The organism is Streptomyces sp. NPDC012935 (genome assembly GCF_042900345.1).
Lineage (GTDB): Bacteria > Actinomycetota > Actinomycetes > Streptomycetales > Streptomycetaceae > Streptomyces.
In genome coordinates this window covers 169,775-226,227 of record NZ_JBIBBC010000009.1, presented here as the reverse complement: position 1 = coordinate 226,227, position 56,453 = coordinate 169,775, and the positions used below count along the sequence as shown (strand labels likewise).

Annotated in this window: 50 protein-coding genes and 2 pseudogenes (1 of these 52 cut by a window edge); 28 read left to right on the top strand and 24 right to left on the bottom strand. The window is 71.4% G+C overall.

Going from position 1 to position 56,453, the window contains the following annotated elements; genetic code table 11:
• The first annotated feature begins 111 nt into the window (after positions 1–111).
• The gene (locus ACFY5C_RS23185) at positions 112–1,362 is read left to right on the top strand and encodes a M14 family zinc carboxypeptidase (protein ID WP_389447212.1); all 1,251 of its coding nucleotides are present in this window, start codon (positions 112–114) and stop codon (positions 1,360–1,362) included.
• 70 nt (positions 1,363–1,432) lie between these two features.
• Here the strand turns inward: ACFY5C_RS23185 and ACFY5C_RS23180 are convergent, their stop codons facing one another.
• The 3 genes from ACFY5C_RS23180 to ACFY5C_RS23170 all read right to left on the bottom strand — a co-directional run bounded on the left by ACFY5C_RS23180 (position 1,433) and on the right by ACFY5C_RS23170 (position 3,909).
• Entirely contained in the window at positions 1,433–1,852 is a 420-nt protein-coding gene (locus ACFY5C_RS23180) for an SSI family serine proteinase inhibitor (RefSeq protein ID WP_389447026.1), read from the bottom strand.
• Positions 1,849–3,219, bottom strand: coding sequence for a M14 family zinc carboxypeptidase (locus tag ACFY5C_RS23175; RefSeq protein ID WP_389447024.1), 1,371 nt, complete (start codon positions 3,217–3,219; stop codon positions 1,849–1,851). The genes ACFY5C_RS23180 and ACFY5C_RS23175 overlap by 4 nt, the downstream gene beginning before the upstream one ends.
• Before the next feature lie 138 nt (positions 3,220–3,357).
• Positions 3,358–3,909, bottom strand: coding sequence for a DUF1707 and FHA domain-containing protein (locus ACFY5C_RS23170; RefSeq protein WP_328878459.1), 552 nt, complete (start codon positions 3,907–3,909; stop codon positions 3,358–3,360).
• A 185-nt stretch (positions 3,910–4,094) separates the two neighbouring features.
• On the opposite strand from ACFY5C_RS23170, the gene treZ reads away from it, so the two are divergent.
• The gene (gene treZ / locus ACFY5C_RS23165; RefSeq protein WP_389447022.1) at positions 4,095–5,840 is read left to right on the top strand and encodes a malto-oligosyltrehalose trehalohydrolase; all 1,746 of its coding nucleotides are present in this window, start codon (positions 4,095–4,097) and stop codon (positions 5,838–5,840) included.
• 96 nt (positions 5,841–5,936) lie between these two features.
• Here the strand turns inward: treZ and ACFY5C_RS23160 are convergent, their stop codons facing one another.
• The 5 genes from ACFY5C_RS23160 to ACFY5C_RS23140 all read right to left on the bottom strand — a co-directional run bounded on the left by ACFY5C_RS23160 (position 5,937) and on the right by ACFY5C_RS23140 (position 10,519).
• Positions 5,937–6,881: an aminoglycoside phosphotransferase family protein gene (locus ACFY5C_RS23160; RefSeq protein WP_389447020.1), complete on the bottom strand. Its 945-nt coding sequence runs from the start codon at positions 6,879–6,881 to the stop codon at positions 5,937–5,939.
• A gap of 66 nt (positions 6,882–6,947) precedes the next feature.
• Entirely contained in the window at positions 6,948–8,075 is a 1,128-nt protein-coding gene (locus ACFY5C_RS23155; RefSeq protein WP_389447019.1) for a M24 family metallopeptidase, read from the bottom strand.
• 120 nt (positions 8,076–8,195) lie between these two features.
• On the bottom strand, positions 8,196–8,816 hold the full coding sequence (locus ACFY5C_RS23150) for a LysE family translocator (protein ID WP_389447017.1): 621 nt from the start codon (positions 8,814–8,816) through the stop codon (positions 8,196–8,198).
• Positions 8,817–8,901: 85 nt separating this feature from the next.
• Positions 8,902–9,501: a PDZ domain-containing protein gene (locus ACFY5C_RS23145; RefSeq protein WP_389447015.1), complete on the bottom strand. Its 600-nt coding sequence runs from the start codon at positions 9,499–9,501 to the stop codon at positions 8,902–8,904.
• A 151-nt stretch (positions 9,502–9,652) separates the two neighbouring features.
• Positions 9,653–10,519, bottom strand: a complete 867-nt coding sequence (locus tag ACFY5C_RS23140; protein WP_389447210.1) for a LysR family transcriptional regulator — start codon at positions 10,517–10,519, stop codon at positions 9,653–9,655.
• Between the two features lie 95 nt (positions 10,520–10,614).
• On the opposite strand from ACFY5C_RS23140, the gene ACFY5C_RS23135 reads away from it, so the two are divergent.
• Complete coding sequence (locus ACFY5C_RS23135; protein ID WP_389447013.1) at positions 10,615–11,358, top strand: hypothetical protein; 744 nt, start codon at positions 10,615–10,617, stop codon at positions 11,356–11,358.
• A 208-nt stretch (positions 11,359–11,566) separates the two neighbouring features.
• Positions 11,567–13,078: a hypothetical protein gene (locus ACFY5C_RS23130; RefSeq protein ID WP_389447011.1), complete on the top strand. Its 1,512-nt coding sequence runs from the start codon at positions 11,567–11,569 to the stop codon at positions 13,076–13,078.
• Here ACFY5C_RS23130 and cyc2 read toward each other — a convergent pair.
• Positions 13,071–15,230: a germacradienol/geosmin synthase Cyc2 gene (cyc2, locus tag ACFY5C_RS23125; RefSeq protein ID WP_389447009.1), complete on the bottom strand. Its 2,160-nt coding sequence runs from the start codon at positions 15,228–15,230 to the stop codon at positions 13,071–13,073. The genes ACFY5C_RS23130 and cyc2 overlap by 8 nt on opposite strands.
• 177 nt (positions 15,231–15,407) lie before the next feature.
• Here cyc2 and ACFY5C_RS23120 point away from each other — a divergent pair, with 177 nt between their 5' ends.
• A complete protein-coding gene (locus tag ACFY5C_RS23120; RefSeq protein ID WP_389447007.1) occupies positions 15,408–16,649 on the top strand; it encodes an endonuclease/exonuclease/phosphatase family protein in 1,242 nt (413 codons plus the stop codon).
• A 35-nt stretch (positions 16,650–16,684) separates the two neighbouring features.
• On the opposite strand, the gene ACFY5C_RS23115 is transcribed toward ACFY5C_RS23120, so the two are convergent.
• The gene (locus tag ACFY5C_RS23115) at positions 16,685–16,996 is read right to left on the bottom strand and encodes a hypothetical protein (protein WP_389447208.1); all 312 of its coding nucleotides are present in this window, start codon (positions 16,994–16,996) and stop codon (positions 16,685–16,687) included.
• Positions 16,997–17,094: 98 nt separating this feature from the next.
• On the opposite strand from ACFY5C_RS23115, the gene ACFY5C_RS23110 reads away from it, so the two are divergent.
• Both ACFY5C_RS23110 and ACFY5C_RS23105 read left to right on the top strand, forming a co-directional pair.
• Positions 17,095–17,886 (top strand): alpha/beta fold hydrolase, encoded by a 792-nt coding sequence (locus tag ACFY5C_RS23110; protein WP_389447005.1) that lies wholly within the window; start codon positions 17,095–17,097, stop codon positions 17,884–17,886.
• On the top strand, positions 17,883–19,154 hold the full coding sequence (locus tag ACFY5C_RS23105; RefSeq protein ID WP_389447003.1) for a cytochrome P450: 1,272 nt from the start codon (positions 17,883–17,885) through the stop codon (positions 19,152–19,154). The genes ACFY5C_RS23110 and ACFY5C_RS23105 overlap by 4 nt, the downstream gene beginning before the upstream one ends.
• 28 nt (positions 19,155–19,182) lie before the next feature.
• Here ACFY5C_RS23105 and ACFY5C_RS23100 read toward each other — a convergent pair whose 3' ends face one another.
• From ACFY5C_RS23100 to ACFY5C_RS23090, 3 genes are all read right to left on the bottom strand, one after another.
• The gene (locus tag ACFY5C_RS23100) at positions 19,183–20,370 is read right to left on the bottom strand and encodes a damage-control phosphatase ARMT1 family protein (protein ID WP_389447001.1); all 1,188 of its coding nucleotides are present in this window, start codon (positions 20,368–20,370) and stop codon (positions 19,183–19,185) included.
• 31 nt (positions 20,371–20,401) lie between these two features.
• Positions 20,402–21,049: a ScbR family autoregulator-binding transcription factor gene (locus tag ACFY5C_RS23095; protein ID WP_389446999.1), complete on the bottom strand. Its 648-nt coding sequence runs from the start codon at positions 21,047–21,049 to the stop codon at positions 20,402–20,404.
• 71 nt (positions 21,050–21,120) lie between these two features.
• Positions 21,121–22,062 carry a ScbA/BarX family gamma-butyrolactone biosynthesis protein gene (locus ACFY5C_RS23090; protein WP_389446997.1) on the bottom strand — a complete coding sequence of 314 codons (942 nt, stop codon included), beginning with the start codon at positions 22,060–22,062 and terminating at the stop codon, positions 21,121–21,123.
• A 179-nt stretch (positions 22,063–22,241) separates the two neighbouring features.
• On the opposite strand from ACFY5C_RS23090, the gene ACFY5C_RS23085 reads away from it, so the two are divergent.
• Positions 22,242–22,919 carry a ScbR family autoregulator-binding transcription factor gene (locus ACFY5C_RS23085; protein WP_389446995.1) on the top strand — a complete coding sequence of 226 codons (678 nt, stop codon included), beginning with the start codon at positions 22,242–22,244 and terminating at the stop codon, positions 22,917–22,919.
• A 120-nt stretch (positions 22,920–23,039) separates the two neighbouring features.
• Here ACFY5C_RS23085 and ACFY5C_RS23080 read toward each other — a convergent pair whose 3' ends face one another.
• A complete protein-coding gene (locus ACFY5C_RS23080) occupies positions 23,040–24,854 on the bottom strand; it encodes a S8 family serine peptidase (protein ID WP_389446993.1) in 1,815 nt (604 codons plus the stop codon).
• 424 nt (positions 24,855–25,278) lie between these two features.
• Here ACFY5C_RS23080 and ACFY5C_RS23075 point away from each other — a divergent pair, with 424 nt between their 5' ends.
• Positions 25,279–26,223, top strand: a complete 945-nt coding sequence (locus ACFY5C_RS23075) for a lytic polysaccharide monooxygenase (protein WP_389447206.1) — start codon at positions 25,279–25,281, stop codon at positions 26,221–26,223.
• 18 nt (positions 26,224–26,241) lie between these two features.
• Here ACFY5C_RS23075 and ACFY5C_RS23070 read toward each other — a convergent pair whose 3' ends face one another.
• Positions 26,242–26,883 carry a Tat pathway signal sequence domain protein gene (locus ACFY5C_RS23070; RefSeq protein ID WP_389446991.1) on the bottom strand — a complete coding sequence of 214 codons (642 nt, stop codon included), beginning with the start codon at positions 26,881–26,883 and terminating at the stop codon, positions 26,242–26,244.
• A 669-nt stretch (positions 26,884–27,552) separates the two neighbouring features.
• Between ACFY5C_RS23070 and ACFY5C_RS23065 the strand changes: the two genes are divergently transcribed.
• From ACFY5C_RS23065 to ACFY5C_RS23030, 8 genes are all read left to right on the top strand, one after another.
• Positions 27,553–28,245: a DUF6230 family protein gene (locus tag ACFY5C_RS23065; RefSeq protein WP_389447204.1), complete on the top strand. Its 693-nt coding sequence runs from the start codon at positions 27,553–27,555 to the stop codon at positions 28,243–28,245.
• Positions 28,245–28,679 (top strand): DUF6114 domain-containing protein, encoded by a 435-nt coding sequence (locus ACFY5C_RS23060; RefSeq protein WP_389446989.1) that lies wholly within the window; start codon positions 28,245–28,247, stop codon positions 28,677–28,679. Before ACFY5C_RS23065 ends, ACFY5C_RS23060 begins: the two co-directional genes overlap by 1 nt.
• A 240-nt stretch (positions 28,680–28,919) precedes the next feature.
• Entirely contained in the window at positions 28,920–29,723 is an 804-nt protein-coding gene (locus ACFY5C_RS23055) for an SAM-dependent methyltransferase (protein WP_389446987.1), read from the top strand.
• Positions 29,724–29,965: 242 nt separating this feature from the next.
• The gene (locus ACFY5C_RS23050; protein WP_389446985.1) at positions 29,966–30,964 is read left to right on the top strand and encodes a substrate-binding domain-containing protein; all 999 of its coding nucleotides are present in this window, start codon (positions 29,966–29,968) and stop codon (positions 30,962–30,964) included.
• Positions 30,965–31,155: 191 nt separating this feature from the next.
• A complete protein-coding gene (locus tag ACFY5C_RS23045; RefSeq protein WP_389446983.1) occupies positions 31,156–33,579 on the top strand; it encodes a nitrate- and nitrite sensing domain-containing protein in 2,424 nt (807 codons plus the stop codon).
• Positions 33,580–33,590: 11 nt separating this feature from the next.
• A complete protein-coding gene (locus tag ACFY5C_RS23040) occupies positions 33,591–34,010 on the top strand; it encodes a roadblock/LC7 domain-containing protein (RefSeq protein WP_147997842.1) in 420 nt (139 codons plus the stop codon).
• Positions 33,991–34,371, top strand: coding sequence for a DUF742 domain-containing protein (locus ACFY5C_RS23035; RefSeq protein WP_389446981.1), 381 nt, complete (start codon positions 33,991–33,993; stop codon positions 34,369–34,371). Before ACFY5C_RS23040 ends, ACFY5C_RS23035 begins: the two co-directional genes overlap by 20 nt.
• Complete coding sequence (locus tag ACFY5C_RS23030; RefSeq protein ID WP_389446979.1) at positions 34,358–34,945, top strand: ATP/GTP-binding protein; 588 nt, start codon at positions 34,358–34,360, stop codon at positions 34,943–34,945. The genes ACFY5C_RS23035 and ACFY5C_RS23030 overlap by 14 nt, the downstream gene beginning before the upstream one ends.
• Before the next feature lie 3 nt (positions 34,946–34,948).
• On the opposite strand, the gene ACFY5C_RS23025 is transcribed toward ACFY5C_RS23030, so the two are convergent.
• Positions 34,949–36,475, bottom strand: a complete 1,527-nt coding sequence (locus tag ACFY5C_RS23025) for a M81 family metallopeptidase (RefSeq protein ID WP_389446977.1) — start codon at positions 36,473–36,475, stop codon at positions 34,949–34,951.
• 15 nt (positions 36,476–36,490) lie between these two features.
• On the bottom strand, positions 36,491–37,675 hold the full coding sequence (locus ACFY5C_RS23020; protein WP_389446975.1) for an ROK family protein: 1,185 nt from the start codon (positions 37,673–37,675) through the stop codon (positions 36,491–36,493).
• 152 nt (positions 37,676–37,827) lie between these two features.
• Between ACFY5C_RS23020 and ACFY5C_RS23015 the strand changes: the two genes are divergently transcribed.
• From ACFY5C_RS23015 to ACFY5C_RS22990, 6 genes are all read left to right on the top strand, one after another.
• On the top strand, positions 37,828–39,585 hold the full coding sequence (locus ACFY5C_RS23015) for a peptide ABC transporter substrate-binding protein (protein ID WP_389446973.1): 1,758 nt from the start codon (positions 37,828–37,830) through the stop codon (positions 39,583–39,585).
• Positions 39,586–39,588: 3 nt separating this feature from the next.
• Positions 39,589–40,548 carry an ABC transporter permease gene (locus ACFY5C_RS23010; RefSeq protein ID WP_389446971.1) on the top strand — a complete coding sequence of 320 codons (960 nt, stop codon included), beginning with the start codon at positions 39,589–39,591 and terminating at the stop codon, positions 40,546–40,548.
• A gap of 80 nt (positions 40,549–40,628) precedes the next feature.
• Positions 40,629–41,453, top strand: a complete 825-nt coding sequence (locus tag ACFY5C_RS23005) for an ABC transporter permease (RefSeq protein ID WP_389447202.1) — start codon at positions 40,629–40,631, stop codon at positions 41,451–41,453.
• Positions 41,450–43,078, top strand: coding sequence for a dipeptide ABC transporter ATP-binding protein (locus ACFY5C_RS23000; protein ID WP_389446969.1), 1,629 nt, complete (start codon positions 41,450–41,452; stop codon positions 43,076–43,078). The genes ACFY5C_RS23005 and ACFY5C_RS23000 overlap by 4 nt, the downstream gene beginning before the upstream one ends.
• Positions 43,075–44,022: an ROK family protein gene (locus ACFY5C_RS22995; RefSeq protein ID WP_389446967.1), complete on the top strand. Its 948-nt coding sequence runs from the start codon at positions 43,075–43,077 to the stop codon at positions 44,020–44,022. The genes ACFY5C_RS23000 and ACFY5C_RS22995 overlap by 4 nt, the downstream gene beginning before the upstream one ends.
• A 150-nt stretch (positions 44,023–44,172) precedes the next feature.
• Complete coding sequence (locus tag ACFY5C_RS22990; protein ID WP_389446965.1) at positions 44,173–45,552, top strand: glycoside hydrolase family 43 protein; 1,380 nt, start codon at positions 44,173–44,175, stop codon at positions 45,550–45,552.
• A 64-nt stretch (positions 45,553–45,616) separates the two neighbouring features.
• Here ACFY5C_RS22990 and ACFY5C_RS22985 read toward each other — a convergent pair whose 3' ends face one another.
• Positions 45,617–46,573, bottom strand: a complete 957-nt coding sequence (locus ACFY5C_RS22985) for an ABC transporter substrate-binding protein (RefSeq protein WP_389446963.1) — start codon at positions 46,571–46,573, stop codon at positions 45,617–45,619.
• 318 nt (positions 46,574–46,891) lie between these two features.
• Here ACFY5C_RS22985 and ACFY5C_RS22980 point away from each other — a divergent pair, with 318 nt between their 5' ends.
• The 5 genes and pseudogenes from ACFY5C_RS22980 (at position 46,892) to ACFY5C_RS22960 (ending at position 52,019) form a co-directional block, all read left to right on the top strand.
• The gene (locus ACFY5C_RS22980) at positions 46,892–49,507 is read left to right on the top strand and encodes an ATP-binding protein (RefSeq protein ID WP_389446961.1); all 2,616 of its coding nucleotides are present in this window, start codon (positions 46,892–46,894) and stop codon (positions 49,505–49,507) included.
• Positions 49,504–49,980 (top strand): roadblock/LC7 domain-containing protein, encoded by a 477-nt coding sequence (locus ACFY5C_RS22975; protein WP_389446959.1) that lies wholly within the window; start codon positions 49,504–49,506, stop codon positions 49,978–49,980. Before ACFY5C_RS22980 ends, ACFY5C_RS22975 begins: the two co-directional genes overlap by 4 nt.
• Before the next feature lie 618 nt (positions 49,981–50,598).
• A pseudogene (locus ACFY5C_RS22970) lies at positions 50,599–50,962 on the top strand (DUF742 domain-containing protein).
• The gene (locus ACFY5C_RS22965) at positions 50,949–51,551 is read left to right on the top strand and encodes an ATP/GTP-binding protein (RefSeq protein WP_389446957.1); all 603 of its coding nucleotides are present in this window, start codon (positions 50,949–50,951) and stop codon (positions 51,549–51,551) included. Before ACFY5C_RS22970 ends, ACFY5C_RS22965 begins: the two are co-directional and overlap by 14 nt.
• A 70-nt stretch (positions 51,552–51,621) precedes the next feature.
• Positions 51,622–52,019, top strand: a pseudogene (locus ACFY5C_RS22960) (RidA family protein).
• Positions 52,020–52,049: 30 nt separating this feature from the next.
• Here the strand turns inward: ACFY5C_RS22960 and ACFY5C_RS22955 are convergent.
• From ACFY5C_RS22955 to ACFY5C_RS22930, 6 genes are all read right to left on the bottom strand, one after another.
• Positions 52,050–52,718 carry an ABC transporter permease gene (locus ACFY5C_RS22955; protein WP_389446955.1) on the bottom strand — a complete coding sequence of 223 codons (669 nt, stop codon included), beginning with the start codon at positions 52,716–52,718 and terminating at the stop codon, positions 52,050–52,052.
• Positions 52,715–53,401, bottom strand: a complete 687-nt coding sequence (locus ACFY5C_RS22950; protein ID WP_389446953.1) for an ABC transporter permease — start codon at positions 53,399–53,401, stop codon at positions 52,715–52,717. Before ACFY5C_RS22950 ends, ACFY5C_RS22955 begins: the two co-directional genes overlap by 4 nt.
• Positions 53,398–54,618: an ABC transporter ATP-binding protein gene (locus ACFY5C_RS22945; protein WP_389446951.1), complete on the bottom strand. Its 1,221-nt coding sequence runs from the start codon at positions 54,616–54,618 to the stop codon at positions 53,398–53,400. The genes ACFY5C_RS22950 and ACFY5C_RS22945 overlap by 4 nt, the downstream gene beginning before the upstream one ends.
• Before the next feature lie 191 nt (positions 54,619–54,809).
• A complete protein-coding gene (locus ACFY5C_RS22940) occupies positions 54,810–55,511 on the bottom strand; it encodes a class I SAM-dependent methyltransferase (RefSeq protein WP_389447200.1) in 702 nt (233 codons plus the stop codon).
• 266 nt (positions 55,512–55,777) lie between these two features.
• Positions 55,778–56,389: a DUF2064 domain-containing protein gene (locus tag ACFY5C_RS22935; protein WP_389446949.1), complete on the bottom strand. Its 612-nt coding sequence runs from the start codon at positions 56,387–56,389 to the stop codon at positions 55,778–55,780.
• Positions 56,386–56,453, bottom strand: partial view of a glycosyltransferase family 2 protein gene (locus ACFY5C_RS22930; protein ID WP_389446947.1) — the 3' portion only. It continues 742 nt past the right edge of the window; only the last 68 of its 810 coding nucleotides appear in the window; its start codon lies beyond the right edge, outside the window; its stop codon occupies positions 56,386–56,388. Before ACFY5C_RS22930 ends, ACFY5C_RS22935 begins: the two co-directional genes overlap by 4 nt.

The following is a 56,453-nucleotide window of genomic DNA, read 5'->3' as shown; positions in this document are numbered from 1 at the left end:
CGGAGGTGAATGCACCTGGGCGCCCCCGGGAGCCTCCCCCGTGAAGTCCTTGACACGTAAACGAGACCGTGGGGTACTGCGGATTGCGAAGGCTGGGCGGACATGACGGGGGTGAGTCTCCTGCCGGAGCTGCGCTACCCCACGCTGACCGAGCTGGTCCTGTCCGCCCGCGCACTGGCCGCTCACCGACCGGGCCTGTGCACCCTGAGACAGGTGGGGTCCTCCCGAGCGGGCAGACCTCTGCACCTGCTGTCCATCGGTCACGCCCGGCCCGCCGTCCTGGTGGTCGCGGGAGCGCACTCCAACGAACCGACCGGCGGGCCCACGCTCCTCGCGGTCGCCGAACGCGTCCTGCTCGAGCGGGAGTTGCGCAGCGACATCTCGTGGCACTTCCTGCTGTGCGCGGATCCCGACGGGGCGAGCCTGCACGTCACCCCGGCACCCCGCAGTCTGCTCGACTACCACCGCGGCTTCTTCCGGCCGGCGGCCTCGGAACAGCCCGAGTGGGCACCGGCCACGCTGCCCGCCGACCGGCTGCCGCCCGAGACGCGCGCGCTGATCCGCGTCATCGACGAACTGCGGCCCTACCTCCAGGTGACCCTGCACGGCACCGATCTGGGCGGCAGCTGGGTGCAGTTGACGAAGGACGTACCCGGCCTCGCCGAGCCTTTCGCGAAGTCCGCGGCCCAGCTGCACATCCCGGTGGAGACGGGAGCCTCGGACGCGGCGGGCTGGCCCGCCTCCGGACCCGGGGTGCATGTGATGCCGTCGCCGGGCGCGGGCGCGGCCTATCCGAGCATGCCGGACGACGCGCGCAGCAGCACCTGGTACCACGTACACCGCTACGGCGGCCTGACCGCGGTCGTCGAGGTGCCGATGTGGGCGAGCGACCTGGTGGACGACCCGGCGCCGCATCCGGACCCGGCCGGGGCGATGCGGCGGCTGGCGGGCCGGCTGCTGCGGGACGGGCTGGAGGTGGAGCGGGTGCTCGCCGAGGCGCTCCCCCGCCTTGACGGCGCCGACGGGCCTCTGCTGCGGGCCTCGAAGTGGGCGCTGGAGCTGGTGCCGGGGCTGGCCGCCGACTGGATGCGCACGCCGCCCGCCGACGACACCATGGCGTACGTCGGGAGCGTGGACGCCTTCGGTCGCCGGCTGCCGCTGCGGGCGGCGGCCATGCTGCTGCGCGTCCTGAGGGAGGCCGACGACCGCGGGGCACAGCGTCTCGAACACCTGGTGGCGACCTGGAGCGACGCCTTCGCCGAGCGCTTCCGCGCCCGCTGGGTGCCCCTGGAGCACCAGGTCGAGCACCAGTCCCGCACGGTCGTCGCGGCAGCGCTCTACGCGCGCGACCGGCCGGCATGAACCGTGCCGACATGAACCGTGCCGACGTGAGCAGCGCCGACGTGTGCGGTACGGCCGATGCGGCACGGCGTCAGGCGTCCAGCGCGAACACGGCTCCCGTCCGAGCGCCCATCGCACACCCGTTGGCGAACGTCTCCCGGTACTCGACCGGTCGTCCCTGCCACTCCCCGCGCGCGTGGACGGTCACCGGGGCGTAGATCATCGGGCAGAAGGAGTCCGCCGTGCGGAGCCGGCTGATGTCGCCGCCCACCTTCTCGAGCTCCGCGCAGGCCTCCGCCGCCTTCCCGTGGCCCTGGGGCGGGTCGCACAGCAGCAGCGTGCCGCGCGGGTCGCCGTGGCGGGCGTCGCCCCGGGTGACCGTCAGGAAGAGCCAGTTCTCCGAGTCCGACTCCTGGGCCGCCGCCTGCGCCGGGGTCGCGCCGAGGAGGAGCATGGCGGCCGCCGCCAGCAGGCCGCCCCGTACCGCTTTCGCCGTGATTGATTGCGTCATTCCCGATGCATCGGCACGGCGGCCCCGGCATTCCACCCCGACTCACCCGAACGGGAGCACATGGGCGCGTACCGTCCGGCGAGTTCGAACGCGGCGAGCACCACCCGTGCCTGGTACTCCACCTGGCGCGCGACCGGTATCCAGCGGGCCCCGCAGCCGTCGCGGTAGTCGTCGCACCACTCGTCGAGGAGCCGGTCCAGCTCCGGCAGCACCCCGGCCGGATCGCGCCCGGCGCCCGTCACCAGCTGGTGCAGCAGCCCGGCAGTGCGCAGGGCGAGGCGCCGCCCGGCGATGCGCAGGGCGGCCAGATGGGCGGTGCTGAGCGGGGGAAGCGGATGTACGCCGACCGGGTCCCGCACGTCGGGGTCCCAAGTGTTCGCGAGCCCTGGACAGACCAGTAAATAGTCGTCGACCGGGGCGAGCAGCCGAGCCGGCTCCGGTCCGGCGGGCAGGTGGGGCCGCAGGCGTTCCAGGAGCCGCTGCAGGAGGAGGGTGTCGTGACGGAGGGTGTGGCTCACCCTGCGCAGGACCGTTTCCTCATCGGCGGGCGGAGCACCGTCCTGCACGGCGGCCACACCCCACATGGGGGCCTCGACGACCGCTGTGACGGTGCCGTGCCGGTATGGATGGAACCACGTCGACTCCACGGCCGCCTCGGTGATGGCTGCGGCCAGGTCGCCCCGGCGGGGCCTGGGAATCCGGTAGACGGCGGGGCCCAGTTCCGGCCAGTACAGGGTGTCGTAGGGGCCGAGCTCGCGCGGGATGCCGAGGCGGGCGGCCGTGTGCGCGATGCGCTGGGCGAGACCGGGCAGGTCGTGGGTCAGCTCGACGAAGCCGCCGCCGACGTCGACGCCGTGCAGCGAGCACTGCAGGAAGGGCCGCAGTTCGTCCTGGAGTTCGAGCAGGGCGCGGGTCTCGGGCAGCGTGACGGCGTCCGCGCCGTCCGGCAGCCATTCGGGCTGTTCCAGGAAGCCGGGCCGGAAGAAGTGCCGGAAGTAGTCGGCGAGGGCGTACGGGCCGTGCAGCCAGCCCTCGTTGCGACGCAGGCCGTCGGGGTCGAGGCAGAGCAGGAGGTTCCAGGTGGCGTCGGCGCCCTCGTGCAGACGGGGGTCGGCGAGCACCCGTTCGGCCAGCCGCAGGACGGTGGCGCCACCCACCGGTTCGTTGGCGTGCGGGCCGGCCACCACAAGGGCCTGGCGGCTGCCGTGGCCGACGGACAGCAGCCACAGGGGCGTGCCCGCGCGGGACGTGCCGACACGGCGCAGGCGTGCGTCACGGGGACGGCGGGCGACGAGCGCGGCCGCCCGGGCACTCAGCTCGTCGACGGTCGGGTAGCGGAGGAGTGGCGGCAGGGCACACCTCCACAATGCGGTGCCGTCGATTCACCTGGTGTGCATGGTGTACGCACAGTCAGTCACGACTTGGCCAGGACGTCAACACCACCGAGGGCACAGGGACTTGAGTCAACGTTTCAAGCAAGGGGAGTCCCCGGGCCGCTGGTCGGCTCAGTTCGCGGCGAGCCGGAACGACATCCGGCCGAAGCCGACCTGGTCGCCCTCGCGGACCACGACGGCACCGATGACGCGCCGGCCGTTGACCGTGGTGCCGTTGGTGGAGCCGAGGTCACGCAGGACCCACAGGCCGGCCTGGTGGCTCAGTTCGGCGTGCACCCGGGACACCGTCTCGTGGGTCAGCCGCAGCCCGTTGGCGGGGTCGCGGCCTATGCGCAGCGGATGGCCGGCCCCGGGGTGGGGCAGCAGCAGCTTGGGCAGCCGCTCGGCCTGCCATGCCCTGCGCAGCCGTACGGTGAAGCCGGAGACCGCCTCGACGGTGCCGAACACCAGGCGGGACAGACGGCTCTCGGAGGGCAGGTCGGCGGTGAGCGCGGCGAGCTCGTCCGCGCGGCGGGCGGAGAGTGCGAGTTCCATCCGGCGCACGAACGTGTCGTGCGACAGCCGTCCCATGGCGACGCCGTCACGCAGCACCTTCAGCGCCTTGTCGCGCTCCACGTCGGAGAGCCGCGCGGGGTACGTGTTGAACTCGAAAGACGACGTCACGCTGCTGATTGTCGGTCAGTGGACCCCCGGTGTCCAGAAAACGGGGAAACGGCCATCACACGCGCGTGATCGCCGAGACAGGTCACGACACCCACCGCAAAAGGGAAGATTCAAAAGCGGATTGATCTCGTTTGAAGCACCATGGACGGGCTACATCACGGTGAGCAGACGAAGGGGAACCGTCCGTGCAGTTCGAGGTGTGGGCACCGCAGGCCGGCCGTGTGACGCTCCATTGCGAGGACGCCACGCGCGCGTTGGAGCGCGATCCGGAACGAGCGGGATGGTGGTGGGCGGAAGCTCAGGCACAGGACGGGACGCGGTACGGCTTCGCGCTGGACGACGGACCGGTGCTGCCCGATCCGCGTTCGCGCCGGCAGCCGGACGGCCCGGACGGGCTCAGTGCGGTCGTCGACCACGGCCGCTACGAATGGCGTACCGAGTGGGCCGGACGGCCACTGCCCGGTGCGGTGCTGTACGAGCTGCATGTGGGCACGTACACGCGTGAGGGCACGCTGGACGCGGCCGCCGAGCGGCTCGGGCACCTCGTCGAACTGGGCATCACACACGTCGAGTTGATGCCGCTGTGCCCCTTCCCTGGGCGGCACGGCTGGGGCTACGAGGGCGTCTCGCTGTGGGCCGTGCACGAGCCGTACGGCGGCCCCGAGGCGCTGAAACGCTTCGTCGACCGGGCCCATGAACTGGGTCTGGGCGTGGTCCTCGACGTGGTGCACAACCACTTCGGCCCGTCCGGGAACTATCTGCCCGTCTTCGGCCCCTACCTCACGGACACGCATCAGACGCCGTGGGGCTCCGCGGTCAACCTGGACGCCCCCGGCTCTGACGAGGTGCGCACGTTTCTCGTGGAGAGCTCACTGGCCTGGCTGCGGGACTACCGGATCGACGGGCTGCGCCTGGACGCGGTGCACGCGCTGGTCGACACACGCGCGTGCCACTTCCTGGAGGAGCTGTCCACGGCCGTCGACGCCCTCTGCGCCGATCTGGGCCGGCCGCTCTGCCTGATCGCGGAGACGGACCTGAACGACCCTCGGCTCATCACCGCGCGCGAGGAGGGCGGCCTCGGTCTGCACGCCCAGTGGAACGACGACTTCCACCACACCCTGCACACCGCGCTGACCGGCGAGTCCCAGGGCTACTACGCCGACTTCGCGCGCGCTCCCATGGCGGGCCTCGCGAAGAGCCTGACCGGCGGCTACTTCCACGACGGCACGTACTCGAGCTTCCGGGGCCGCCGTCACGGGCGCCCCCTGGACCGCACCCGCGTGGGGGCGCACCGGCTCCTCGGCTACAGCCAGACCCACGACCAGGTCGGCAACCGGGCCCAGGGCGACCGGCTCGCGGCTGTCCTCTCCCCCGGGCTGCTGGCCTGCGCGGCCACGCTGACGCTGACGGCGCCGTTCACGCCGATGCTGTTCATGGGCGAGGAGTGGGCCGCGGGCACACCCTGGCAGTTCTTCACCGACCACACCGATCCGGAGCTCGCCGAAGCCGTACGGCGCGGCAGGCGGCGGGAGTTCGCGGCGCACGGGTGGGCCGAGGAGGATGTGCCCGACCCGCAGGACCCGGCGACCCGGGACCGCTCCTGCCTCGACTGGTCCGAACTCGACAGCGAGCCTCACGCGCGCGTGCTGGCCTGGTACCGGCGCCTGATCGCCCTGCGCCATGAGCAGCCCGACCTCACCGATCCCGACCTCGCCGACACCAAGGTGGCCTACGACGAGCAGGGGCGCTGGCTCGCCTTCCGGCGCGGGGACGTACGCGTGGCCGTCAACTTCGCCAAGGAACCGGCGGCGATCCCGCTGGGGCCCCGGCGGGCGGCCGTACTGGCGGCGTGGGAGCCGGTGGAGGCGCCGGGCGCGGACGGGGTGCTGCACGTGCCCGGGGAGTCGGGTGTGGTGCTGTTGCAGGGGTGAGCGGGGCACGGCGGTGCCCGGTGGGCGTGCGAGAGGGCGCGTGCGCCGGCGCGCCTGCCCCGGTGACCGGCCCGCGCATGCGTCCGCGGGCCGCCCCTACAACTCCTCGTCGCCGTCGTCCTCCCTGAGCTCCGTCACCCGCTCCAGCAGGATCGGCTCCCACGCGTGCTTGAGCTGCGCTCTGAGCATCGGCGGCGGTGACTCTCCCCTGCCGTCGAGGCGGTCCGCGAGGCGCACGACCGCGTCACAGCGGGCGAGCCAGAGGCCGCGCAGGCAGGGGCGGGCGCCGTACCCGGCGAGGGTGGCGGCGCGGACGGCGGCCGGGGAGCCGACGGCGAGGGCGAGGCCGGCGATGTCCTCGGCGGGGTCGCCGAGGACGGTGTCGGCCCAGCCGAGGACGCCACGCACGCGGCCGTCCGCGCTGACGACGAGGTGGTCGGCGGTGAGGGCGTGGTGGACGAGGACGGCCGTCGCGGACTGGGCGGCGAGTTGTCCGGCGGCCTGCTGGGTGAGCTGGCGCACCCGGGCGGCGTCGAACTCGTCGGCGGCGTCGAGGCGCGCCGCGGCATGTTCGGCGGCCCGGCGCAGGGCCTCCAGGGAGCGCGGTGCGGCGCGCGGCACACCGAGCGTCTCGGCCTGCCGCACCGGCACCTCGCGCAGCCCCGTGAGCAGCCCGGCCAGGTCCGCCTCGCCGATTGCGGACACGTCGTGCTGCCCGCCCGCCCCGCCGGGCACCTTGGTGTCCAGCGTGCAGCTCAGTCCGGGCGCCCACTCGCCGTACGCGACGCTCGTCGGCACCGTGACGGGTACGTGCGGACGCACGAGATCGCGCAGGCGCAGTTCGCGGCGCTGGCGGGCGGCGGCCTCACGGTCGGGGGCCAGGCGCAGCACATGGCGGGTGCCGACCCACCAGGTGGCGGGCTCGGCGCCCGCGGCGGCAGGGCGGACCTCGGGTCCGGCCGAGTCGTCCGCGCCGTCCTTGAGCAGGGAACGGAGCAGTCGGCGGACGGTGTCCGCGGTGGGTGTCGGTGCCTGGGTCATGGTCGCGCCGTCGTCGCTCGGGGGTCTACGGGGGCCGGGCTCCTTGCTCCCGGATCGGTGGCCGGGTCAGTCCACTATGACCAGCTCGCGGGTCGTGTCATTGAGGCGCCGGCCGCCGTTCTCGGTGACCGTCACGATGTCCTCGATACGCACTCCGAAGCGGCCGGGCAGATAGATCCCGGGCTCCACGGAGAAGCACATGCCGGGCACGAGGGGCTGCTGCTCGCCCTCGATCATGTACGGCGGCTCGTGGGTGGTGACACCGATGCCGTGCCCGGTGCGGTGGATGAAGTACTCGCCATATCCGGCGTCCGCGATGACCGCGCGGGCGGCCCGGTCGACCTCCTGGCAGGCGACGCCGGGCCGTACGGCACGGAAGCCGGCCTCCTGGGCCGCGCGCACCAGGTCGTGGACCCGGCGCTCCTCGTCGGTGGGCTCGCCGACGTGGACGGTACGGGAGGTGTCGGAGCCGTAGCCGTCCTTCAGGCCGCCGAAGTCGAGCACGACCATGTCGCCGCGTTCGATCACACGGTCGCCGACCTCGTGGTGCGGGTTGGCGCCGTTCGGGCCGGAGGCGACGATCGTGAAGTCGACCTGGGAGTGGCCGAAGCGGCGCAGCAGGTGGGCGAGGTCGGCGGCGACCTCGGACTCACGGCGACCGCCGAAGGGAACCTTCCGGATCTCCTCGAACGTTGCGTCAGCGGCCGCACCCGCGGCCGCCAACAGCTCCAGCTCGGCGGCGTCCTTGACGGCGCGCAGCATCGGCAGTGCGTCGGTGAGGGAGGCGTAGGAGGTTGTGGGCAGCGCTCTCTGCAGGGCCAGCAGGTGCAGGGCCCACGCGTTGTCGCTGATGCCGAACCGGCCGCTCGAGTCGAGGAGGGCGGCGGTGGCGGCGTAGGGGTCCTTGCCGTCGGTCCAGTCGCGCAGGGTCAGGCCGGGCGCGCCGGCGGCCTGCGCGGCGTCCGGGGCCTCCAGTGCGGGGACGACGAGGACGGGGTCCCGGCCGGGGACGAGGACCAGCAGGGTGAGCCGCTCGGTCTCCGCGGTGGGCGCGTAGCCGGTCAGCCACACCAGGTCCGGTCCGGGGGCCACCAGCAGCCCGGCCAGGCCGGCGTCCGCGGCCGCCCGCGAGGCACGTTCCATGCGGGCCTTGTAGTCGTCGGCGGTGAAGGGCGCGGGTGCGGTGCCGGTCATCCGGGCCTCCCTGGGCGCGTGAAAGGACTACGGGCAGCATCCTGCCCGTACGGAGGGGGCGGCGCGAGCCGATCGGCGGGTCTTTCGAGCGGCTCGTCGGACGGGCGGTCGGGCAAGGCGTCAGCTGTCCAGTGCCATACGGACGCCGAGGAGGAGCAGCACGCCTCCGGAGATCTGCTCCAGGCGCCGCCGCACACCGGCGCGCGACAGCACGTGCTTCATCCGGGCGACGAACCACACGTACAGGCCGTAGTAGCCGACTTCGTAGATCGCCCAGAGCGCGGCGAGGGCGATCATGGTCGGCAGGTGCGGGGCGCCTTCCGGGACGAACTGCGGGAGGAAGGACAGGGCGAAGACGGCTGCCTTGGGGTTGGCGAGGTTGAGCAGCAGCCCGCCGCGGTAGGAGGCCCAGCCGCTCTTCTGCGTGCCCTCCCACGCGGTCTCCTGCTCGCCGTTCGTGCGGCGGGCCTGCCGAAGCGCCTGGATGCCGAACCAGACGAGCACGACCGCGCCGACGATCCGCATCACGTCGTACGCCACCTCGGAGGCCGTCAGCAGCGCGGTGAGGCCGAACGCGGCGACCACGCCCCAGACGAAGACCCCGGTCTCGTTGCCGAGCACCGTCAGGAATCCGGAGCGTCTGCTGTGCAGCGACTGCTTGATGATCAGCACCGTGCTGGGCCCCGGCGAGGCGGCGACCAGGGTGCAGGCTCCCAGGAAGGCGAGGAGGGTGGTCAGCATGGGGTCATGGTGGCGCGGCCGGCGGAACGGGACCAGTGGATTTCGCGGACCCTCCCTCGAGCCCTTCGCCGAAGACGCGTGGCGGTCAGGTGACGACGCCCGGGATCACCGTCAGCCGCTGGTAGCCGCCGCTGCGGTGGCGCACCGTGAGGGTGGCCTCGCTGCCCGGGCGGGCCCGGGCGACGGCTCGCGCGAGGTCGGCGGCCGAGTCGATGCGGGTCCTGCCGAACGCCAGGAGTACATCGCCGCGGACCAGGCCGGCCGCGTAACCCGGGCCCGGGACATGGACGCCGACGAGCAGGGCGCCCCGCTTCTCCGCGTCCACGGCCTCCACTCCGATGGTGGCGACGGCGGCTGGACGCGGCGAGGAGGCCGGCGTCGGCGATGCGGGGGCCGAGGAACCGGGGTGTGCCGACTCGGACGGGCTTCCGGGCGCGCCCAGCCCTGCCTGGCTCTTCAGTTCGGCGAGCTTGCTCATGCCGATCACCGTGGCCCCCAGGGTGCCGAGGCCGACCCCGGTCAGGATCAGGACCATTCCCACCAGGAGCGCGCACAGCAGGGTCGTGAGCCGTCGGCCGCGCCTGTGCGGCGCGGCGTGCGGACGCCGTGCGCCGGGGGCGGGCTTGGCTTCGTCGCCGGGCCCCTGGCCTGGCATGGGCTTGGGTCGCAACGCAGTCTGTTCCATCGGATCGCCTCCGGCTGGTGACTACCCTGCGCACCGGCGCACGACGAGCCACGATCGAGTGAGACTGACCAGTGGTCAAGAACGGGAAGCCATAGGCGTCACGCCGGAGAACGGGACGTCAGGGCGGGGTGGCAAAGGGGCGGGCCCTGCCTCACGCCGGTTCGAGCAACGCCTGCGCTACCGCTGCCGACGCTCCTTGGAGGGCCCCGGCGTACACCAGTTCCGTCCGGTGCACGACACGCGGTTCCGTGAGCGGTACGGCGACCGCGCCGGGTACCCCGGTGGCCACCGGGCGCGGCAGCAGGGTCAGGCCATGGCCCGTCGCGGCCAGGGCGGTGAGGGCGTGGATGTCGGTGCCCTCGTAGCGCAGGGCGGGGCGGAAGCCGTGGCCGCCGTTCGCCGCGCGGAGGTGAGCGAGGGGCAGGCCCGCGTCGGGGGCCTCCAGCCAGCGTGCGTCGGCCAGGTCGCCCAGGCGCAGGCCGGTGCGCCCGGCGAGCGGGTGCGTGTCGGGCAGGAGGACGCAGACGGGCTCCTCCCGCATGCCGTGCGTGGTCAGCGGTGCCACGTCCGGCAGTCGCAGCGGGTCGCTGGGGGCGGCGAGGCCGTCGACCAGGCCGAGGTCAGCCGTGCCGGTGGCGACGGCCGCGGGGACCTCGTCGCGGGGCAGCACGCGCAGGGTCACGCCGCAGGCGGGGAGCGCGGCGCACACGCGGGGGCCGAACGCGGTCGACGCGGTCGCGAGCGTGAGTCCGCGGTCGGGCACGGCCGCCATCCGTACGACGTCCGCGCGGGCCGCCTCCAGGCGCAGCAGCAGCGGGCCCGCGTGTTCGAGGAGCCGCTCGCCGGCCGGCGTGGGCGCCACGGGGCGACGGGTGAGCAGCGGTGCGCCGAGGTCCCCTTCGAGCGCGGCGATGTGCTGCGACACCGCCGACTGGGTGTAGCCGAGCGCGCGGGCGGCCTCGGAGAACGAGGCGAGACGGGCGACGGTGACGTAGGTGCGCAGCAGGTGCGGATCCATGCCGGACAGCTTCCCCCATGCCATCAGCGCTGCTTATCAGAGGTCCAGTAATCATCGTTGGACGTGAAGTACGGGCCGCGCCCAGGATGACGGTCATGACGAACACCGCTGCTCGGACAGCAACGACCGCGAGGCTCGCCCTGGTCGGGGACCGCTCCCCCAACGTCGTCTCGCACACGCGCGTGCCGCTGCTGCTGGACGCCCTCGCCGAGCGCGAGGGGCTTGTCCTCGACGCCTACTGGATCCCTTCGCAGGACGCGGTCGCCGACGACGCGGTGCGCGGCTTCGACGCGGTGTGGGTGTTGCCGGGCAGCCCGTACCGCAGCGAGGAGGGTGTGCTGTCCGCGATCCGCACGGCGCGCCAGGAGGGGATCCCGTTCCTCGGCACATGCGGCGGCTTCCAGCACGCGCTCCTCGAGTACGCCCGCGAGGTGTGCGGGCTGACCAGGGTCGCCCACGCCGAGAACGACCCCGACGCGGACGACTTCCTCATCGAACCCCTCGCCTGCTCACTGGTCGGCCACGAAGCGGTGGTCCGGGTCGATCCGGGCTCGCTCGCGCAGTCGGTGATCGGCTCGGAACGGACCGTCGAACGGTACTTCTGCGCCTACGGCCCCGCCCGCCACCTCGACACCCTCCGCGCGCACGGCCTGCGCTTCTCGGGGCACGACGAGGACGGTCACGTCCGGATCGCCGAACTGCCCCGCCATCCCTTCTTCCTGGCCACGCTCTTCCAGCCGGAACTGTCCGGCGACGGCCCGCGCCCGCACCCGATCGTCCGCGCACTGGCACGAGCCGCGGTCGAGCACGCGGCGCGCAAGGTCGGCACGCGCGCGTGACGTCCCCTCATCCGTCACCGCGACCTGCACCCGTACGTCAGCCCCTGTCCTGCACCCGTACGTCAGCCCCTGCCCTGCACCCGTACGTCGGCCCGTGTGCCCCTCCCCGTGGCCGCCGTGGGTCGAACTTCAGCGCCTGCGCGGGCATGACGACGAAGGGCCGCATCATCCCCGTGTCCTCGCGCTCGTGGCTGTTACGTTCAGCGACATGACCGATCACGCGCTGCGGGTGCTCCGGAACAACCCCTGCCTGGCCGAACTTGCGGCCCACCTCTTCAACTTCGACATCGGCCGTGCCGCTCACGGCCACGTCGAGGAGGTCCGACTCGCCTCGGGCGGCCCGCTCGACGCAGTGGCGGGGGACGACACCGGCGGCACGTACTTCGTGTGCGCGGACGGGTCGATGCTGTACGCCGACTCGGAGGGCTCGGCCGGGATCGTCGGCTCCAGCGTCGACGAGGCGCTGGAGATCATGATCGGCCTCGAGGAGGAGGAGGACGGGGATGAGGGGCACGACGAGGAGGAGGGCGCAGGGGATGTCGGGGCGGAGCCCAGCCGGAGCCGTGACCTCGAAGTGGCGCGAACCGAGCTGCGGGCCGCGCTGGGCTTTCCGGAGCGCTCCCCCGCCGAGCTCGAAGCCATGCTCCGGGCAGCGCTCCTGCGCACCGAGCCCGGCTTTCTGCTGCTGAACGGGGCGGAGCACAACGCCTATCGGCTGCTCGACTCGTTTCCGCGCCCGCCCCTGTGGGAGCCGGTGCTCGCACAGGGCCGCGCCGATCTGACGCTTCTGCGTGCGGGCGACGCGGTGGCGTGGGACGCGGTGGCGGAGGATCCCGTGCGACGCCGGCTCGCCTTGCGGGCCGCGCAGTTCGACCGGGCCGAGGGCGACCTGGATCTGCTGCGGCACCTGTTGCGCCACGAGACGCGGTCCTCGATGACGGAAGAACTGCGGCTCGCGGCCGTGCTGGTGGGGCTGCGCGGAGACGTCGACGACCTGCCGCTGCTGCACGAGGTGCGTGAGACGGACTTCGACACGGCGTGCGCTCTCGGCGGGATGCCCGAACCCGGCGCGAGCCCGGACGAGTTGCGGGACTGGGCGCAGGGGCTCGACGACTCGCTGTTGGGTACGGATCCCGCTGACGAGCCGGTGTCCACCTGGACCGACCTCGCCCGGGACCAGGGCATGACCGAGCTCGCCCGGGTGACGCTGATCCGTGAACTCGACGCGATCGTCATGGACCAGAGCAGACTCCGGCGACCCGACGCGCAGCGGGCGCTGACCACGGCGCCGGTGCGCGCGCTCGCCCGCGATTTCGAGGAGCTGGGCGACCGCACCCAGGCCCTACGCGCGCAGCGCCTTTACGCCGCATTGCAGGAGAAGGCCTGGGACCGGGTCTCGGCCCGCCTCGACCAGGCCCGTCTGGAGCGTGAGGACGGTCAACTGAAGCAAGCTGTACAGACCTTGGCTGCGGTGCGGGAGATCCTGGCGGCTCCCGGAGACGACTCCCTGCGTCACTGGGAAGGTGTGAACCTCGGCCGCTTCACAGCCGAGGAGCACTACCGGCTCACCCAAGCCCTGATCGAGGCGCACCTCCCCGACGAGGCCCGCTCGCTCCTTCCGGCCGCCGACGCGATACTCGGCGAGCTCTCGGAGAACGCCGCGAACGGCGCCCGGAGGCTCGCCGAGGAGACGACCGCGCTGGTGCGCGAGCTCAGCTGAGGACGGGGACGGCCGGCGGGCGGTCCGGCACGAAGCCGTGTGCGCGGCGCGACAGGTACTCGGCCTTGTAGCGGTCGACCTCCCGGTGCCAGTTCAGGATGCCCGCCATCCAGTTCTGGAGGTCGACGACGTAGTTCGCCATGATCTCCCGGGCTTCCTCCGAGAGACCGAAGTCCTCATACACGATGGGCAGTTCGTGCGCGGCCACGTGCTCGAACTGCTGCATGCGCTGGGTCATCAGGTCGTGGACGACGTCGAGGGCGGTCGGGTAGCCGATGCCGAAGAAGTTCTGTACGACGAGGATCGCGTTGTGGATCTCGCCCTCGTACTCGATCTCCTTCTGGTACGAGAAGACGTCGTTGAGGAGACAGGCGTAGTCGACGGCGGCGTTCTCCAGCGAGCGGACCGGGCCGCTGCGGTAGACCTCGGGTGGGACGGCGGGGCCGTGGCCCATCCGGCACAGGCTGAGGGTGAGGTCGGAGCCGAAGGTGGCGCGGCGCATCTCCAGGTAGTCGACCGGGTCGGGGATGCGGTTCTGCATCTGGTTGGACAGCTCCCACACCCAGCTCTCGGTCATGACGTCGACCGCGTCCTTCAGGAAACGCCGGTGGTCGGGGGTCATGTCCACCGTCGTGCGGGTCCACAGGTCGGCCAGGCCGCGCTCCATGGCGTTGAGGGGCACGGTGGCCTCCTCGCCTTCGAGGGGCATGCAGGCCGCCAGGCGCTGGGTGGTCAGCCGGGCGGCGGCGAGGTCGCGGCGCTGGCCGAAGACGAGGGGGTAGTAGTCGTCGCCGTAGGTGCCCCACGCGAGCCAGTCGGAGCTGAGGTCGAGAGCCTCGGGTGTGGCGTCCGGGTCCAGGCCTGCCGCGCACAGGGGAAGGTCGTAGGCGGCGAGCTTGTCCTCGTCCCAGACCCCTTCCTGAAGGATGCCCATGCGGTGCGTCCACTCGGTCAGGCGGCGCCGGGCGCCCTCGAGGTGCGGGCTGAGTTCCAGTTGGAAGGGCATGTAGAACTCGGGAAGCCGGGACGGGCCGACCTTCTGGAACGGTACGTGCGTGTATGCACGCAGGCGTTCGGCACCGGCCGCCGCGAGCAGCGCGCCGACGTCGGCGGCGGACGTGCCCGGACCGGTCAGCCCCTTCCAGGGTGCCGTCGGTTCGGCGCGCGCGTTCATGTACCGGCTGGAGCGCATGTGCCATTCGTGGCCGCCGGACTGCCAGTCCTGAAGGCCCCGGGTGTACTCGGCGACGGCGGCGACCTCGCCGGGGGTGAGCTCCTTCTCCAGCGCCACGGCGGGAACCTCGGTGAAAGCGGTGTGCTCGAACTGGTGGAGGCGGGAGGTCAGGACGTCGTTGACGGTGTCGGCGGCCTCCTGGGTGGTGCAGCCGAAGAAGGTCTCCAGCACCAGGACGCCGTTGCTGAGCTCGCCCTCGTCCTCGACCTCGCGCTGGTAGGAGAACAGGTCGTTGCGCAGGTGCACGGCATCGGAGAAGGTCTCCATCAGCACCCGCAGCGGCCTCGACTCGGCGACGGACGCGGGGACTTCGGCCGTGGCGTACTCCACAAGACCCGACGACCAGGGGGCGCCGCCCACTTTGCGGCGCATCTCGATGTACTCGACCGGGTTGGACACCCGGCCCTCGTTGATGTTGGAGAGCTCCCACAGGGACTCGTTCAGCAGGTGCTCGGTGGCGACGGCGAAGCGGCGGCGCCAGTCGGTCGACATCGAGGGCACCGTGCGCGTCCACAGGTCGGCGAGGCCCGCCTCCACCGGGTTCTGCGGCTCCGGCATCGGGGTCGACAGGTCCATCGGCATGAAGAGGGGCAGCCGGTCGAGGTAGGCCTTGCCGCCGGCGCGGTCCTGGGTGCGCTTGAAGATCTCCAGGAAGTGGTCGTCGAAGAAGAAGACCCACACGTACCAGTCGGTGATCAGGGAGAGCGCGGGACCGTCGCATTCGGGGTGGGTGTACGCGCAGAGCAAGCCGTAGTCGTGCGCGTCCAGGTCGGCCTGCTCCCAGATCCCGGACCCCTCCAGCATTCCCATCTCGCGCGCCCACTCGGTCGAGTGGGCACGGGCCTCGTCGACATGTGGGTTCAGCTGCGCGGGATACGGCATGTAGAAGTGCGGGAGTTCGAAGGGCTGCTGCGTCATGGCCGGGCCCTACCCCTGGGCCCCAACGGGCATCCACGGCGCGGGACATGATCACACCATCGCGTGAATCGCGGGTGAATCCGGGAGTTCTCGAGGGGCCTTGCGGCGTTCATCTCTACGCGCGCAGACTTTTCGAGCCTCATGTCCCCCGTGTCCCCCTCCCTCCCCGGAGTCGCGATGAACCACACCGGATCACTCTCCCGCCGCACGGCACTCGCCTCCCTCGCCGGGGCGGCGCTCGCCACGACCGCGGCGTTCCCGGCCTCGGCGGCCGAGCAGCACGGCCGCCGGTCCGTGCGGTTCGCCACCTTCAACGCCTCCCTGAACCGCGGCACCGAGGGCGCGCTGATCACCGACCTGTCCACGCCGGACAACGCCCAGGCGCGCAATGCCGCCGAGACGATCCAGCGCGTCGACCCGGACATCCTGCTGATCAACGAGTTCGACTACGACGAGCGGGGCAAGGCGGTCCGTCTGTTCCTGCGCAACTACCTGTCCGTCGGCCACAACGGGGCCAAGCCCGTCCGCTTCCCGTACCACTTCACCGGTCCGGTGAACACGGGCGTCGCCTCCGGCGTGGACCTCGACGGGAAGAACGGCGCGGTCACGACGCCCGGTTCGGACGCCTACGGGCAGGACGCGTACGGCTACGGCTGGTTCCCGGGGCAGTACGGCATGGTCGTCCTGTCGAAGTATCCGATCGACACGCGCGCGGTGCGCACCTTCCAGCACTTCCTGTGGCGGGACATGCCGGGCCACGTGATGCCCCCGGGCTACTACAGCGACGAGGCCCGCGCGATCCTCCGCCTGTCGTCGAAGAGCCACTGGGACGTGCCGGTGCGCATCGGCCACTCCACCGTGCACTTCCTGGTGTCGCACCCGACGCCGCCCACCTTCGACGGCACCGAGGACCGCAACGGCCGCCGCAACCACGACGAGATCCGGCTGTGGGCCGACTACATCGGCGGGCGCCGACGCAGCTCCTACCTGTACGACGACAAGGGCGTGCGCGGCGGGCTGCGGTCCGGGGCACGGTTCGTGATCGCGGGCGACTACAACGCGGATCCGTACGACGGCGACAGCTACGCCCACGCCATCCGGCAGCTGCTCGACCACCCGGCGGTGAACCTTCCGGCCACCCCGCCGGCCAGCGCGGGCGGCGTAGAGGCCGCGAAGCTCCAGGGCGGCGCCAACACCTCGCACCTCGGCGACCCGGCGTACGACACGTCCGACTTCGGCGACACGGCCCCCGGGAACCTGCGCGTCGACTACGTCATCCCGTCCAGGGGCCTGATACCGGGCGCGAACGACGTCTTCTGGCCGACCTCCGACGACCCGCTGTACCGGCTGGTGGGAGACGGGAAGACGGTGCCGACGTCCGACCACCGGCTGGTGTGGCAGGACGTGCGCGTGAGCTGAGCGGCACGGGCAGGTGGCGGCGGCTCCCGGACGCCCTACCTGTTGCGCACCGCCCGCCCCACCTCCGACCTCAGTGCGACGAACTCCGCGGGGCCCCGGGTCGTGATCCGGTCCCGGGTGCCGGGGAGTTCGACGGGCGGGTCCAGGACGACCTTGGCGCCGGGCCCCGGGGACAGTAGGACGACGCGGTCGCCCAGGTAGACGCTCTCGTCGATGTCATGGGTGACGAAGACGATCGTCGTGCCGTGAGCCTGGAGATAGGTGACGTAGTTCGCGCTCGCGACCATGTCGATCTGGCCCTTGGCCAGGACCGGCAGGGCCTGGAGACTCTGCTGGATCTGCTGGATGCGGACGTCGAGACCTTCCTTCTCGAACAGGCCACGGTCCCGGGCGATGTGGAGGGCGGCATCTGTCGGTCTTCACGGATATACGCCACCTTGGTCGCATGACCTCCTTCACGCTCCCGCACGAGCTGCACGGCACAGGTGCCCACAAGGTGTTCGCCGTGCACGGCTGGTTCGCCGATCGGTCCGCCTACGGGGGTGTCCTGCCGGACCTCGACCGTACGGAGTTCACCTACGCCCTCGTCGATCTGCGCGGCTACGGCGACGCGAAGAGCGCCGTCGGCGCGTACACGACCACTGAAGCGGCCCTCGACCTGGTGGAACTGGCCGGCCGGCTCGGCTGGGAGCGGTTCTCCGTGGTCGGACACTCGATGGGCGGCGCGGTCGGGCAGCGCCTCCTCGCCGTGGCCCCGCACCGGCTGCGCAGGCTGGTCGGGGTCTCACCGGTGCCCGCGTCGGGTCTGGACCTGCCGCCGGAACAGTGGGAGTTGTTCGCGGACGCGGCACACAAACCGGAGAACCGGCGCGCCATCATCGACATCACCACCGGTGGCCACCGCCCGGCCGCGTGGCTCGACCGCATGGTCGCGCGTTCGCTCGCCGTCAGCGACCAGAAGGCGTTCCGCGCCTGGCTGGACTCGTGGGCCGGGGAGGATTTCCACAGGCAGGTGGAGGGCTCGCTGGTACCCGCGCTCGCGGTGGCGGGAGCACTCGACCCGGCCCTCTCGGCCGACCTGCTCCGCCGGACGTGGATGACCTGGTACCCCCGCGCCGAACTGCACGACCTCACCGCTGCCGGCCACTACCCCATGGACGAGACCCCGCTGGAGCTGATCCGGGTGGCCGAGGACTTCCTGCGCGCGGACGGCCCGCACGAGGGCGAGCAGGCGTGACGGACCACCACGCACCCCCGGTCCCCGAAGTCCCCGACGTCTTCGACCCCCGGCAGTACGCCAACGGCGTGCCCCACGACGCCTATCGCATCCTGCGCGACCACCATCCCGTGGCCCGGCAGGACGAACCCGAGGTGCTGGGCTGGCCGGCCGGCCCCGGGTTCTGGGCCGTGACCCGGCACGCAGACGTCGTGCGCGTGCTCAAGGACTCGGCGACGTACTCCTCGTTCATCGGCGCGACCCAGATCCGCGACCCCGACCCGGACGACCTGCCGTTCATCCGCCGCATGATGCTCAATCAGGATCCACCGGGACACGGCCGCTTGAGGCGGCTGGTGAGCCGGGCCTTCACCCCCGGCCGCGTGGACCGTTTCGCAAGGGTCGCGCAGGCACGCGCCCGCACGCTCCTCACGCACGCCCTGGAGACCGCCCGAGCTGCGGACGGCACCGTCGATCTCGTCACCGCCGTGACCGACGACTACGCCCTGCTCAACCTCGCCGACCTGCTGGGCGTGCCGGAGGCCGACCGCAAGCTGTTGCTGCACTGGACGCAGCGGGTCATCGGCTACCAGGACCCCGACGAGGCGGGCACCCCGGTGCTCGACGCGCAGGGCAGGCCGGTCAATCCGCGGTCGCCCGCGATGCTGCGGGACATGTTCGGGTACGCCCGGCAACTGGCCGCGCACAAGCGGCGCTACCCCGACGACGACGTCATGACCACCCTCGCCCATGACGCCGAACTCGCCGATGCCGAGCTGGAGATGTTCTTCTTCCTGCTCACGGTGGCCGGCAACGACACCGTCCGCAGCGCGGCGCCGGGCGGGCTGCTGGCGCTGGCCGGGCACCCGGAGTCGTACGACCGTTTGCGGACGGGGCATGTCGAACTGCTCCCCGCCGTGGACGAACTGCTGCGCTGGCATCCGCCGGTCCTCACCTTCCGCCGCACTGCCGCACAGGACACGGAGCTCGCGGGCCGGCACATCCGTGCGGGCGACAAGGTGGTCGTCTTCCATGCATCCGCCAACCGTGACGAGCGGGCTTTCGCCGACCCCGACCGGCTGGAGCTGTCCCGCACGCCCAATCCGCACGTGTCCTTCGGCGACGGCCCGCACGTCTGCCTGGGCGCCCACTTCGCGCGGCTCCAGCTGCGGGTGCTCTACCGGGAGGTCCTGCGGGGGATGCCCGTCCTCAGGACCGCGGGAGAGCCTGAGCGGCTGGTGTCGAACTTCATCAACGGGCTCAAGTCGCTGCCGGTGCGAGTCGGTTGAGCCGCAGCGGATCGACGGCGCGGGGTCGTCACGTGCGTACCTGGATGAGCGCATGCGTCCCGCCCGTGCGCCACTTCTGTCCCTCCGCCGCCACCAGCGCCGCCTCCGTAGGGGCGTCCAGGCCGGTGATCACGTCGGACTTCAGGGTGCGCAGGGCGGCCACCGGGCCGGGGAAGTACGCGGCGACGTCGGCGAACGGCGTGGTCGGCGGCCAGAGGCGGTCGCCCACCAGACGCCGGTAGTTGAGGTCGCCCTTGACGATGGTGAGCGTGGCCGCGGCGAGCTCGTCACGGAGGTCGCCGGGCATCGCCGCGTAGGGCAGCGGGGCGCACGAGAAGGGGTGGGCGCGGACGGTGAGGCGGCCGTCCGTCATCGCCGACCAGAGGACCTGGCCGTACGCAGCCGCCGCACCCTGCGCCGCCGTCAGCCGGCGCAGGGCGTCGAGCACGTCGGCTTGCGGGGCGTCGGAGACGTAGTACGGGTACGCCTTGATGTGCAGGACTGCCCGGCCGATCCGCCCCTGGGTGAGGAGGTGGGCGATGAGGAGCAGGTCGGGGACGAGTTCGCGGCCCGCGTTGTCGGCGATCAGACACAGGGTGGCGGAGCCGGAGGGCGGGAGCAGGGACCAGAGGGCGTCGCTGTCGTCGGCCACGAGGAGCGGGGTGTCCGTGGAGGCCTCGTCGTGTGCGGCGGACAGGCGGAAGCCGAGGTCGGCCCGGTTGCCCCACAGGGAGCCGTGCAGCAGGGCCTCGCTCTGTTCGTCGGCGGGCCGGTCCGCGAGGTCGTCGAGGGCGGCGAGCTCCTCGTCCGTCTCCGGGGCGTCGAGTTCGGCCGTCTTGGAGGGGCGGAAGGGGTCGATGCCCTGCCAGGGCCCGGGAGTGAAGTACCCGACGGCTTCGAGGAGTTGGCGGTAGAAGTAGCTCTCGGACCACAGCCACGGTACGTCGAACCAGGAACGGCCGGTGTGGGCGCCGGCGCCCCAGTCCGTCCAGCGGTCCCGGTCGTGCGCGTCGGCGGGCAGCGGTTCGATCACACCCTTGGTGCAGCTGTCGAGGAGCGCGTCCAGCGCTCGGTGCTGCTCGGGGCCGTACGGGAAGGACTCCCGCACCTGCCGGATGATCGCGGGGTGCCGTTCGGCGAGGACGCTGTGCGGGAACGAGCCGGGTTCGTTCCCGAGGAGCACGGGCGCGGGCGGGGTGTGGGACCTCTCGGGCATACGCCTCACCGTATCGCGCGGGTCAGGCCTGTCATACGGCTCTGATCTCCCGCTCCAGCTGCGTCGCGAGGGTGAGGTAGCGGGCCCGGCGGGGCACCGGGACCAGACCGCGGATCATGATGTGCCACATCTCCGCCACCCTGCGGGGCTGGCGGGCGACGGGTTCGAGGGAGCGGCCGACGACGCGGGTGCCGACGAAGAAGCACACGAGCGAGTTGGCCGCGGCCTCGGCGTCGATGTCCGGGTGCAGGTCGGACTCCTTGGCGGCGCCCAGGAGTTTGCGGGTGGTGATGTCCAGCAGCTCGGTGAAGGGGTGCCGCAGGGGCGGCCGTATCACCGCTCCCCCGGTGGCGAGGCGCAGACCGGCCCTGGGGATGGGGCCCTCGACGGACAGCCGCGCGATGCCGAACGTCGTGCGCATCAGGGCCTCCAGCGAGGTGTAGCCCCTGCCGTCCATCTCCGCCGCGACCTGACGCGACGCACGGGACTGGAGCTCCATGATCGCCTGGGCCAGATCCTCCTTCGCCGCGAAGTGGAAGTACAGGGCGCCCTTGGTGACTTGGGCGTGCTCGACGATGTCGCTGAGGCTCGTCGATTCATAGCCGTGACGGTCGAACAGTTCGGCGGCGGCCGTGAGGATCGTGGTGCGGGTCTGTTCCGCTCGTAACTGCCTCGCCATCAGCTGAACTCTCCTGGGGCCGGAAAAGAACGGGTCGCGCCGTTTGTTTCTTACTCCCCGTACACGATAGCTCAGCCCTCCTCGGTGCCCACCCCGCACTCGAAAACCGTCGACTTTCCCTGCCGTCCCACGACTTGCACATCGGTGCCGTGCGCACCCGGCCCTCCCACGGCCTCGATCCAAAGAGGCAGGTCGAGTTCGGCGTACTGATGGAAGACGGCATGGAAGGAAGCGGGCCTGCGGGGGGACTTCCGGGTCCGGGCAGGTATGGCCTGACGGACGGCTTCCAGCAGCAGCATGCCTGGAACATGATCGAGTGGGTGATCAAAGAAAACAGCATGGCCGGTATCGACTCGCAGTTGCCAGCGGTCGGGGACCTCGGCCGGCGCGAGGACGACGTCCGCGGGCAGGGCGCGGTCCACGGCCGAGGGCGGCAGAGCGGGCGGGACGGGCAGGACGGACACGGTGGCCGCGGTGCGCCCGCCGCGCAGTCGGCGGTAGACGGCTGCGCTGGTCCAGGTGGCGGCCACGTGTGCGGTCCCGACGCACTGGTCATCGAGCCATATCTCCGCGTCGTAGCGGAATCCGGCCGGGCGGCCGCCGCGACGGGTGACGTCGCAGACCGTTATGTGGAGGACGGGTTCGGCGGGTGCCGGGCCGATGGCCAGATGCTCGGGACGCGTGGTGATCCGCAGCTCCGTCAGCACGAACTGATGGTCCAGCGGGACTTCGTAGCCGGTGTGCGCGATGAGTGTGCCGGCCTGGCGGACAGTCTCGGCGACGAGCAGCGGCTCGTATGCCGACCGGTCCGGCGACACGTGTAACTGGTGAGCGCGCGGCCACTCGGCGAAGACGGTGAACCGGTCCTCTCCGGTGCTGGTCGCACCGGTGAGAAACGTTTCCGCGACCGAGGCCCGGTGGACGAGCTGGCGAGGTACCGTGGCGGTCAGGCCTTGCGGTGCCACCGGGGTCTCGGTGAGCGGAGCCGTGGCGAGTTGCCGCGGATGAGACATGTCCCCTCCTTGGGTCCCCCCGAGTGTGCGCTGACAACGGCGAGGTGCCCGTGCCGCGAGCGTTAGAGTACGAGGCGACCGGTTTGTTTTCAATGCGGCCTTGGGTCGCCCGGCCGTGCCCGAACCGCTCCGGCGCACGCCCGGCGCACAGGCCGACTCGGTGCAGCGGAGGGGCTGTTATGGCGAGGCAGGAGCGCGCCATCAGAACGCGGAGGGTGATTCTGGAGGCCGCGGGCGCGGTCTTCGACGAGCACGGGTACGCGGCGACGACCATCTCGATGGTCCTGGAGCGGGCCGAGGTCACGAAGGGCGCCCTGTATTTCCACTTCCCGTCCAAGGAATCCCTCGCCCAGGCCGTGCTGAACGAGCAGATGCCGTTCGGCGTGGTGCCGCCGCAGCCGTGCAAGCTGCAGGAACTCGTCGACATGACCTTCGTGTTCGGGCAGCGGCTGATCGGCAACTCCCTGCTCAAGGGCAGCGTGCGGCTGGCCGTGGATCAGAGCGCTCCGCCCGGTGTCGACGACGCCGGGCCGTTCCGGCAGTGGGCGGACCATCTGGTCGGGCTGCTCGAACAGGCCCGTGACCAGGGCGAGTTGCTGCCCACGGTGGTACCGAGGCAGACGGTGGAGCTGCTGGTCGGGGCGTTCGCGGGACTCCAGCTGATGTCCCTGGCGCTGACCGACCGGGAGGATCTGGCCGAGCGGATCTCGGTCCTGTGGGGACACATCCTGCCGAGCATCGCGGTGCCGGGCCTGCTGACCGGCATCGACCGCGAGCCCGACCGCGGGGTCCGGGTGCTGGCCGCTGTCGGCGAGGCCGACGTCGAGCAGGCCGACATGGATCTGTCCGTACGCTGAGTGCACAGTCACCGACCGGAGTGGCGGTTTTTGTCACTCCGGTCGGAGCCGTGACGAACGGCGGGCCGGCCGATGCCCCATCCGCACCGGCCGGCCCGCCCGCTTGTGGTAACCGTTCGCTCAGAAGGTCAGCTTCCAGCTGTTGAGCCGGCCCGTGTCCTGGGCCGCCGTGTCCTGGACGCGCAGCTTCCAGGTGCCGTTGGCGGTCTCGCCCGACGCGTTCACCGTGTAGGTGGCGCTGACGTTGTCCGCGGAGTCCGAGGAGCTGGCCGACTTCAGGCGGTACGTCGAACCGTCCGGAGCGACCAGGTCGATGACCAGGTCACCGCGGTAGGTGTGCGTGATGTCCACGCCGACCTGGAGAGCCGACGGGGCGTTGCCGCTGCGGCCGCTGACGGCGATGGAGGACTCGATCGCGGAGCCGTTGTCCGGGATGGAGACGGCGGAGGTGCTGGTGAAGGTGGTGCCCCCCGTGGAGCCGCCGGAGCTGCCGCTCACCGCCTGCACCGTCTTGGTCGCATCCGCGAGGCCGGCGCCGCAGCCGCCCGAGCAAGTTCCGGGCAGCGTACGCGAGTTGGTCTTGATCGCGGACTCGATCTGCGCCGGGGTCAGCGACGCGTTGGCCGACTTCATCAGCGCGGCCAGGCCGGCGACGTGCGGGGCGGCCATGCTGGTGCCCTGGTAGTACTCGTAGCTCTCGGAGGACGGGCCCTGGGCGCCGGAGTTCAGCGTGGACAGGATGCCGTTGGCCGTGACGGAGTTGGTCTCGCCGCCCGGAGCGGCGATGTCGACGACCGAGCCGTAGTTGGAGTAGTAGGAGCGGTTCCCCTGGCGGTCGGCGGCCGCCACGCTGATGACGTTGCTGCAGCTGGCCGGCGAGTAGTTGGCGGCGTTGGCGTTGCTGTTGCCGGCCGCGACGACCACCGTGGTGCCGCGGTTCACGGCGGCGTTGATGGCGCTCTGGGTCGCGGTGGTGCAGGCGCCGCCCCCGCCGAGGCTCATGTTGATGACCTTGGCGACGTTGGCGTTGGCCGGGACGCCGGAGACCGTACCGCCGGACGCCCAGGTGATGGCGTCGATGATGTCGGAGTCGTAGCCGCCGCACTGGCCGAGGACCCGCAGCGGGGAGACCTTCGCACCGTGGGCGATGCCCGCGACACCCTTGCCGTTGTTGGTGACCGCGGCGATGGTGCCCGCGACGTGGGTGCCGTGCCACGAGGAGGTCGAGGCCTCCCAGTCGGCGGCGCACTGGCCGTCGGTGGTCCAGTCGCCCGTGTCGGCCGGGTTGCTGTCACGGCCGTTGCCGTCGTTGGAGACCGCGGTGTCGGAGATGAAGTCGTAGCCGCCGACGATGTTGGCGCCGAGGTCGGAGTGGGTGACGTAACCGGTGTCGATGACGGCGACGGTCACACCGCTGCCGGTCGCGACGTCCCACGCGCCCGGCACGTTCATGCCCGCAGTGGACTCGAACAGGTCCCACTGCTTGGCGTAGTCGGTGTCGTTGGGGGTGGCCAGCGGCTTGTTCAGCCGGTCCGGTACGACGTAGGCGACCTGCGGGTCGGCCCGGTACTCGGCGACGACGTCGGCGACGTCCGTCCTGGTCAGGTTCTCACCGAGGTCGACGAGGGCGGCGCCGGAGCCGAGGCGGCGCTGGAAGTCGAGGTTCTCGCCGGCCTCCTTGCCCTTGGCGGCGGCGTCGGACTCGGCGGCCTTGTTCGACTTGGCCTCGGCTGCGCCGGACTTGTAGCCGACGATGAGGCGCTCGGCCGTGGTGCCGGGGGCGGCCTCGGTCTGGGCCGCGGGGATGGGGGCGGCGGCTTCCTTGGTGGGGGAATCCTGGGCCACGGCGACTGTGGTGGTGGCGGCCGTGAAGAGCGCGGCGGAGACCGCGGCGACGGATATCAGCTTCCGTCTGAGGGGAGTGGAGGTACGCAAGGGCTTGCCTTTCGTGGCCGGCCGTACTCCGGGCAGCGCGGAGCGGCGGTCGATTCGCTTCGTCCTCGAAGCGGCGGGGGGTCCACCGGGTGGGCAGGTGGGGGCAGTGCGGCGAAGGCGGGGCAATGCGACGAACGCAGGTGGGGCGGTGCGTAGTGCGGGGTGCGGCGGCCGGCCTGGCGCGAGCTACGCCCCGTTCGGGGTTACCTGTGGGGCGGCTGTGGTCGAACGATAGGCAAAGAGCTGGTCATCCGGATACAGGGGAAACCCTCGATCCGGCCGGAAACCCACCCTCTACGTCGCATGGTTGACCGGTATTGGCGGACTTTGCCCGACTCGTCACGCAGTGAACGCGCCGGGCCGGTTTCCCGTACTGCACGAGGACCCTTCCGCACCGGCCGAGGAGACGTTCCGGATGTCCCGGATGCCCTGGATGAGATCGCACCGCACCGCTCTGACGGCCGCCGCCGTCACGCCCTTGCTGCTCACGGTGTGGGCGGCCGGCCCGGCCCATGCGCACGGTGCGCCGACGGATCCGACCAGCCGGGTGTACGCCTGCTCCCCCGACGGCGGCAGCGCGTCCACGTCGGCATGCCGGGCGGCGATCGCCTCGAACGGCGCGCCCTTCACGGCCTGGGACAACCTGCGGATCGCGAACGTCAACGGCCGGGACCGGCAGGTCGTCCCCGACGGGCAGCTGTGCAGTGGCGGGCTGCCCGCCTACCGGGGCCTCGACCTCGCCCGCGCCGACTGGCCGTCGACCCGGCTCACTCCGGGGTCCGCCCTGACGATGCGGTACGTGTCCACGATCCCGCACACGGGCACCTTCAAGCTCTACCTCACCAAGCCCGGCTACGACCCGACGAAGCCGCTCACCTGGTCCGACCTCGCGGAGCAGCCGTTCGCGGTGGTGAAGGACCCGGCGCTGACGGACGGGGCGTACCGGATCCGGGCGACCCTGCCGTCCGACCGGACCGGACGCCATGTGCTGTACACGATCTGGCAGAACAGCAGCACGCCGGACACCTACTACTCGTGCTCGGACGTGGTCTTCCCGCAGGCGGAGAAGCAGGGCGGCGAGGGCTCCGCGACGGCTTCCCCGGGCAAGGGGGAGCGCTCCGCGACCGCCTCCCCGAGCGTCGGTGGGAAGCGCACGGACAGCAGCCCTTCGCCGGCGACCGAACAGCGCACTTCCCAGCCGCCGGCCCGGAACCCGGTGCCGGCGCAGCCCCAGAGCGACAGCACGCCGGTGGCCTCCGGCACGGACACCGGCTCGGGGCCGTCCACCCCCGTACTGGCGGGCGGCGCCGCGGCGGTACTGGTACTCACCGGCGGCGCCGCCCTCGTCCTGCGTTTGCGTCGGCGGTGAACCACCGCCGCACGAAGGTCAGTTGACGTTGACCGCGAGGCCCGAGCTGGTCACCGGGGCGTACTTGGCGGTGAAGTAGGCGCTGTTGAAGCACAGCGACGAACCGGACGTCTTGGTGAACGGCTGCTGGGTGAAGGCGATGCTGTTGTCGGCGTTGCTCGCCGTGCCGGAGAGGCCGGGCGCCTGGTAGACGCAGGTGATCGTGCCGAGCAGGGTGCGCAGCTTGACCGTGGACTGGACGGCGGAGCCCGCCGCCGGGGTCACGGTGACGGTGCCGTCGGAGGACACGCTGGTGGTGTACGGCAGGTTGTCGACGGTGATGCCGCTGACGCCGAGCACACCGGTGACGTTGGCGGTGCAGCCGCTGGTGTCGAAGGTGTGGGAGGTCAGCGACTCGGTGGCGGTGCCGGGGGCGGCGGGGTTGTCGGTGACGGTGGCGGAGAACGCCGACTTGGTGCAGGAGATGCCGCTGGTGCCGGTCGCGCTGGAGTAGAAGGTGGCGGCGGTGCCGCTCGCCAGGTTGGCGTCGAGCACGGCGCCGACCGCGACCGCCGCTCCGTCGGTGGTGGTCAGTACCGGTGTGTCGGCGGCCGAGGCGGGGACGGCGAGCCCGAGGGTTGCGACGGTGCCGGCGAGGGTGAGGAGGGTGCGTGCGCGCATGCGGGTGTACCTCGACTTTCGTTGCGGGGGTGTGCCCTGAGGGCAGCTGCGCGGCTCAGGGGGTTCGGTGGGGGCTCGTTCGCGAGTCGGTTTGCTCCGTTGCCGGTCCGTGACGCCTTCTCCGTACGACACGGACCGGCAACGACAGCCGACCGGTGGCCGGCCGGAGACCGTGGGGAGGGCTCCGGACGGACCGGGCGGGGAAGGGCGTCCGGCACGGGCCGAGGGGGGAAGCGACCGTGACGGCGCCGTGAAGTGATCTCGCGCAATGTGAAGGACATCAAGTCCGGGAACGCGGGCCACGGGCCACACGACGGCGGATCCGGCGCCACGGATCCAGGGGAGAGCCAGGGAGAGTTGTAGACCTGAGTGTCAGTCAACGTCAAGGTATGGCAAGGGAGTTGCTTGCTTTCATCGACTGTTCTCGTGACGTCCGGGGAAGTCGCGGGCGAAAAGAACTCACAGGTGACACACAATCAACACTCTTTTCCCACAAGCGCCTTGACCCTCAGGTGTAACCACCGGTAACTTCCGGGCTGGCTACTGCGGAGTACGAGAAAGCCCTTGCACCCGCCGGGAGTTGCGAGGGGCGTGCGCCGTGGGCGCTGTCCGCGCCAGGACAACGTGCCACTGATGCCCTACCCGCACTTTTTGCATCTGGGAGCAGTTATGGCCTCGTCCTCGGACGTCACTTCGTCCGCCGACCACACCCCCGGGAACCCGGAAAGCGGTTCCGTGTCCGAAGCGTCCGAAAGCACCGACCGCCCCGCCAGACGCGGGCGCGTCCGGGCGCGGCGGGCCGCCGTGATGGCGGTGCCGGCCACCCTGGTCGCCGGCGCTCTCGCGGTGCTCACCGCCGAGGGCGCGCTGGGCGTGCAGTTCGCGATCTCCGGCATGCCCTTCACCGTCACCGCGACCGAGCTCGACGGCACCGGGTTCGAGCAGTTCGGCGGCCTCGACAGCATGGCGCCGGGCAGCCCCAACGAGGGGGACACCGGCGGCCAGGTGCTGGTCGTCACGTCCGCGATCAAGAACGCGACGCTCACGAAGCTGTGTCAGAGCGTCGACCTCGGCGGCACGAACCTGCTCATCACCGCGGGCAGCGGAGCGGAGAAGGTGAGCGCGAGCGATCTGACCACCGACTCGACCGAGCTGTCGGGTGACGCGGCGTTCAACAACATCGAGATCGGCAACGACGCGAGCACCTTGACCAAGGCCGGGGTGAAGGGGCCGATCGGCGTCTTCAGCCAGCAGGCGGACACCGTGCGCATCGCCAACCTGCGTCAGACCAACTACGCGACCACTGCTGGCGTGTTCAAGCTTCCCGGGCTGAAACTCGGCTTCAGCAGCAAGGGTTGCTGATGGCGGAGCGTTCAGGTTTCCGGTCGGCCTTCCGTCGTTGGCGGGCCGACCGGCCGTTCTGGGGCGGGGTGCTGCTCGCCCTGGGCGGGGCGGAGATTCTGCTCACCATGAAGGCGTCCATGAAGGTCGTGCTTCATGTCGGCATGCAGGGGCTGGCAGGTTATCTGCTGCCGGCGCTGATGCTGCTGCTGGGGCTGTTGATCCTGTTCAATCCGGCTCAGCGGCTCTTCTACTCGATCACCGGGGTGCTGGTCTCCCTGGGGTCCTGGCCCACGTCCAACCTCGGGGGCTTCTTCGTGGGGCTCCTGCTGGGGGTCGCGGGGAGTTGTCTTGCCTTTGGGTGGCTGCCTGATCAGGAGCCCAGGCGCCGGCGGCAGCGGAAGTGGCAGCGACAGCGGCGCGCGGATGGCGTTGCGGCTGCTGTCGTCGAGTAGGCCGGGGAGCCCGCCTGAACCGGGTTCTCCGGCCTGCGGTCGTCGGCCCGGGGCCGTGCGGCGCGGTGCCGTCGCGCCCGGAGCGCCGTAAAGGTCTGTGGAGTTCGGCGGGTGCGGGTTCGTGGGGGCTGGTCGCGCAGTTCCCCGCGCCCCTAGGTTGGTGCACTGACCGCCAACTTCCCAGTCCTGCTGGGTAGTTGCGTGGTGAACAGCCCGAAGCCCATGTTCCCCGGAGGCCCCGTGTCCGCCGACCGTATCGATACCGAGACCGCACACTCCGCCCGGATCTACGACTACATCATCGGCGGCAAGGACCACTACCCCGCCGACCGGGAGTCGGGCGACGCCATGGTCCGGGAGTGGCCCGCGCTGCCCGTCCACATGCGGGCCAACCGGGACTTCATGAACCGGGCCGTGCGGTATCTCGCCGAGGAGGCGGGGATACGGCAGTTCCTCGACATCGGGACCGGGATTCCGACGTCGCCCAACATCCATGAGATCGCCCAGTCGGTGGCCCCCGGGGCCCGGGTCGTGTACGTCGACAACGATCCGCTCGTGCTCGCACTGTCGAAGGAGTTGCTGTCCGGCACGGCCGAGGGCAGGACGGCGTACGTCGAAGCGGACATGCGCGACCCCGCTGCCATTCTCGACGCCCCCGCCTTCCGCGAGACCCTCGATCTCGGGAAGCCGGTCGCACTCACCGTGATCGCGATCGTGCACTTCATGCTGGACGAGCACGACGCCGTGGGGATCGTGCGGCGGCTGCTGGAGCCGCTGCCCGCCGGAAGCTACCTGGCGATGTCCATCGGCACCGCCGAGTTCGCGCCGGACGAGGTCGGACGGGTCGCCCGGGAGTACGCGGCCCGGGGCATGCCGATGCGGCTGCGCACCCTCGCCGAGGCAGAGGAGTTCTTCACCGGTCTGGACCATGTGGAGCCCGGCATCGTCCAGGTCCACAAGTGGCGGCCGGACGGCACGGGCACCGAGGTGATCCGCGACGAGGACATCGCGATGTACGGGGCGCTCGCCCGCAAGGCGGGTTGACCCGGTTTGCGAGCGCAAGCAGTCTGGGCCGACCGGTCGGCCGCCCGCCCTCCCGCCAGCGGTTCATCACGATGTGGGAGCAACAACTCACGCGTTGTTGTTGCACACTTGACGACCGGTGGTCGCACGCGATTGGCTCCGCCCCAGCGAGAGTTCACCTGGTCGGCGAACCTCCCGGTCGGCGCCGGCCGTCCTCTCGTTCGTTCCTACGGCTCGGCCGCACAGCGAGGTGCCGCACCCTCATGAAGACCCCACCCCCCTCCCCCTCTTTCACTCGCGTCGCGGCCCTCACGGCCGCCGCCTGTCTGCTGCTGGCCGGCTGCTCCGCCGTCGGCGGCACCGACGATGCGTCGGAGGCGGACACGGCGGCGAACGCCTCAGGACTGAAGGTCGCCCTGATCACCCACGGCGGCGAGGGCGACGCCTTCTGGGAGCTGGTGCACAAGGGTGCCCAGGCAGCGGCCGCAAAGGACGGCATCGACCTGACCTTCGCGAGCGACTCCGACCCGGCCGGCCAGGCCGGGTTGATGCGCGACGCGATCAGCCGGAAGGTCGACGGCATCGCGGTGACCCTGGCGAAGCCGACGGCGATGACGGGACCCGTCGCCGAGGCGCGGGCGGCCGGCATACCGGTGGTCGGCCTCAACTCCGGTATAGACGACTGGCAGTCCGCGGGCCTGGTCGGGTACTTCGGCCAGGACGAAAGCGTCGCGGGCCGGGCCGTCGGCGACAAGCTGGACGACCTCAGGGCCAAGCACGCCCTGTGCGTCATCCACGAGCGCGGCAACGTCGCCCTGGAGGCGCGCTGTGCGGGCGTGAAGAAGTCCTTCGGCGGCGAGACCGAGAACCTCTACGTGGACGGCACCGACATGGACGCGGTGACCGCCTCCGTCGCGACACGGCTCAGACAGGACCCGAGCATCGACGAAGTCGTCATGAACGGCGCACAGTTCGCGCTGGCCGCGGTGAAGTCGGCCGACGAGGCCCGCTCCAAGGCCCATGTCGCGACCTTCGATCTCAACAAGGACCTGGTCAAGGCGGTCCAGGCCGGGGACGTGCAGTTCGCGGTCGACCAGCAGCCGTATCTGCAGGGCTACCTCGCGGTGGACTCGCTGTGGCTGTACAGGACCAACGGCAACACCCTCGGCGGTGGCGAGGCGCCCGTCCTCACCGGGCCGGCGTTCGTCACCAGGGCGAACATCGCGTCGGTCGCCGAGTTCGCCGCCAACGGAACCCGGTGACCGGACAGTTCCCCCGACGGTGTCGCCAAAGATTCGGTCACGCGTGACACACACGCTCACTTGTACGGATAGCATCCAGCGCATCCCCCGTGACGTACCGGACACCGCCGCCACCCCTGGCGCCCGTCCCGCTTCCGCTTCCGCGCTGACCCCGCCCGCTCCCGCCCTCCGCTGATCGCCCTAGGACGACAATGTCTCCACGGACAGGTCCCCGGCGCCGCCTCGGCTCCATCCGTCTCTCCCTGATCCTGCTGGCCCTGGTGCCCAGCGTGACGCTCGCCGCCGTCTGGAGCGTGACGACGATCCAGATGTTCTCGGAGGGCCTGGGGCTGCGGTCGCAGACCGGGCTGAGCAAGTCGACCGGGGCCATGGGCACGGAGGCCACGCTCGCGCTGCAGCAGGAGCGCAGCTACTCGGCCGTATGGCTGGCGTCCCGGCAGGAGGAGGCCCGCAGCGCGCTGGACGAGCAGCGCCGCAAGACCGACAAGGCGGTGGCCAAACTCCTCTCCCAGTCGGACGCGATCCAGCAGGCACCCCCCCGGATCAAGGACCGGCTGTACTCGGTCGTCGCGTCGGTGAGCAGCCTGGAGTACTACCGGGGGCAGGTCGACAACCCCACCGACATCACCGCCGTACAGGCGCTCGGCCAGTACACGTCGATCATCGACGACCAGATCCACGCCTTCCAGGAGCTCTCCCAGGTCGACGACGGCGACCTCACCTCGCAGGCGGGTCCGCTCGTCGCGCTGGAGCACGCGGCGGAAGCGGTGTCCCGGGAGGACGCGCTGCTGACGCTGGCCTCGCCGTCGCGGACGATGGACGAGAAGTCGTGGACCGAGTTCGCGGAGCTGGTGAACACCCGCCGCTGGCTGGTCAACGACCAGATCCTCCCCTCGCTCACGGGGAGCGCGAAGACGGAGACCGAGCGGATTCTGGGGAGCCCGCAGTGGGGGACCCTGGAGACCGTCGAGGACCGGGTGCTCGCGGCGCGGACGACGGCGCGCGGGGACGGGGACATCGCCGTCCCGGACGCGCAGAAGGAGTGGCGGGCCGCGCTGGTCAAGGTCTCCGACGAGTACGAGGTGCTGATCCGGCAGCAGACGACCGCGCTGCTGCAACGCAGCGGTGACAACGCCCGCGGCCTGCTGATCAAGGCCGCCTCCCTGAGCGCGGGCGGTCTGGTCGCCCTGCTGGTGTGCGTCTGGATGTCGTGGCGGATCACACGCTCGCTGTCCCGGCGCCTGCACGGCCTGCGCGAGGCCACCCTCGGCCTCGCGCAGGAGCGGCTGCCCGACGTGGTGGCGCGGCTTGAGCGGGGCGAGAAGGTCGACGTGGAGCTGGCCACCCCGCCGCTGGACTACGGCCACGACGAACTCGGCCAGGTGGCGAAGGCGTTCAACACCGCCCAGCGCACCGCCGTGCACACCGCCGTCGAACTCGCGGACACTAGGCGCGGCTTCCAGAAGGTCATCCTGGGCATCGCCCGGCAGAGCCAGAACCTGGTCAACCTCCAGCTCACCAAGCTCGACGCGCTGGAGCGCGCGCACCAGGACCCCGAGATCCTCAAGGGCCTGTACGAACTGGACTCCACAGCCAGCCAGTTGCGCCGCTACGAGGAGAACCTCGTCATCATCAGCGGCGAGCGGCCCGGCCGCAGCTGGAGCGAGCCGGTCGCGCTGATCGACATCCTGCGCAGCGCCGTCGGCGAGGTCGCCGAATACCAGCGCGTCGAGGTGCAGACGGAGGAGGAGGTGCACCTGGCGCCGCCTGCCGTGGCGGACGTCATCCATCTGCTGGCCGAGCTGATCGAGAACGCCACGCTGTACTCCCCCGCGCCCGCGCCGGTCGGGGTGCGGGCCGCGATGGTGGCCAAGGGCCTGGCCGTGGAGGTCGAGGACCGTGGGCTCGGCATGTCCGAGGAGGACTACGACTCCTTCAACGCGCAGCTGGCCGAGCCCCCGCAGTTCGACGTGGTGGCCCTCGCCGACGACCTGCGCCTCGGCCTGTTCGTGATCGCCCGGCTCGCCCAGCGGCACGGCATCGCGGTCACCCTGCGCTCCTCGCCGTTCGGCGGCACGACGGCGATCGTGCTGATCCCGCACGACGTCGTGGTGCGGGACCTGCCGGACCCGGAGCCGGACGAGGTGGAGCACTCCGGCGCCGCCGAACCGGAGGAGCCCGTACGGGAGTCCCGCCCGGTCGTCCCGGCCCGCGTCTCGACCGCCCAGGCGTCCTCCCCGGCCCCCGCCCCCGCCACACGCCGCGACGGCGGCCTCACCGCACTGCCCCGCCGGGTGCCGCAGACCAGCCTGGCCGCCGAGCTCCGCGACGAGGCCCGGCCCGCCGAGGACGACGGTTACGACGACTTCACCGCGGAACGAGCCGCCTCCTCCCTGGCCTGCTTCCAGCGGGGCACGCTCCAGGCCCGCGACGACAGCGGCGACGAGCCTGCGGACCCGTCCGAGCAGGCCACGGACCAGCGGATTCCCGCCGCCCGCCGGACGCGCGACGACGTCGCCCCCGAGGAGCCGCCCGCGGCCGGCGAGGCCGACGCGTCCGCCACCCCCGCGGCCTCCTCCCCCACGTCCTCCCCTTCGCCCGCCGACCGCTCATGAAGGACACCGCCATGACACGCCCCACCCCCGCCACGGACACCCAGCTCGACCAGTTGCTCACCGGACTCGTGGAGCGGGTCGCCGACGTCAACCACGCCGTCGTGCTCTCCGAGGACGGTCTGGTGGTGAGCAAGTCCACCGGGTTCCTGCGCGACGACGCCGAGCGGCTGGCGGCGACCGCGTCCGGCCTGATGAGCCTCAGCAAGGGCGTCAGCATGGACTTCAGAGGCGGGCCGGTGCGCCAGGCGCTGATCGAGATGGCCAACAGCTATCTGATCCTCACGTCCGCCGGTCCCGGCGCCCACCTCGTGGTCCTCACCAACCAGGGCGCGGACGTCGGCGTGGTGGCGTACCAGATGAACATGCTGGTGAAGAAGATCGGCGAGCACCTGTCGGCGGCACCGCGGGCCCATGTCGGCCCTGGCGCGTGAGGTGGCCGGAGACGATACGGCGGGCAGGCTGGTACGTCCCTTCACGCTGACCGGCGGCCGGACCAGGCCCAGCCGCACCGACTTCACGCTGATCACGACGGTGACGGCGGTGGATCCGCCGCCGGAGCGGGCGCCCCGTCCGCAGCCCGAGCAGACGCGGATCCTGCGGCGCTGCGCCGGGCCCATCGCCGTCGCGGAACTCGCGGCCCATCTCGACCTGCCGGTGAGCGTGGTCGCCATCATGCTCTGCGATCTGCTGGAGGCGGGCCTGATCACCGTGCACCCGCCGCACCCCGTCACCCCCCGCACCCCGGACCTGGACCTGCTGCAGAAAGTGAGGGACGGCCTTGGCCGGCTCTGACACCACCGTGGAACCGGTCGCGCCGCCCGACACGGTCAAGATCCTCATAGCCGGCGGTTTCGGCGTCGGCAAGACGACTCTCGTCGGGTCGGTCAGCGAGATCGCCCCGCTGCGCACCGAGGAGCCCCTGACCGCCGCGGGCGTGGGCATCGACGACCTCAACGGCATCGAGGAGAAGCGGGCCACGACCGTGGCTCTGGACTTCGGCCGGATCACCATCAGCCAGGAACTGGTGCTGTATCTGTTCGGCACGCCCGGGCAGCAGCGGTTCTGGTTCATGTGGAACGACCTGGCGATCGGTGCGCTGGGGGCCGTCGTCCTGATCGACGTCCGCCGGCCGGAGTCCAGTTTCGCGGCGATCGACTTCTTCGAGCGCCGGAAGATCCCGTTCGTCGTCGCCGTCAACGGCTTCCACGGCGAACACCCCTATCCCGCCGAGGAGATCAAGGACGCCCTCGCGCTCCCGGAGCATGTGCGGGTGCTGCTGTGTGACGCGCGGGAGCGCGAGTCGTGCCGGGACGTGCTGATCGCCCTGATCGACCAGTTGATCGCCGACGCCCGGCAGGCGGGCTGAGCGTCACTCCTCGCGGCCGGTGAGCGGCCGGTTCGCGGGTGCGACGATCCTGGCCGTGAGGTCGGGATCGGCCATCGCGGGGTCGAAGGGGAACATGGGCCGGCGAATGCGGTGGTGGCCGAGCCGCACCAGGTCCTGGTCGACGCCGCCCGGCGTGAGCGCCATCTTCCAGTCGGCCGCCATGGCGAACAGCTCGGGCTCCAGATAGCCGATCTTGACGATCACGATGTCGGCCGAGCGAGGATCCAACTCCAGCTCGGTGAAATCCCGTTCGAGGTGATACGGCTTCCGCAGCCGGGTCAGGATCACGTACACGCTGCCCACCCGCAGCACGGCCTCCGTCTCGGCGTCCCGGTCGCCGTGCCGTACGGAGTGCACCACGCCGGTCATCACGAGTGGCCCCGAATGGCGGTCGTCGACCTTCGCGCCCGCGGTGACGGTGACCGTGGCGCCGACGCCGGCCTTCACCGCCGTGTCGACCGCGGACGGGCCGGGCAGGGAGGCGTAGACGGCGACCGGCCCGGACTGATCCTTGAACTCCGGGTGGGCCAGCAGGTGTTGGAGTCCCCAGGTGACGTCTCCGGCACCGCCCGCGGTCGGATTGTCGCCGGTGTCGCTGATGAAGTAGGGGCGGGCGCCGGCCGCCAGGGCCTCGTCGAGGCAGTCGCCCAGGGTGCCGGTGGGTGCGACGAAGGCGAAGTCACGGCGGGCGTCCCAGAATCCGCGGGCGAGGCGCTCGGCGCCCGCGGTGACGGCGGCCTCGTCGGGTCCGGTGACCACGACGGCGGCCCGGTTGCGCGGCTCGTCGGCCCAGGCGTACCCGACCCAGATCGCCGCGTCGGTCACCCCGACGGTCGCTTCCACGTCCTCTACGGCCGCGTACACGCTCTTCGCGGGTTCGATACGGGTGGACGTCTGCTCCCCGGCCAGCAGCACCGGCACCGGCACCCAGGCCTTGACGGGGCGGGGCGCGCCGCTCGCCAGGAGGTCGACGAGGTTGCGGGCGGCCCGCTCCTTGGTGTCCATGGCGTCCTCGTGCGGGGCCATGCGGTAGCAGGTGATCAGGTCGCTGAGGTGGACGAGCCGCCGGGAGACGTTGCCGTGCAGGTCCATGGACGTCGACACGAGGACGTCCGGGCCGATCACCTCGCGGACACGGGTCAGCAGGTCCACTTCCGCGTCGTCGATGCCCTCGACGGTCATCGCGCCGTGGATGTCGTACCAGAGCCCGTCGAGCGGCCCCAACTCCCGGAGTCGGTCGACGAGTTCGCGGGACAGCTCGGCGTACGCGGCCGCCGTCACCGTGCCGCCGGGCAGCGCCTTGCCGACCAGGGCGCCACGCCAGTCGGCGGCGTCCCGCAGCGGCTGTCCCGGGGCCAGGAACGGGTAGCGGTCGAGGACGTCCGCTCCGCGCCGCGGATGGAAGGCGGGGGCCTCGGTGCGGGCCGGGGAGAAGGTCGACGACTCGATGCCGAGGCCGGCGATCGCGATGACGGGACGGGGGCGCGGCTGGAGCTGGAACTGGGGCATGGCTCCTCCTGAGGGTCAGGGGTGGGTGCCGGCGACCGAGTGCAGCGCGTGGGCGAGGGCCCGCTGGAGGGCGAACTGGCCCGCGCCGACCAGGCCGGCGTCGGCGCCGAGGCCGGCCCGCTCGATGACCAGGTGCTCGGTGACCAGCGGGTGGCACCCCTCGTACAACTGGCTGCGCACGGCGGCGACGAAGGGCTCGAGCGTGGAGAGGATGCCGCCGAGGTACACGGCGTCGGGGTTGAAGAAGTTGACGTTGGCGGCCAGCACCATGCCGAGGTAGCGGCCGGCCTGCCGGACCGCGCGCGTGGCCTCGGGGTCGGCGTCACCGGCGAGGCGTACGACGTCCTCGGTGGACGACACCTCAAGGCCGCGCTCGCGCAGGATGCGGACCAGCGCGGCGCCCGAGGCGACCGTCTCCAGGCACCCGGTGTTCCCGCAGGAGCAGGGGATGTCGTGGGCGGCCTCGACGCGGACGTGGGTGATCTCGCCGGCCGCGCCCGAACCGCCCCGGTAGAGGCGGCCGTCGGCGATGACGCCCGCGCCGATGCCGGTGCCCGCCTTCACCATGATGGCCTGGCGTTGCCCGGCGGGCCGGACGCTGTGCTCGCCGACGGCCATGCAGTTGGCGTCGTTCTCGATGGCCACCGGGACCCTGAACCGTTCCTGGAGCCAGTCCCGTACCGGGAACCGGTTCCAGCCCGGCATGCGCGCGGGCAGCGTCACCAGGCCCGGCTCGACGTCGACCGGGCCCGGCAGACACAGGCCGACACCTCTGAGGGACTCCCGCCCGTTCCGCTCGGCGAGGCCCTCCAGGGCCTCGACCAGCCCGGGCAGCGAGGCCTGCGGTCCGTCGGCCGTCGCGAACGGCACCGTGGAGACGTCGGTGAGACCGCCGCCGGGGTGGACGACGCCGACGTGGGCGTGCCTGCCGCCGAGTTCGGCCGCCACGGCGTAGCCGTCGCCGCCGCCGAGACGGAGCACCTTGCGCGGCCGTCCGCCGGTGGACGACATGGTGCCCTCCTCGGTGACCAGGCCGTAGTCCAGCAGCCTGGTCACCGCGAACGAGACCGTCGACGGCGCGGCGCCGAGCAGCTCGGAGAGCTCCGTGCGCGTGGACGCCTGCCCGGAGGCGAGGAGTTCGAGGATGCGCCGGGTCAACGACCCACTTTTTTCAGTCATGGACGAAGTTACTTCCGTCATCTGCGGTCGGGACAGCGAGAGTAGGCCGCGGACGCACCCTCCGGGCTAATTCCAGAACAGCAGAAACATACTTTTTACAGCGGCACTCCTGTTTCTTCGAACAGCCGGGGCTTTCACTGACTGCACCTCGCTTCTGTCCCCTGAGGAGAGCCATGTCCCCTGCTCGCACGAGACTCCTCGCCGCTGCCGCCGCCCTGTCCGCCGGCACGCTGCTGCTCGCGGGCTGCTCCGGGAGCAGCGGCACGTCATCCGGATCCCGCGACTCCATCAACTACGCGCTGCCCGCGAACTTCACGCCGAACTGGATCCTGCCGATCGGCACCGCGGCGCATCTGAACACCAACAACATCTCCATCGCGAACACGCTGTGGGAGCCGCTCATCGCCTACGACGGCTCCACCGGCGAGATCGCCTGGAACAAAGCCGGTTCCGTCGCCACCGACGCCGACTTCGCACCCGACAACAAGAGCGTGCGGATCACTCTGGGTGACCGGCACTGGAGCGACGGCAAGCCGATCACCTCCCGTGACGTCCGGTTCTGGTTCGACCTCATCAAGGCGAACAAGTCGGAGTGGGCGGGCTACAACCCCGGTCAGGCGCCGGACAACTGGACGTCCTTCAAGACCGAGGACGACCACCACTTCACCCTCACCTTCGACAAGGCCTACAACCCGCAGTGGATGCTGGCCAACGAGCTGAGCTCCATCACACCCCTGCCACAGCACACCTGGAACAAGGGCGGCGACGCCAAGCAGGTGTGGACGTACCTCAACAACGCCGCGAAGAACATCGGCGACTACGAGAAGAACGCCCTCTGGAAGACCATCAGCGGCCCCTACGCGGTCAAGTCCTACTCGACGGCCGGCAAGGTGGTCCTCACCGCCAACAAGAAGTACGACGGCGGCGAGAAGCCGGACATCCCCACGGTGAACCTGCTCCCCTTCACCACGGCCGAAGCCGAGAAGAACGCCCTGCGCTCCGGCAGCGTCGACTACGGCTACATCGAGGCGACCGACCTCGACCAGAAGGAGAGCTTCAGCGCGCAGGGCTACGAGGTGAAGCCGTGGTCCGGGTGGGCGATCACCTACATGCCGTACAACTTCAACAACCCGGCGATGGGAGCTGTGTTCAAGCAGCTGTACGCCCGCCAGGCCGTCCAGCGCTCCATCGACCAGGAAAGTCTGGCGAAGGTCGTGTTCAACGGGACCGCGGTCGCCGGTTACGGCCCGGTCCCGCAGGGACAGGCGTCCGACTTCGTCTCCCGGGTGCAGAAGGACAACCCGTACCCCTTCTCGACGTCGGCAGCCCGGGAACTGCTGACCGGTCACGGCTGGAGTGAGCAGGGCGGGGTCATGACCTGCACGAGTCCCGGGACCGGGGCCTCCCAGTGTGGTGCGGGCGTCGCCAAGGGCACCAGGTTCGAGATGCAGGTGCTGTCGCAGTCCGGCTCGACGGTCACCGACAACATGATGAGCGCCATCCAGTCCTCGCTCGCCAGGACCGGCATCAAGTTCTCGATCAGGACCGCGCCCGTCAACTCGGTGCTGTCGCAGACCCCGCAGTGCAAGGCGGACCAGTCGATCTGCAAGTGGCAGCTGTCCTTCTTCGGGACGGCCGGCAGCTGGTACTTCCCCGCCTTCCCGACCGGCGACTCGCTCTTCCAGACCGGCGGCGGATCGAACTTCGGCAATTACTCCAACCGGGACGTCGACAAGCTCATCTCCGCCTCCACGACGTCCAGTTCGACGAAGGCCGTCCAGGACTACAGCGCCGCCCTCGCCGAGGACCTGCCGGTGATCTGGCTGCCGGAACCCGTCTACCAGGTCTCCGTCATCAGGAACGGACTCGGCGGCTTCTCCCAGGACTCGCTCGCCAACTTCCACCCCGCGCAGTGGAAGTGGACCGGCTGAGGCATGGACACGCTCCTGTATCTCAGCCGCCGGCTCCTCCAGGCCCTCGCCGTGATCCTGATCGTCACGATCGTGGTCTTCTGCCTGCTGCACACCCTGCCCGGAGGCCCCGCACGCGGGATCCTCGGCCCGCAGGCGACGGCCCAGCAGATCGCCGCGTTCAACCACGAACAGGGGCTCGACCGCTCGCTGCCCGTGCAGTACGTCTACTACTTGCGCGAGTTGGCGCACGGTGACCTCGGGACGTCGTACACCCTCAATGAGGCGGTGTCGCGGCTGATCGAGCAGCGGCTGCCGAAGACGCTGGTGTTGACCGTGCTGTCCGCGCTGGTCGGGCTGCTGCTCGCGATCCCGCTCGGCATGTGGCAGGCGGTGCGGCGCAACAAGCCGGCCGACTACGCGATCACGACGCTGAGCTTCGTCGCGTACTCGACGCCGGTGTACTTCCTGGGGCTGATCCTGGTGCTGGTCTTCACCCAGACCCTGCGGTGGTTTCCGTCGCAGGCTCCCCAAGGGGACACGGTGGCCCAGGTGTTCGCCGATCCGGCGGCGCTGGTGCTGCCGGTGGTGACGGGGGCGGCTTCGATGGTGGCCGTGTTCAGCCGGTACATGCGGGCGGCGACGCTGGAGAACCTGTCCGAGGACTACGTGCGGACGGCTCGCGCCGGGGGCGCCGGGCAGTACGCGGTTCTGTTCCGGCATGTGTTCCGCAACTCCCTGACGCCGGTGATCGCGATGCTCGGGTACTACGTGCCGGTGCTGTTCGGTGGGGCGTTGGTGGTCGAACAGCTCTTCAACTACCCCGGGATGGGGCTGCTGTTCTGGTCCGCCGCTCAGTCGTCCGACTATCCGGTGCTGCTGGGGTGTGTGCTCGTGATCTCCGTCGCGACCGTTGTGGGGACCTTGCTTGCGGATGTGGTGCAGCGGGTTGTCGATCCTCGGGTGAAGGAGGGGCGGGCGTGAGTGGTCGTATTGATGCCGGCGGCCGGTGGGGGCTTGTCGCGCCCCGTGGCGGTGCCGTAGATCGGCACAGCCCCGCGCCCCTGAGTGCGCGCTTCGCGCGCAACAGGCTCGCCTTGGCCGGGCTCCTCGTAGTGGTGCTCTTCCTGGCCTTCTGCTTCCTCGGTCCGCTCCTCTACTCCACGGACCAGACCCACACCGATCTCACCCAGGTCAACCTCCCGCCCAGCGGCACGCACTGGCTCGGGACCGACGCCGTCGGGCACGACCAGCTCGGGCGGCTGATGTACGGCGGGCAGGTGTCGCTGCTGGTCGGGCTCGCGGCCGGGGTGCTGGCGACGGTCATCGGGACGCTGTGGGGCGCGGTGGCGGGGTACGCGGGCGGCTGGGTTGACGCGGTGATGATGAGGGTCGTGGACGCCGGGATCGCGATCCCCGCGCTGTTCATCCTGCTGGTGATCTCCGCGATCGCCTCGCCGGGCCCGCTCGGGCTGGTCGTGATCCTGGGTCTGGTGTCCTGGCTGGTGCCGTCCCGGCTGGTCCGTGCGGAGACGCTCACGCTCAAGAACCGGGACTACGTGCTGACCCTGCGCGCGACCGGCGGCACGCACGGCCGGGCGATCCGTCGGCACATCCTGCCGAACTCGGTGTCGACGATCGTGGTCGCCGCGACGTTCCAGGTCGCCGACGCGATCCTGCTCGTCGCCTATGTGTCGTATCTCGGGCTGGGCGTCCAGCCGCCGAAGACCGACTGGGGCGGCATGCTGTCGGCCGGTCTGACGGCGGCGTACTCCGGGCGCTGGTGGCTGATCGTTCCGCCGGGCCTCGCGATCATCCTCGTCGTGTGCGCGTTCAACGCGATCGGCGACGGGCTGCGTGACGCCTTCGACGTGAAGGGACGCGGATGAACATCCTTGAGATCGCCGACCTGGGCGTGACCTTCTCCACCGACACCGGTGACGTGGCCGCCGTGCGCGGAGTGTCGCTGCACGTACGGCCCGGCGAGACGCTGGCGCTGGTCGGTGAGTCCGGGTCCGGCAAGTCGACGGTGGCGCTCGCCACGATGGGGCTGCTGCCGGGCAGCGCGCGTGCCTCGGGGCGGGTGACGGTCGACGGCACCGACGTGGTGGGCGCCCCGGAGGCCGCATTGGCCCGGCTGCGGGGCCGTACCGCCTCCATGGTCTTCCAGGAGCCGGCCACCGCCCTCGACCCGCTGACCCGGGTCGGCTCCCAGATCGCGGAGGTCATACGCAACCATCGGGACGTCTCCCGGTCGGAGGCCGCCCGTGCGGCCGTCGAACTCCTGCGCCGCGTCGGCATTCCCGAGCCGCAGAGGCGGGCGTCGGCCTTCCCCTTCCAGTTGTCGGGCGGGCAGCGCCAGCGCGTCGTCATCGCCATGGCGATCGCCAACTCACCGGGTCTGCTCGTCGCCGACGAGCCGACCACCGCGCTCGACGTGACCGTGCAGGCCGAGATCCTCGATCTGCTACGGCGGTTGGCCGCCGACTCGGACACGGGCGTGCTGCTGGTCACGCACAACATGGGCGTGGTCGCCGACTTCGCCGACCGGGTCGCCGTGATGCTGCGCGGCGAGGTCGTGGAGACGGGGACGGTGGAGGACGTGCTGTTGCGGCCACGGCACGAGTACACGCGAAGCCTGCTGGCGGCGGTGCCCCGGCTGCGGCTCAGCGGTGAGGACGCGCCCGCGGCCCAGAAGGCGCCCGTGGTGCAACTACGGGACGTGTCGGTGCGGTACGGGCAGGTCCGGGCGCTGGAAGGTGTCTCCCTCGACGTCCGCCCCGGCGAAACCGTAGGTCTGGTCGGCGAGTCCGGGTCGGGCAAGTCGACGGCGGCCAGGGTGGCGCTCGGGCTCATCGCGCCCGCCGCCGGCTCGGTGTCGCTGTTCGGCACCGACCTGGGCCGCGCCCGCGGCCGGAAGCGGCGGGCCCTGCTGTCCGGCGTCGGCGTGGTGCTCCAGGACCCGGTGGCCTCGCTGGACGCGCGGATGAGCGTGGCGGAGTGCGTCGCCGAGCCGCTCAGGGTGCACCGGCGCCGCATGGCGGCGGCCGAGCGGCGGGCCAGGGTAGCCGAGGTGCTGGAACTGGTGCGGCTGCCGAGGGAGTTGGCGGGCCGGGGACCGCGTGAGCTGTCCGGCGGTCAGCGGCAGCGGGTGAGTCTGGCGCGGGCACTGGTGCTGGACCCCCGGCTGCTGGTCGCGGACGAGCCGACGAGCGCGCTGGACGTGAGTGTGCAGCGCACGGTGCTGGAGGTCATCGCCGAGTTGCAGCGTGAGCTGGGGTTCGCCTGTCTGTTCGTCTCCCACGACCTGGCCGTCGTCCAGGAGTTCGCGCAGCGCGTCGTCGTCATGCGGGAGGGCCGTATCGAGGAGCAAGGGCCGACCATGACGACTCTGCTGCGTCCGGAGACGGAGTACACGCGCCGGCTCATCGCGGCCGTGCCCGTACCGGATCCGGTGCTGCAACGGCGGCGCAGGGAACACCGGGCGGCTCTCGGGACGGGGGCCGGCGCATGACGCGTGGAGTGCTGGCCGGTGTCGACATCGGCGGTACGACAACCCAGGTGGTGCTGTGCGACCCGGGCCTGGGCGTTAGGGACCGCGTCGGCGTGCCCACCCCGGCCTCCGACGGCGGGGCGGCGATGGTCGGCGCCGCGCTGGATGCCGTACGGCTGCTGCTGGGCCGTACTTCCGAGCGGCTGCTCGGCGTGGGGGTGGGCGCGGCGGGCGTGGTGGACGCGCGGGCCGGGCGGGTCCTGGTGGCCAGCGACTCGTTCCGCGGCTGGGCCGGGTTCGCGGTGACGGCGGCGTTCGAGAAGGCGCTGGGCGTACCGGCGTTCTTGGACAACGACGTCAACGCCTTCCTGCGCGGGGAGGCGACGGCGGGTTCGGTGGCGGGCGAGCCGGATGTGCTCGGGATGACGCTGGGCACGGGGGTCGGCGGGGCGCTGTGGCTGGGCGGCGTGCTCTACGACGGCCCGCACGGCGCGGCGGGCGAGATCGGGCACGTGCCCGGCTTCGGCGACCTGCCGTGTACGTGCGGTGGGCGCGGGCACCTGGAGACCCTGGCCTCGGGCCGCGCGATCGCCGGCCGGTACGCCGAGCGCACGGGCCGGTCGCGCACGTCCGGGGAGGTCGCCGAGGCCGCGCGGGCGGGCGACCGGGAGGCGCTCGCCGTGTACGACGCGGCGGGGGCCGCCGTCGCCCGCGCCCTGCTCGTCACGGCGGGACTGCTGGACGTCACCACGATGGTCGTCGGCGGTGGCGTGAGCCGCTCCTGGGCCCTGCTGGAGCGCTCGGTCCGCGCTGCCCTGACATCCGAGCCGCCCGTCAGCGGCCGTCCCGTCCGCGTCCTGCCGGCCGGGCTCGGCGCCGACGCGGTGGCGATCGGGGCGGCGGCACGCGCGCGTGCGGAACTGGGGTCCCTGGTGGGCCGGGTGGCGGAAATCCGCCAAGGGTGACCGAGTGATTGACGCGCACCCCGCGCTCTCCTACCTTCTGGTCGATTCACCGAACTGCGTTCGATATATCGACAGTTCGGCGTGCTCGTCTCCCCGACCACAAGGCCCGCACCCCCGCACCCCCGCACCGCCAAACCCCCTGGAGCGCACATGGCCCACCCCTCCCGCAGACACGTCCTCGGCGTGGCAGCGACCCTTCCGCTCGCGGCGACCGGCGCCCTGACCCTCGGAGCCGGGACGGCCCACGCCGCCGACTCGGCGTACGCCATGGCCTACTTCACCGAGTCCAACACCATGCTCGAGGCCGACTACGGTCTGCACCTGGCCGTCAGCACCGACGGTCTGCGCTGGATGCCGCTGAACCAGAACAACCCGGTGGTCACGCCGACCCTGGGCGCGGGAGGCCTGCGCGACCCGTTCATCCTGCGTAAGCAGGACGGCACCTTCGTGGTGCTGGCGACCGACCTCAAGGGCACCGACTGGAGCCGAAACAGCGTCAACATCCACGTCTGGGACTCGACCGACCTGCGGTCCTTCACCGGCTACCGGCTGCTGAAGCTGCACGACATGACAGGCACCCACAGCTGGGCGCCGGAGGCCTACTGGGACGCCGGACGCGGGCAGTACGGCATCCTCTACTCGTCGGTGAACAGCAGCGGCCACAACGTGATCATGGTCAGCTACACGACCGACTTCCGTACCACCCAGAGTCCGCAGGTCTTCTTCGACCCCGGCTACGACGTCATCGACGGCAATCTGACCGTGGGCGTGAACGGCGTCAACTACCTCTACTTCAAGCGCGACCAGACGCTGGTCGGCGCCCGGTCCACCTCGCTGAACCCCGGCAGCTTCACCGTCTTCAGCACCCCGGCCGCGCACGGCGGCACCGAGGCGCCGACGGTGGTGAAGTCGCTGACGTCCACCACCTGGTACCTGTGGGGAGACACGTACACGCCCAACGGCGTCTTCTACGCCTGGCAGTCGACCGACCTGGCCGCCGGCACCTGGACGGCGCTCGACCAGCGCCTCTACACCCAGCCGCTCAACTCCAAGCACTGCGGCATCCAGCCGATCACCCAGGCCCAGTACGCCAACCTGGTCTCGCACTGGGGCGCTCCGGCCTGGAACCGGCTCAAGTCGTACAACTATCCGGCGCGTTACGTCCGGCACAGCGGCTTCGCCGGCCGGATCGACGAGTACCCCTTCGATCCGTTCCCCGACTCGCAGTGGAAGCTGGTGCCCGGGCTCGCCGACGCCTCAGGTGTCTCGTTCCAGTCGGTCAACTACCCGACCCGCTACCTGCGGCACTACAACTACGCCCTGCGCCTCGACGAGAGCGACGGCACGTCGACGTTCGCGGCGGACGCCACCTTCCACCGGACGGCCGGGCTCGCCGACGCCTCCTGGGCGTCGTTCCGCTCGTACAACAACCCGACCCGCTACATCAGGCACGCGGACTTCGCCCTGCGCATCGACCCGGTCTCCACGGCCACCGAGCGTCAGGACGCCACGTTCCACGTCGGCTACTGAGCGGCCTCGCACGGGGTGGGGTGGTGGTGGCGGCACCCGCCGGCCACGACCCCACCCGGTTGCGTCAGTTCAGGCCCGCCGACTTCAGCCAGGCCTTCGCCACGTCCAGCGGGTCCTTGCTCTCCAGCTGCACCTGGGAGTCCAGGTCGAGGAGCGTCTTGGTGTCCAGCTTGGCCGAGACCGCGTTGAGCGCTTCGACGCCCTCCTGGGAGAGGCCGCTCTTGTACACGAGCGGGGTCACGTTGGCGAAGCCGAAGAGGTTCTTCGGGTCCTTCAGGACGACGAAGCCCTCCTTGGTGATGGTCGGGTCGGTGGTGAAGATGTCCGCGGCCTGCACGGTGTTCTTCGTCAGCGCCGCCTGGGTGAGCGGGCCGCCCGCGTCCAGCGCCTTGAACGACTTGAACTTCAGGCCGTACTCGGACTCCAGGCCCTTCAGACCCTGGTGCCGGGTCTGGAACTCGGGCGAGCCGCCGATCACCAGGTCCGGGGCGATGTCCTTGAGGTCCTCGAGGCTGGACTCGGCCGTCAGCTTGTGCTTCTTCGCCGTCTCGGCGTTGATGCTGACGGAGTCCTTGTCCTCGGCCGGCGAGGACTCCAGCAGCGTCAGCTTCGCGTCCAGCTTGCTCTTGACCGCGGCGTTCACGGCGTCGGCCGACTTCTGCTCCGCCTTGTTGTCGAGGTAGGCGAGCAGCGAGCCGTTGTACTCCGGCAGGACCGTGATGGAGCCGTTCTTCAGCAGGCCGTAGGTCGTCTCGCGGCTGCCGATGTTCGGCTTGTAGGTGACCTTGATGCCCTTGGCCTTGAGGGCCTCGCCGTAGATGTCGGCGAGCAGGATGGACTCGGCGAAGTTGTTCGAGCCGACGACCACGGTGTCGCCGCTCGGCTTGTCCCCGGCCAGGGGGTCGGACGTGTCGTCGGAGGAGGAACATCCCGCCAGCAGCGCCGCCGTGGCGGCGAGCGCGACGGCGGCCGCGCCGGGATGGTTCCTGAAGGACCTGCTGCTTACGGCGGTGGAAGTCACGATTCCCGTTCCGGTTTGTGGGGGTTGAAGGGCCGACCCCGAGGTCTGGGCAGAACTCTCCACTGATCCAATCCAGCCGGTTCTGTCCCAGTCAAGAGCAATCCGGTCACCGATTGGCCTCGAACGATGGCCGCTTGTGCCCCGATGTGAAGGGGGGACGGTTGGGGCGCAGGGTGTTGTAACGGATTCTTGACGTACAGTTCCGGTCACGAAAGGCAAGAGGCGATAGTGTCCCCGACGTTGACGGGGGCGATACCGGTCAACAACGGTCACGTGAGACCTCGCGCGCCGTGCGACGCCCACCAAGGAGGCAACTCGGTGTCCACGAACGAGGTGGGCGCTCCCCGCCCACGTCGTCTACGCGGTTTCGCCGACCGCTGGCCCTTCCGGCGGAAGCTCAGCCTTCTCGTCGGTGTGCCGCTGACCGTGGTAGCGGTCCTTCTTGCCTACCTCATAGCCGACCAGACCGCGCAGTCACGTGACGCGGCCGACGCCGCCCGGCTGGTCCGGGAGAGCACCGAGGTCGCCACGCTCGCCGACCGGCTGGCGTCCGAGCACCAGCAGGCCGTCCTGCTCTCCGTACGGCACGAGGCCTCAGACGGAGACGCGCCTTCGTCCGCCGCCTACCGCACGGCGCAGTCCCTCGTGAACGTCCAGGTCGAGCGGGTGCGTGACGCCTTCGGGGAACGGCTGCCGGAGACCGAGGCACAGGCGCTGCGCGGAGTCGAGGGCCTGAGCAGCCTGCGTGACACCATCGAGCGGGGGTATCTGCCCGCCGAGAACATCGACCCCGCGTACACCCACGCCGCGCAGAACCTGATCGACGGCCTGGGCCTGGACCGCAACCCCGATCTCGCGACCGCCTTCACCGGCAATCTGCTGGACTCGCTGCTGCGCGCGGGCGCCGCCCACAGTGCCTTCGAGACCGGCGTCTTCTCGGCGTCGACCGGTGACTCCAACGCCCTCATCGAGTTCATCGGCGCGGTCGGCTCCTACGACGAGTACACCCATCAGGCCGAACGTTTCTCCCGGTTCGCCACCGAGGCGCAGGCCGCGCAGCTCGCCGGGATCAAGTACACCGCCGCGCAGAGCGTCATCAGCCGGCACTTCGCCGAGCTGCAGATCGACCCCGGCGCCGCCCAGGGCGCCTCGCCCGCGCAGATCCGCACGTCACTGGACGCTGCGCTCGACTCCTACCCCGCCTACCGGGACCAGGCCAGGACCCGGCTGGCGATCACCACCTCTCTCATCGGCCAGATCGCCGACCAGGCGGAGAGCGCCTCCGACAAGGCGGCGTGGCGCGCGGTGCTCCTGCTGGGGCTCGCCCTGCTCGGCCTCGTCGTCTGGCTGGTCCTCGCGATGCTGGTGCGCCGCTCGGTGGTCCGCCCGGTGCAGGCCCTCACGGGCGCCGCACGGCAGGTCGCCGAGGTCGCCGAACGCGAGCTGGCCCGGGTGGCCGACGACGACGCCGAGGACGACGGTCCGCCGCGGCTGCGTGCGATGCCGGTCACCGCGCGCGACGAGATCGGCGAACTCGCCGAGACGTTCAACCAGGTGCAGACCATGGCGGCCGCGCTGCTGGAGCGGCAGGTGCTCAGCCGGCGCAACGTCGCGGAGATGTTCGGCAACGTGGGGCGCCGGGTCAGCAATCTCACCACACGCCAGCTCGCCCTGATCGACGCGGTGGAGCGGGGCGAGACCGATCCGGCCCTCCTCGAGCGGCTGTACTCCATCGACCACATCGCGGTCCGCCTGCGCCGCAACGCCGACAGCCTGATGCTGCTCGCCGGCATCCACGAGGCGGTCCTGGACGCCGGTCCGACCGCGCTCACCAACGTCGTACGCGCCGCGCTCGGCCAGATCGAGGGCTACCAGCGCGTGGAACTGCGCGCGCGGACCGAGGCCGTGGTGGAGCCGGAGGTCATCGGCGACCTGACGCTGATGATCGCCGAGCTCCTGGAGAACGCGGTGTCGTTCTCGCCGGAGGGCAGCCCGGTCGAGGTGGCGGTGGCGGCCGCCGGCAACGACGCGGTGATCGTCGTCTCGGACCACGGCCTGGGCATGGCCCCGGAACGCCTCGACGAGGAGAACGCCCGCCTGATCCGCCGCGAACGGCTCGACCTCGTACCGACGAAGGTTCTCGGCCTGTTCGTGGTCGGCACGCTCGCGCGCCGCTGGGAGATCGCGGTCACGCTCTCGCGCACGCCGGGCGGCGGTGTGACGGCCGAGGTGACGGTGCCGTCGTCGCTGCTGGTGACGGGGAGCACCACGGGTTCGACGGCTACGGCGGCGTTGGCCGCTGTCGCCCCGGGCGGCTCGGATTCGGGGCCGAAGGCGGCCGACGGAACGGACTCCGACCACGCCGGCCGTGCGGCTGCTGCCACCGGCCCCCGGCCGTCCGCGGCCGTGCAGGGGGATGCCGTACGGGCGGACGACGCCCCGGACGCCGACGGGTTGCGGCCCCTCCCCCGCCGGGTCGCGCAGCGCGAGCCCGCACCGGAAGGAGTGCCGTCCGTCCCCGCGGCCCGCACCGAGGAGGCTCCCGCAACCGGGGGCGACGCGGCGGCATCCGCCGATCACGCACGGGCCGAGCAGCCGGACCCCTCCGTGACCGCGGCCCGGCCCGGTGCGTCGCCCGCGACCACGGGCGACGCCCCCGCTGCCCGCCCCCTGCGTCGCCGCGTCCGCGGTGCGACCCTGCGTACGACCGTCGAGGCCTCCGAGCGGCAGACGGCGTTGCGGCAGGACGCGCGGACGCTCGACGCACAGGCCGTGCGGGCCGCGCTCGACGAGTTCGAGGCTGCCGTGGAGCGCGCGCACCGCGACAGCCGCAACGGCGGTAACGGCGGCGCCGATGCGCCGTCTGCACGAGTGACAACCCCAGCCCCCCATGCGCATGACCAGAACGACCCCCCGGAAGGAGCGGAGCAGTGAGCACGTCGACAGGTGGCACCCCGGCGGGAGGCCCCACGCCGGCCGAACTGCAGGCCGCCGCAGCCGACTTCACCTGGCTGCTGAATCGCTTCGCGAAGGAGACGGCCGGTGTCGTGGACGCCATCGCCGTCTCGTCCGACGGCCTCCTCATCGCCGTGTCCGAGCTGCGTGAGCACGCCGACTCCGAGCGGCTCGCCGCGATCGTCTCCGGCATCACCAGCCTGGCCGCCGGCGCCTCCGGCAACTACGGCCTCGGTGGCCTCAACAAGGTCATCATCGACCTGGAGGGCGGCCACGTCCTGGTCTCCACGATCGGCAGCGGCGCCGTGCTCGGCGTCGTCACCGACAAGGAGGCCAAGCTGGGCAACATCGCCTACGAGATGACCGTGTTCGCCAACCGCGCCGGTTCCGCCCTCAGCCCGCAGCTCGTACTGGAGCTGAAGAACAGCGTCGGCACCGCGTCGACCCGCTGACCGGGCGCCGGGAAGAAACCCGGGAGCCCCGGCACCCGGCCGAGGAGGACGGAGAACGCCATGGCGGACGGCACTCCAGCACCGCACCTCGACGCCCCGGAACCCGACGGCCCGCAGCCCAATGGGCGGGACCTCACGGGGTCCGAGCCTGACGGACCGGAACCTGGCGGGCCGGAACACGGCGAGTCGGACCCTGGCCGGTCGGACCCCGAGGGGCCGAACCCCGGCGAGCCGGAATCTGGCGAGCCGAACCCTGGCGCGCCGGAACACTACGAGCCGCAGCTCAATGGGCCGGACCTCACGGGGTCCGAGCCTGACGGACCGGAACCTGGCGGGCCGCAGCACGGCGGGGCGGCCCTTGACGGCCCGCTGTCCGATGCGCCGGGCCCCGGTGGACCGGACAGCGGTGGGTGGGACCCCGGTGGGCCGGACCCCGATGGGCCGGACCCTGATGGGCCGGACCCTGATGGACCGGACAGCGGCGGGTCGGACCCCGGTGGGTCGGACCCCGGTGGACCGGATACTGGACGGGCGGATCCCGGTGGGTCGGACCCCGGTGGGCCGGATCCCAGCCGGGCGGGCCCCTGTGGGGTCGAGTCGGTCGGTCCTGCCTCCGCTGTGCGGCCCTTCCTGGTGACCGCCGGGCGGGTCGTGGCCGATGCCGACGGGCGGTCGATGCCCGTTGAGACGCAGGTGGTGGCCACCACCGAGGGGCTCGACGCGCTCGACCGGCTGGCCTTCGAGGAGCACGACATCGTCGCCGTCTGCCGGCTGCCACAGTCCATCGCGGAGATCGCGGCCCGGCTGCGGCTGCACCTCAACGTGGTGCGCGTCCTCGCCGAGGACCTGCGCGCCGCCGGGCAGTTGACGGTGCACGTGCCCGACTCCGGCGTCATCCACGACGCTTCCGTCCTGCGCAGGGTCATCGACGGCCTGCGCGCCATACCCGACTCACGAGGGGTCACTCCGTGACGACGACTGAACCGGCCACCGGCGCATCCGCCGCGGCGGCGGCCACCGTACGACCGCCGCTGCCGGTCAAGATGGTGATCGCCGGCGGCTTCGGCGTGGGCAAGACCACCACCGTGGGCGCCATATCCGAGATCGAGCCGCTCACCACCGAGGCCGCGATCACGGAGGTCGCGGCGGGCGTGGACGACCTCACGCACACGCCCCGCAAGACGACGACCACCGTGGCCATGGACTTCGGCTGCCTCACCATCGACCCCACCCTGAAGCTGTATCTGTTCGGCACGCCCGGGCAGGAGCGGTTCGGTTTCATGTGGGACGACATCGTCGAGGGCGCCGTCGGCGGGCTCGTCATCGTGGACACCCGCCGGCTCGACGACTGCTACGCCGCCGTCGACTACTTCGAGCACAAGGGCATCCCCTTCGCGGTGGCCGCCAACGCCTTCGACGGCAAGGTCGAGCACACCCTGGAGGAGATCCGCTGGGCCCTCGACGTGACCGACGGCGTCCCGGTCGTCGTCTTCGACGCCCGCGAACGCGGCTCGGTCCGCGACGCCCTGCTCGTCGTGCTGGAACTGGCGCTGGCACGCACGCAGGACTGACCGGGGGACGGGGAGGCGAGGCGGCGGCGGACGCGGAATGCCCGCGCCCGCAAGCGTGTTGGGATGAGGCATGAGCCTCGACGAGCGCACGATCACCAATCCGCCCGCCCTGCACGACCCGACCCCGTTGAGCTACAGCCACGCCGTCTCGGCGCCCGGCGAACTCGTCTTCATCGCAGGCCAATACGCCTCCGACGGCAACGGCGCACCCGTGCCGGGCGACTTCCCGAAGACCGGCTGCGCTCGGCGCTGGAGGGCGTCGGCCTCGGCTACGAGCACGTCGTCCGCCTGGGCACCTTCATCGTCGACCACGACGCGGCCGAGCTGGAGGCCATCGGCAAGGCGCTGCGTGTCCGGTTCGGCGACCGCCTGCCCGCCCAGACCCTGAGCGGCGTCGCCTCGCTCGCGCTGCCCGGCATGCTGTTCGAGGTCGACGCGGTCGCCGTACGGCCGGCCCCGCGGGCCTAGTCGCACCTGCGGACCACCGTGGGTGCGTGGCTAGCCGCGCCTGCGCACCCCCGGTGAGACCGCGAACCGAGCCACGGCCCAGAACAGCGCCAGCGTCGTGAGCGCCATCGCGGCGACCAGCGTGGCGCCGCCGACGACCTTCTCGTAGTTGCGCTGGTAGAGGCCGTCGATGATGTAGCGGCCCAGGCCGCCGAAGCTGACGTACGCGGCGATGGTGGCCGTCGAGACGATCTGGATGGCTGCCGAGCGCAGGCCGCTGAGGATCAGCGGGAGAGCCACCGGCAGTTCGACCCGGAACAGGACCCCGGCCTCGGCCATGCCCATGCCGCGAGCGGCGTCCACCGGCGTGGGATCGACGGAGCGCATGGCCTCGTAGGTGGTGACGAGGATGGGCGGGATGGCGAGCACGACCAGCGGGATCATGACGGGGGCCATGCCCAGGCCCAGCAGGATGAACATCAGCACCATCAGGCCGAAACTGGGCAGCGCCCGGGCGGAGGTGGCGATGAGGGCGAGCGCGTTGCCGCCACGACCGGTGTGGCCCGTGAGCAGGCCGACCGGCAGTCCGACCGCGGCGGCGATGCCGAGTGCCAGCAGCGTGTACTGGACGTGCTCGGCGAGCCGGGCGGGGATGCCGTCGTAGCCCTGCCAGTGCGCGCTGTCGCTGAAGAAGGAGTTGATGAAGTTCAGGACGTTCACCGGGCGGCCTCCTTCACGGCGAGCGGGCGCACGTTCTTACGGGTGCCGCGCGGCATCCAGGGCGTCAGGAGCAGACGCAGGCCGATCAGCACGGCGTCCACGAGAATGGCGAGGACGGCCGTACCGACCACGGAGAGCCACACCAGGCGGGGCTGGTTGTAGATCAGGCCGCTGTTGAGCAGGTTGCCGAGGGCTCCCGCGTTGCCGATGAGCATGCCGACGCTGACGAGGGAGACGCTCGACACGGACGCCACCCGCAGTCCGGCGATGATCGCGGGCGCCGCGATCGGCAACTGCACCTGGAGATAGCGTCGTACGGGCCCGAAGCCCATGGCGGTCGCGGCGGCCAGTGTCTCCTGCGGCACCGACCGCACACCGTCCACGATGGCCGGGACCAGCACCACCAGGCTGTAGACGGCCAGCGGGATCATCACCGTGAGTTCGCTCAGGCCGGTGTAGTCGATGAGGATGACGAAGAAGGCGAGGGAGGGGATCGCGTACAGCACGGTCGTGACCCACAGCACGGGCGCGTACAGCCAGCGCACGCGCACGCACAGCTGGGCGACGGGCAGCGCCACGAGCAGCCCGGCGAGCACGGGGATCAGCGCCTCGCGCAGGTGCAGGCCGACCAGTCCGAAGTAGCTGTTCTGGAGGTCGCTCGGCATGTCGAAGAGCTCGGTCATGGCGCGACCTTCTCGGTCGTCCCGGTCGTCCCGGTCGTCCCGGTCGCACCGGTCGCACCGGTCGGCCCGGAGGCCCCGGCCTTGCCGTCGTCGGCCCTGCCGCCGTCCGCGCGCCGCTCCGCGTGCGCCCCGCGGATGGCCTCGCCGATCGTCTGCTGCGAGACGACCCCGGTGGCCCGGCCGTCGGCGTCCACGGCGACGGCCCACCCGGTGGGCGAGAGCACGGCGCAGTCGAGGGCGGCCCGCAGCGAGTCGGTGCCGGTGACGAACGGGCGCCCGTACGGCAGGAGTCGGTCGGCCTCGATCTCCCCGGCGGTGAGATCCTGCGGCTCGCCCCAGCCGAGGGGCTTGCCGTCCGGGTCAGTGACCAGGAGATACGGCGCGTCGGCCGTGCCGGCAGCGGTGATCTGCTCGGCGGTGGCGTCGACGGCCACGATGGGCTCGCTCAGCAGCTCCAGGCCCGCCGAGGGGAAGAACGACAGTCGCCGGATGCCCCGGTCCGCGCCGAGGAAGTCCTCCACGAACTCGTCCGCGGGGTGGGTCAACAGCTCGGCCGGCGGGGCGAACTGGGCGAGCTTGCCGCCCGTGCGCATCACGGCGACCATCGTGCCGAGCTTGACGGCCTCGTCGATGTCATGGGTGACGAAGACGATGGTCTTGCCCAACTCCTCCTGGATACGGAGGAGTTCGTCCTGCAGGCCCTTGCGGACCACGGGGTCGACGGCCGAGAAGGGCTCGTCCATCAGCAGCACCGGCGGATCCGCCGCGAGCGCCCGGGCCACGCCGACGCGCTGCTGCTGGCCGCCGGAGAGCTGGTACGGGTACCGCTTGGCGAGCGCCCCGTCGAGGCCCACCCGCTCCATCAGCTCCCGCGCCCGCGCGCGGGACTTCTCCTTGCCCCAGCCGAGCATGCGGGGCACCGTGGCGATGTTGTCGATGATCGTGCGGTGCTGGAAGAGGCCGGCGTTCTGGATGACGTATCCCATGGACCGGCGCAGGGTGTTGACCGGCTGCTGCTGGATGTCCACGTCGTCGAGGAGGATGGTGCCCTCGCTGGGCTCGACCATCCGGTTGATCATCCGCAGGGTGGTCGTCTTGCCGCAGCCCGACGGTCCGACGAGTACGGTGACCGAGCGGTCGGGTATCTCCAGTGAGAGCTGGTCGACCGCCACCGTGCCGTCCGGGTACCGCTTGGTGACTGAATCTATCCGTATCAAAACGCCGAATGCCCTTCGGGTCTGGCAGATTTCGCCCGCTTTTGACCACGGGTCCGGGCCGTTGAGGGGAGAGTCTAGACGTCCAGTGTTGCGGGACTGTGGACTGGACCGGCTCCGTGCGGACGGATCGCTGCACTACAGAACCACAGCACGGCAGCACCGCAGCACCACAGCGCCGCAGCACCGCACCTTCATCGACGTCGGCCGGCTCCGCTGCTGCGCAGGGCGACGAAGGACCGGCCGCCCGCCACCCACTCGCCGACGGCACCCCAACCGGCGCGCTCGGCGTGCCGTAGCAGGGCCGGGGTGCCGAGCCGGGCCCAGGGGAAAGGGGTGCCGGTGGTGCCGCCGGCGTCGGTCACGTGGACGTGGACGCGTTCGTCGAGGTCCTGGTCCGGCACCGTCTCGGCGATCAACAGGCCGCCGGGCCCCAGGAGTTGGGCCATCCGGTCGAGCAGCGCCGCCGGGTCGCCGCCGATGCCGAGGTTGCCGTCGATGAGCAGGGCCGTGCCCCAGCGGCCTTCGCCGGGCAGCGAGTCGAAGACGGAACGGCGCAACGCCGGCCCCCCGAGGCGCAGCGTGCACGCGACGGCGACCTCGCTGACGTCGATGCCGAGCACGCGGCGCCCCTGCCGACCCAACGCCGCGACCAGCCGCCCGGGCCCACACCCGACATCCAGCACCGCCCCCTCGCAACGCCGCAGCACCTCCATGTCCACCGCATCGGCCTGCGCACACCACCGCTCCACGTCGAGCGGCAACAGCCAGCCGTCGGTACGGCGCAGGTAGAGGGGGCCCCGGCCGGCGCGCAGGGCACGCGCATAGGGGTCGGCGGACCAGGAAGCGGTGTCGGAGGGGGAGACCCGAACGCGGATGCCGGGGCTTGCGCCCATGCCGGGCTCGGGCGCGGTCCCGTGCGGCCGGCTGTCGGCGACCGCGCCCTCGTGGTGGACCGCGCCCAGGGCCAACTGCCCAAAGACGCCGGCGTCGGACGGGAGGCGTGACGGGCGACCGCCGGTGTCCATGCCTGCGCTCGGGGCCGTGCCGAGCTCGGACGAAGTCCCGCGTGGGGGGCTGCCGGTGCCGGTGTCCGTGTGGTGGATCGTGACCGGGCCCGCCTGGCGGGCGATCCTTGCCGTCGTCGTATCGTGCGGAGCGCTCATCGGTCCACCGTCGGGGTGAGGTGCGCCAGCGCTGTTGCGAAACGTCCGCCCGGTGCCGCCTCGGCGACCAGGCCGGCATCGGCTGCCGTGTCGACGTCACGCAGGCAGGGCAGGTCGTGCACGCGCAGACCCGCGAGCCGGGCCCTTTGCGCTGCGCCGGTCTGCGGCGTCGACATCGGGACGCCGCGCAGCCGTGCCGGGTCCGGTTCGGCCATGCCGAGCGCCCAGAAGCCGCCGTCCTCGGCCAGGCCGAAGTACGCGTCGCAGCCCGACCAGTCGACGGTCAGCAACTCCGGCGTCACCTGCGGGGTGTCCATGCCGATGAGCAGGGCCGGCCCGTCGCACCCCGCGAAGGCTTCGGCCAGCCGCTCGTCGAGGCCGCCCGCGCACTGCCGTACGACGTCGAAACCGGGCGGCACCCAGGGGCCCGGCGTCCCGTCCAGGACCAGCACCCGGCGCCGGGCCGGCGTCCGCGCCACGGCGTCCAGTGTGTCCACCAGGGCCGCCTCCGCGAGCACGGCGGCCTCCTCGGGTGTGAAGGGCGGGGTCAGCCTGGTCTTCACCCGGCCCGGCCGGGGCTCCTTGGCGATGACGAGGAGCGTGGTCACGAGCGGGTTCCTTTCGACGGGGCGGCGCCGGGCCGGGATGCGGCGCGGTGGGCGGACCCGGCTC

Excerpts from the sequence above, each read along its gene's own strand:
- ACFY5C_RS23180 (WP_389447026.1), bottom strand. The coding sequence starts at position 1,852 with ATGACGCAATCAATCACGGCGAAAGCGGTACGGGGCGGCCTGCTGGCG.
- ACFY5C_RS23160 (WP_389447020.1), bottom strand. The coding sequence starts at position 6,881 with ATGACCCAGGCACCGACACCCACCGCGGACACCGTCCGCCGACTGCTC.
- ACFY5C_RS23155 (WP_389447019.1), bottom strand. The coding sequence starts at position 8,075 with ATGACCGGCACCGCACCCGCGCCCTTCACCGCCGACGACTACAAGGCC.
- ACFY5C_RS23150 (WP_389447017.1), bottom strand. The coding sequence starts at position 8,816 with ATGCTGACCACCCTCCTCGCCTTCCTGGGAGCCTGCACCCTGGTCGCC.
- ACFY5C_RS23145 (WP_389447015.1), bottom strand. The coding sequence starts at position 9,501 with ATGGAACAGACTGCGTTGCGACCCAAGCCCATGCCAGGCCAGGGGCCC.
- ACFY5C_RS23140 (WP_389447210.1), bottom strand. The coding sequence starts at position 10,519 with ATGGATCCGCACCTGCTGCGCACCTACGTCACCGTCGCCCGTCTCGCC.
- ACFY5C_RS23135 (WP_389447013.1), top strand. The coding sequence starts at position 10,615 with ATGACGAACACCGCTGCTCGGACAGCAACGACCGCGAGGCTCGCCCTG.
- ACFY5C_RS23130 (WP_389447011.1), top strand. The coding sequence starts at position 11,567 with ATGACCGATCACGCGCTGCGGGTGCTCCGGAACAACCCCTGCCTGGCC.
- cyc2 (WP_389447009.1), bottom strand. The coding sequence starts at position 15,230 with ATGACGCAGCAGCCCTTCGAACTCCCGCACTTCTACATGCCGTATCCC.
- ACFY5C_RS23120 (WP_389447007.1), top strand. The coding sequence starts at position 15,408 with ATGAACCACACCGGATCACTCTCCCGCCGCACGGCACTCGCCTCCCTC.
- ACFY5C_RS23110 (WP_389447005.1), top strand. The coding sequence starts at position 17,095 with ATGACCTCCTTCACGCTCCCGCACGAGCTGCACGGCACAGGTGCCCAC.
- ACFY5C_RS23100 (WP_389447001.1), bottom strand. The coding sequence starts at position 20,370 with ATGCCCGAGAGGTCCCACACCCCGCCCGCGCCCGTGCTCCTCGGGAAC.
- ACFY5C_RS23095 (WP_389446999.1), bottom strand. The coding sequence starts at position 21,049 with ATGGCGAGGCAGTTACGAGCGGAACAGACCCGCACCACGATCCTCACG.
- ACFY5C_RS23090 (WP_389446997.1), bottom strand. The coding sequence starts at position 22,062 with ATGTCTCATCCGCGGCAACTCGCCACGGCTCCGCTCACCGAGACCCCG.
- ACFY5C_RS23085 (WP_389446995.1), top strand. The coding sequence starts at position 22,242 with ATGGCGAGGCAGGAGCGCGCCATCAGAACGCGGAGGGTGATTCTGGAG.
- ACFY5C_RS23075 (WP_389447206.1), top strand. The coding sequence starts at position 25,279 with ATGCCCTGGATGAGATCGCACCGCACCGCTCTGACGGCCGCCGCCGTC.
- ACFY5C_RS23070 (WP_389446991.1), bottom strand. The coding sequence starts at position 26,883 with ATGCGCGCACGCACCCTCCTCACCCTCGCCGGCACCGTCGCAACCCTC.
- ACFY5C_RS23065 (WP_389447204.1), top strand. The coding sequence starts at position 27,553 with ATGGCCTCGTCCTCGGACGTCACTTCGTCCGCCGACCACACCCCCGGG.
- ACFY5C_RS23060 (WP_389446989.1), top strand. The coding sequence starts at position 28,245 with ATGGCGGAGCGTTCAGGTTTCCGGTCGGCCTTCCGTCGTTGGCGGGCC.
- ACFY5C_RS23050 (WP_389446985.1), top strand. The coding sequence starts at position 29,966 with ATGAAGACCCCACCCCCCTCCCCCTCTTTCACTCGCGTCGCGGCCCTC.
- ACFY5C_RS23045 (WP_389446983.1), top strand. The coding sequence starts at position 31,156 with ATGTCTCCACGGACAGGTCCCCGGCGCCGCCTCGGCTCCATCCGTCTC.
- ACFY5C_RS23040 (WP_147997842.1), top strand. The coding sequence starts at position 33,591 with ATGACACGCCCCACCCCCGCCACGGACACCCAGCTCGACCAGTTGCTC.
- ACFY5C_RS23035 (WP_389446981.1), top strand. The coding sequence starts at position 33,991 with ATGTCGGCCCTGGCGCGTGAGGTGGCCGGAGACGATACGGCGGGCAGG.
- ACFY5C_RS23025 (WP_389446977.1), bottom strand. The coding sequence starts at position 36,475 with ATGCCCCAGTTCCAGCTCCAGCCGCGCCCCCGTCCCGTCATCGCGATC.
- ACFY5C_RS23020 (WP_389446975.1), bottom strand. The coding sequence starts at position 37,675 with ATGACGGAAGTAACTTCGTCCATGACTGAAAAAAGTGGGTCGTTGACC.
- ACFY5C_RS23015 (WP_389446973.1), top strand. The coding sequence starts at position 37,828 with ATGTCCCCTGCTCGCACGAGACTCCTCGCCGCTGCCGCCGCCCTGTCC.
- ACFY5C_RS23010 (WP_389446971.1), top strand. The coding sequence starts at position 39,589 with ATGGACACGCTCCTGTATCTCAGCCGCCGGCTCCTCCAGGCCCTCGCC.
- ACFY5C_RS23000 (WP_389446969.1), top strand. The coding sequence starts at position 41,450 with ATGAACATCCTTGAGATCGCCGACCTGGGCGTGACCTTCTCCACCGAC.
- ACFY5C_RS22995 (WP_389446967.1), top strand. The coding sequence starts at position 43,075 with ATGACGCGTGGAGTGCTGGCCGGTGTCGACATCGGCGGTACGACAACC.
- ACFY5C_RS22990 (WP_389446965.1), top strand. The coding sequence starts at position 44,173 with ATGGCCCACCCCTCCCGCAGACACGTCCTCGGCGTGGCAGCGACCCTT.
- ACFY5C_RS22950 (WP_389446953.1), bottom strand. The coding sequence starts at position 53,401 with ATGACCGAGCTCTTCGACATGCCGAGCGACCTCCAGAACAGCTACTTC.
- ACFY5C_RS22940 (WP_389447200.1), bottom strand. The coding sequence starts at position 55,511 with ATGGGCGCAAGCCCCGGCATCCGCGTTCGGGTCTCCCCCTCCGACACC.